Below are 57,671 nucleotides of genomic sequence, written 5' to 3'. Positions count from 1 at the left end.
GAAAACAATGTCTCAAAAAATAGCATATGATTATTACAGGAGCTGCGATATCGTGTAAAATGGTTAAGTTGAACATTCGACGAAGCTACAGGTTAAGCAACACTTAGAATGGAGGACTTATCCTTTGATACGGATTGTAGGTTATACAAAACAAAAGGAATGGTTGACTGACCTAACGATGGAAGACTTAAAGTCGACCGAGCTGGAATGGTACTGGGTTGATTTTAACAATCCGAAGGAAGACGAGTGCAGGCTGTTGGATACTTTTTTTCACTTCCATCCCTTAGCCATCGAGGATTGCTATCATTTGCTGCAGCGCCCAAAAATTGATCATTACGAGGATGTTCATTTTTTCGTGCTGCATGAGGTAGAACGGAAGACTTTGACGGTGAATGAAATCAATATGTTCATTGGCCTAAACTTTATCGTGACGTTTCATTACGAGCCTTCACCTGAAATAGAAGAAGCAAGGATTAAGCTTATGAGCAGTAAGAAGATAGGCGAGAAGGGGCAGCTCTATGCAGCTTATCTCGTGATGGACAAGCTTGTAGATCAATATTTCCCTGCGGTGCATGAGCTGGAGGATCAACTGCTCGATATGGAAATAGGAAACGGTGAAGGACAAAGCCAAACGCTGATGACCGATATTTACAATATTCGGTCCCGACTGCTGCGCTTGCGTAAAACGATTATTCCGATGAGAGATTTATTATACCGCCTAACGAATTCGGACCGTATTGACGGAATGGGACCTTATTTGGCATTTTACCATGATATTTATGATCATCTGCTTAAATTGTCAGAGATGATGGATACGAGCAGAGAAATGACCGCTGATCTGCGGGATAATTATATCTCCGTTAATTCGCATCGTATGAATGCGATTATGAAGACATTGACCGTTATTACGACGATCTTTATGCCCTTGACGTTTTTAGCGGGCATTTACGGAATGAACTTTCGCAATATGCCAGAGCTGGAATGGAGCGGCGGATACTATGCAGTCATAACGGTTATGCTCGTCATCGGAATCGGCATGTATGCTTGGTTCCGCAGCAAAGGCTGGTTTAAATGATAGGAATGAAGGAGATTGGTCCGCAATGGAAGTGAAAGAACCTGCTCGGCTGAGCAGAAAACGGCTGTTTGCGGTCATTGGTATTTTGGCAGGCATCCTGCTTGCTTTGGTCATTATGCTTTATTTTATGATAATCGCGCTTGGCAACCGCAATGAAGCTAACCTATTGCAATCGGAGCAAGCATTGCATTATACCTATGATTCGCATACCTCTCCAAATGGAATGAAGCTGCATGTGCTGAAGACGAAACCAGCCTATGTCACGTTGGAGACGATTAATAACAATATCACGCTGACGGGTAAGGTCGGAATTAACGGCGGCTTTTTTTATGGCGAGCAATTGCTAAGTATCGGCGTGGTAAACAGTATCCCGGTTAATAAGGAAATTGGAAATTTTGGAACAGGCAGTGAAAACGTGAAATACGCCCGGGGAACGCTTGTCTGGGATGGAGCTTCGGACCAGCTAAGCGTGCAGGTCGCAAGCAAAGCTTCGGAGCTTAAGGTAAAGGATCACACTCGCTTTTGGGCACAAGGCGGAATCAGCATGAGCTTAGGCGATGATGCGAATTGGATCAAGCAGACGGTGATTGAGAATGCGCCGTTTCCAGAAGATGACCGTCTTCGTTCAGCTGCTGTTTACGACAAAGAGGGTGCGTTATATTTAATCGTGAGTGAGACAAAGGGTCCACTTGCGTTATTTAGGGAAGCCATTATCCAGACGGTTGGCGAGGGTACGCTGGCTGACGGAATTTTTCTAGACGGCGACGGTTCATCCCAGTTATTAAGCAGCGAGGCTTCGCTGCCTGGAGATAACCGACCGGTCGTGCAAATGCTGAGAATTATAAAATAAGATGGTACAAGGTAAGGGAGCAATCAGTATGAGTCAACTGTTATTGCCGATTGATACGGTATTGCCTCAGCTTCAGGAATCGCTGCGCAGCGGGATGAATGTCGTATTAGTGGCGCAGCCGGGAGCGGGGAAAACAACCCGTGTGCCCCTTGCGCTGCTGGGCCAGCCTTGGTTGTCCGGAAAGAAAATCATTATGCTGGAACCGCGGAGGCTGGCTGCTCGTTCAGCCACCCAGTTTATGGCAAGGTCTTTAGGCGAACAGGTCGGGCAAACGGTTGGCTACCGTGTAAGATTGGATACTCGCATAGGGCCGAACACGCGCATTGAGGTTGTAACAGAGGGCGTTTTGACGCGTATGCTGCAGGAGGATCCGGCGCTGGAAACGATTGGCGCCGTTATTTTTGATGAATTTCATGAAAGGCATTTGCATGGCGATCTGGGATTAGCGCTCTGCTTGCAGTCGCAATCACTGCTGCGTGAGGATTTGCGCTTGCTCGTCATGTCCGCAACGCTGGATGCGGCGCCGATTGCCGAACTGCTTGGCGGCGCGCCGGTCATTCGCAGTGAAGGCCGGGTTTTTCCGGTCGAGACGCATTATGCGACATTAAGGTTGAATGGTCCGATTGAGCCCCAAATGGCTCGGACGATTGCTGAGTCGCTGCGAGCATATGAAGGCGATGTATTAGCGTTTCTGCCGGGTGTCGCAGAGATCCGCCGCACGGCAAGGTGGCTGAACGAGTCTGGTCTTTCCTCATCCATTAGGATTGAAGAGCTGCATGGCAGTCTTCCGCTTGAGAAGCAGGATGCCGCAATAGCTCCATGCTCTCCCGGTGAACGAAAGGTTGTTCTTGCAACATCCATTGCTGAATCGAGCCTGACGGTCGAGGGTATCAAAATCGTTGTAGACAGCGGTCTGATGCGTGTCCCCAAGTTTTCGCCAAAAACAGGAATGAGCAGACTGGAAACGTTGCCTGTCTCCGCGGCTTCAGCTGATCAGCGGCGAGGCAGAGCGGGACGGCTGGCACCCGGCGCATGCTTCCGGCTTTGGACGGAGCAAGAGCATTCATATCTGCCTGAGCAGAGCAAGCCTGAGCTGCTGGAAGCGGATCTTGCTTCACTTGTGCTTGAGCTAGCCATATGGGGCATACAGGATCCGCTAGAGCTGGAGTGGTTAACCTCGCCGCCCGAGGCGGCTTATGAACAAGCCGCTTCGCTGCTCCGTCAGCTGAACGCGATTGATGCGAGTGGGAAACCAACCGCCATCGGTGCCCGAATGGCGAAGTTTGGATTACATCCGCGGTTAGGAGCGATGATTTTGCAGGCGGCAGGCTTTGGCGCAGCGCGTGTCGCTTGTGAGGCGGCGGCTTTATTAAATGAACGAGATCTGCTTCCACAGGAACGGAATGTCGATATTCAGCTTCGGCTTGAGCTGCTCAAGGATTTGTCTGGTTATGGCCGAAGGCCGAATGGACAAACCGGCTCGGAGCATCCATCCGCCGGAGCCGCGCGCCGGATCATGGCACAAGCCGAACAATGGGCGCGGCTGGCCTTGCCACAAGAAGAGGCTGGAGAACAGGTCCGGCCATCGGATCCCATTCCGCTCGGCGTTCTCCTTGCATTTGCTTATCCCGACCGCATCGCGCAGCGGCGAAGTGACGGCCGATATTTATTGGCCAATGGGAGAGGGGCAGCGCTGCCGGAGCAGCAGCCCTTGTCTCTCTTTCCTTATCTTGCGATATGCGAACTTGACGATGCCGGAACGGAAGGCCGAATACGGATTGCGGCTGAGCTGCAATTAAGCGATATCGAACGGTATTTGCCTGAGCATTTAGTGAGCGAGGAAGCGATCGAATGGGATGCGTCGGCTCAAGCCGTGCGGGCGAGGAAGCGTATGCGGCTAGGCGCAATCATGATCAATGAAACCATCCTGCAGCGTCCTGATGAGCAACAGGTCGCTAATGTGATGCTCGCGGCCATTCGCCAAACAGGCTTTGCGCTGCTGCCGATGACCAAGCAGGCGCAGCAGTTGAAGGCTAGAATGATGCTAATGTCGCTTGCCGGCAATGATTGGCCTGAGGCTTCTGACGAAGTGCTGCTGAGCACGCTGGAGGATTGGCTGAAACCGCATATTTTCGGAATGAAGAGCCGCTCGGATTTACAGAAGCTCCCAATGCTGCAGCTGCTTGAGAGCAGTCTTAGCTGGAAACAGAAGCAGGAGCTCGACGAACAGGTTCCAACGCATATCGTCGTGCCCAGCGGATCACGTATCCCTGTGGATTACAGCGATCCCGAATCTCCCGTCCTAGCGGTACGTCTTCAGGAGCTCTTTGGAATGAAGGATACGCCAAGATTGGCAAGAGGGAGACTGCCTGTCACGCTGCATCTGTTGTCGCCGTCGCAGCGGCCTGTCCAAGTCACGCGCGATCTGGCGAGCTTTTGGGAGAATGCTTATTTTGAGGTCAAAAAGGATCTCAAGGGACGTTACCCGAAGCATTATTGGCCGGATGATCCTTATGCGGCTGTACCGACGAACCGTACTAAACCGAGGCCGGGCCCTCGTTAACCAGCTGGACAGCTGCTCAACCTATATGATTTGTCGGCAATAAAGAGAGGATGTGGCTGCAGCAATGCTGTATTTTTTGCTTATTATCTATTTACTTATAATGAACATATACACCTTTTCGTTGATGGGCTTTGATAAAAAGAGTGCGAAGAAGCAGCGCAGGCGCGTCCCTGAAAAGCGCTTGTTCCTCCTTAGCGCAATAGGTGGTGCTGGAGGCACTTGGCTTGCGATGAAAGCTTGGCGCCATAAAACAAAGCACCGAACTTTTACAGTGGGCATTCCCCTTTTGATTGGTTTGAATTTGCTGCTCATTCTAGGAGCTGTTTGGCTCATTGGAATGGCTCCTAACTCTTGATTGCATTGAGAAGCCGTCCTATGGTATATTGGGGCTTCTCTTTTTTTATCTCGAACACCATAACTTAGGAGGTAACTGACTTGACAGTTCAAAGTGCCTATCAAGAAGAACAAGAACGATTAACGAAATCACTGCAGGACATTTTGACTCAGCTGCAGGCGATCGGACCCCGGTACAAGGGCGACGACTTTACGGAGCAAATGCTCGATTTGCAGCAAGAGGAACGCAGGTTAAGACTAGAGATCTCGAAACGCGAGCCGTATTTCGGCCGCATTGATTTTCAAGAGCTGCCGGCAGGCGACAAAAAGCCGCTATATATCGGAAAAGCAGGCGTAGCCAAGCAAGACAGCAATGAATTGCTCGTTATCGATTGGCGTGCGCCAGCAGCAAGCGTTTTTTATTCCTTTACAGGCGGAGAAGCTCCTGCTTCGTATGAATCGCCTGACGGGGAAATCGAAGGATATGTTCATCTGAAAAGGAACTTCATGATTCGTCAAGGAGAGCTCGTTCGCTTGGTCGACAGCTATGTACGCGGCCAGGAAGAGGGCAGCGTGACGGATGAGTTTCTGCTATATCGCCTGGGCGAGAATAAGGACAATAAGCTGCGCGATATCGTCTCCACCATACAAGGCGAGCAGGACAAGATTATTCGTGCGGATCGAAACAAAGCATTGTTCATACAAGGCGTGGCGGGAAGCGGTAAAACGACCGTTGCGCTGCACAGGCTTGCTTTCTTGCTCTATCAATATGCCGACCGTATGCGAGCGGAACGGATGATCATATTTGCACCCAACCGCATGTTTCTCGACTACATATCCGGTGTATTGCCGGAGCTTGGTGTAGGTGATATCCAACAAACCACTTTCAGCGATTGGACGGTTGAGCTGCTTGAAAAAACGATAGCGGTAAGCGATCCATCTGATACAATGGCCTATTGGTTTGAAGAACGCCGAACCGCGGATGAGATTGAACATGCTTCCGGGCGATTTAAAGGGAGTTTGGCCTTTAAAACGATTGTAGATGAACGAATCACTGATTTTGAACAGCGTATTGTTCCTGTGGTGCCATTTGTACCTATCGATGGTCTTGAGCTTTCGCCGGTACAAATGCGCGAATGGTATGATACGGACTACGGCGAAGAGACGCTTATGAAGAAGCGGGATCGTCTGGTTAGCCGAATTCGCCGCTGGTTTGAATCCGAGCTCAAAATGAAAGGCATTGCGGATAAGAAGGTAAGAGCAAAGGCACTTACGAAATTCAACAGCTATACCAAAAAAATTCCGGCATATACCTCATTGCAGCTCTATGCTTCCTTGTTTAGCGGGAAGCAATCGCTTGGCAGCATTCCTAAGCGCATTTCTGCAGCCACTGCTGAGCGATTGAAAAATGGGATAGCTGCAGCGGAGGATTTGGCTCCGCTAGCCTATATTCAGCTTCAGCTGTTCGGTTTGCCGAAGCAGGCCTTCGATCACATCGTGATTGATGAGGCTCAAGATTACTCTCCTTTTCAGCTGGAAGTCCTTCGACTATGTCAAAGAACGGCATCGATGACTGTTTTAGGCGACTTGCAGCAGGGAATTCATGCGTATGCAGGCGTACAAAGCTGGGATGAGCTGACGGTATTATTCGAAGAAGAGAAGATTGGATTCTATGAGCTAAACCGTTCTTACCGATCGACGATGGAGATTATCGAATTTGCGAACAAAATTTTAGGAAGCATGACTGGCGGCGTCAAACCTGCCGTTCCTGTTTTCCGAAGCGGCGATTCTGTTATAACCGAGCAGGTATCCAGCGAAAGCTGGCTATCGGCCATTGAAGCAACCGTACGGGAATGGCAAGCAGCAGGCGATTATGAAACGATCTCCGTCATCGGAAGGACAGCACTTGAGTGTGAACACATTCACCAGTATTTAATCAGTCAAGGGCACGAAGCATCGCTCGTACAGAGCAAGCAACCTGCCTATGGAGGCGGTTTGTCGGTTGTTCCGGTCTACTTATCGAAAGGGCTGGAATTCGATGCGGTACTCGTTGCGGATGCCGGTGCTGAAGCCTATGCATCGCTGGATGCGAAGCTTTTGTACGTAGGCTGCACGCGTGCTCTGCACAAGCTGAAGCTGTATTACCGGGGGGAACTCACATCATTACTGGGCGAATAAGTCAGTCTTCGGTATAATAAATAGCATCTTACCGTCTGACCGGAGGCTTCACGAAATGAACTGGGACGAATGGCTGTCGCCTGTTTGGCTATCTTTAAAAATATCTATTATCGCAAGCATTATCGTTGCCCTTATCGGAATGCTCGTCGCACGATTCATGACGCGGCATTCCTTTCGAGGCAAAAGCATCGTTGAAACGTTTTTTATGCTGCCGCTTGTCCTTCCTCCAACCGTTGTCGGATTCATTTTGCTTGTTTTACTAGGCAGAGGCAGCTGGATCGGACAAGCGTATGAGTGGTTATTTATGCAGCCTATCGTTTTCTCCTGGATCGCCGCGGTTATCGCGGCGGTCATTGTTGCGTTCCCGCTCGTTTACCAAACAAGCAAAGTAGGCTTTCTATCCGTAGACCGGCATTTGGAGGATGCCGCGCGCTCGGCCGGGGGGAACGAGATACAGGTTTTTCGCTTTATTACGCTGCCTCTGGCAAAACGGTCGCTAACTACGGCGTACCTGCTTGGGTTTGCTAGAAGCATAGGGGAGTTTGGTGCAACCTTGATGATTGCGGGTAATATACCTGGACGGACTCAAACCGTTCCTACCGCCATCTATATTGCCGTTGAGACCGGTGAAACGACAATGGCTTGGGCATGGACCGCAGCGATCGTTGTCTTTTCGTTCATTATGCTGTTGTTTACGGGGCGGAAATTAGAACAATAATGTGAACAACGAATCCGAATGGTTCCTAACCGCGTATTACTTGCGAAAGAAGGAGAGTGAACGAAGTGGCGCTGGACTACGATACGCAAGACGAATTAAAGATTTCCCTGCAAGAGATTGAAGCATGGGAGCGAGCTCAAAAAGATCTTTGGTTCTGGGAGAAGCTTGGACGACTGCCGTTCATGCTGCTCGATAAAATCACACCGAAATTTATTCAAGAAAAGCTGGGACAAGCGGTAGATGAGATTGGCAGCTACATTCAGAATGGCGGCAAATATCTCATTTCAGAGCGTTCGGTGATCGAACGATTGCAGCGGAACGCTGGACCGGAAAGCAGTATTCAATCCGAGGAAGGAGAGCCGCTAGCCATCGAGCATGCTGCTCAAATGCCTCTATCGGTCATGAATTTATCTGCCGAGCAATTAGCCTCAAGCCGTTCCACAATGGCAACGCTTCAGGGCGCAACAACCGGAATAGGCGGGATTTTCACGTTAGCGGTAGATATACCGGCCGTACTCGGATTATCGCTGAAGATTATTCAAGAGATTGCCATTTGTTACGGTTTTGACCCGAAGCTTAAGGAGGAGCGCGTTTTTGCTGTCAAAGTGATGCAATTTGCATCGTCGGATATCGTAGGGAAAAAGGCTATTCTTGAGGAGCTCAGCGCTTATGATAAAGCAAACCGCAGCAACCAAATGATGTCGCAATTGCAAGGCTGGCGCGAGGTCGTGACGGTATACCGAGATAATTTTGGGTGGAAGAAGCTGTTCCAAATGATTCCTGTGGCAGGTATGCTGTTCGGTGCTTTTATTAACCGAGGCATGCTGAATGACGTGGCTGAGGCTGCGACCATGCTGTATAGAAAACGCAGAGTCATGATAAAGATCGCAGAGAACGAGGCAAAAGCAGAATGACGATGACCATGAGAAAACAAATTGCCGAACAAGCGGTAGCTTTTTTAGGCGAAGCCTATTTTGAGCTCGAGAAAACCGAGGAGGATGCAAAGCGTCGAATCCATGAGGTCATGCAGGAGATTGATCGAACAGGCACCTATGTACATACTTATGAGGAGCTTAAGCACGGCGCTAGGATGGCATGGAGAAACAATAACCGTTGTATCGGACGGTTGTTTTGGCAAACGCTAGAAGTATTCGATGCGCGTGATACTGATGACGAGCTTGATGCAGCAAATCGTATTTTCCAGCATATGAATTATGCCACGAATAACGGCAAGGTTCGTCCGGCAATTACGATTTTTCCGGCTAATGGTTCAAAAAATCGCATACGTATTTGGAATCATCAACTTGTTCGTTACGCGGGGTACGGCAATAAGGTAGAAATCGTGGGGGATTCGGCATCCTTAGCCTTTACGGCAGCTTGCGAGAAGCTGGGTTGGAAAGGTGAAGGAACACGCTACGATGTGTTACCGCTTGTGATTCAGAAAGGCGATCAAAAGCCGAAGTGGTTTACGCTGCCCGAGGAAACTGTGCTGGAGGTGCCGTTATCCCATCCTGAAAATGAACGTTTCGTACAGCTGGGTTTGCAGTGGTATGCGGTACCGTTTATTTCCGATATGGAGCTTGAAATCGGAGGCTTATCGTACGCGGCTGCACCGTTTAACGGATGGTATATGGGGACTGAGATTGGCGCAAGAAATTTGTCCGATACGAATCGATATAACCAGCTGCCTGCTGTAGCAAGGCTATTTCAATTGGACATGACGACGAATACTTCGCTGTGGAAGGATAAGGCATTAATCGAACTAAACTTAGCCGTGCTCCATTCTTTCAAGAAGCACGGCGTTAGTATAGTCGACCATCACACTGCTGCCGAGCAATTCCTGCGATTCGAGAAGCAGGAGCAAGAGAAGGGAAGGCAGGTAACGGGACGGTGGTCATGGCTCATACCGCCGATGTCTCCTGCAACGACAGGGATATGGCATCGCAGCTATGACGATATCGAACGCTCGCCGGTCTATCGGTCCCAGCCTGTGCCTTACTGAGATTTAAATAACGGCTTGCTTCAATAAATCTTCACGAATCAAGTCAGCGGTTAATTGGCCGCTTAAAGTAACCATCGGCACACCTCCGCCAGGATGCGTTGATCCGCCGACAAAATACAAGTTGCCAATCATGGCGCTGCGGGAAGGAATTTTGAAACCGACGTTCAGCTTGCGGTCCGTGACAACCCCGTAAATGGAACCGCCGTTCGCACCATACAAGGAATGGATATCATCAGGTAGAAATTGATGTTCCCATTCGATATGCTGCCGCAGATTATAGGCGCCCATCCGCTCCAGTTTATCCAGTATAAGCTCCCGGTAGGCCTCTTGGTACGTGGTCCAGCTTTCACCGTCGCGAAGCGGGGGACGTGTTCAAAACGAACCAATTTTCTTTGCCGGCAGGCGCTTGTGATGGGTCGCTTTTGGAAGATATTCCGACATAGACCGTAGGATCGGCGGACGGCTTTTTACTGAAAAACATATCTTGAAACTCCCGTTCAGGCTGCTTAGAAAATAAGAGGTTATGATGCTTAAAGCGGTCATAGCTTCGATTGACGCCGAGCAACATGACATGACCTGAAACGGTTGGCGCGTATTTCGCGAGCTTCTGTAGTTGAGCCGCGCTTTGGAGATGATGGCTGAGAACGCTCTTATGAGCGGGCACCGCTTTCAAGTTGCAGACCACCAATCACATGAAAGGATCTCATCCTCAAGCCTGACACCGCTTGCTCTACCGTTCTCGGTTATAACCTCAAGCACCTCGCAGTTCGTTCTGACCTCCACGCGCAGCTCAATCAGCAGCCTGAGCATGCCTCGTGCAATATTATACATGCCTCCCTCGACGTAATAGATACCAAGACCCATTTGAACATAGATGAGCTGGGAAAGTATCGCAGGTGCTGCATACGGCGAGGATCCGGTATACATGACCATATAGTTGAAAAGCTGCCTAAGATGCGGATGACGCAAATATTGCTCTGTTTTCTGAACCATCGATTTCAATGGATCCATGGCAAGCAGCTCTTTATGGCTGCGCTAACATCTACTTTTTTGTTCATCGTATAATCCTCCTGATTTGAATTCGCTTATCTGGTTGATAATAGGTTCATACCCGCGTATTTTCCTTTATAATTCCATTCTGTACGCTTAACGGAACGGTAATACGGTTCTGGCAAAACTTTTACTATTAAATTAAGAAAAGGAGATTTGAAAATGCTGCATACATTCTGATAGGCTTTCTGCTACTTCAACCAAAGTGGCTAGGGAAGTGGAAGCTGCCTGAATGGTGGCTTTTCCAAAAGAAGCTGTGAGCAACCTCGCACTCTTACTTGCGCTAATTTACGATAGAAACGCTCGAGGCGATTGGGCCCATTGGTACATGCTGCTTTTGACCCCCTGTTCATGCTTTGGAATGAGGGATGGAGCATGATCATTGTGTTAAGTTATGCTTTTGCGGCTAATCTACCATAAATACTTGTTCAGCTTTATCATCCTGCGAGGTTCTCACGGCTGATGTCGCGACGTGTCGAGATATGCTATCCTAAGGAGATGACATCAGCTGGCTTGGAGGAATTATAAACGTGGATTTTAATATGCAATATTTATCTTTTTTCGTTATTCATACCGATGGAGAGGAGAGCGCGACCTCGTCAGGCAAACGATTCAAGCATTATCAGACTTTAGAAGAGGACACCTATGAGGACAGCGAGATACAAAAGTTTCTGGACGACGAGTTTAAGCGGATCGTAAAAAGAAAGGTAGAGCGTAATCCAAACTCTGCAAACGCGCCTACGAAAATCGGCAGGTTTATGGTCGAGCCCGGCTATGAGCTTGGAAGCAATCAAAACTACAATTTGTTTCAACGGCTTCGCGATGCCGATTCGAAGGAACGTTTTATCGGAATCGCAGATGAGCTCGTCCGGATTTATATGGATACGAGCGCGGTGAGGGGAGGCGCGTTTATCATTGCCCTCTCGAAGCTGAATACGTATTTCGATGAGCCTTTTCTATTTTTGCTAAAATGTGATTTTGAACCGAAGATCGCAAGAATCTCCGATGAGAAAAACTTGATTTCGCAAGTGGAAATGGCAATCAGCGCCCGCAGCATCAAGTCGATTCAATATCCGCATATGCCGGAGGAAGGGATGCTCGAGCATTGGGAGCTCAAAATCCATCAAGCGTCGCATGCCCGCTATTTCGAGGATTTCTTGAAGTATGTTTCTTATGAGAAGCCGCTGCCTGAGGTTATGGGTGAGCAGGTTGTCGAGATGGTACATCAATATATCGCTGACAAATGGCAAGAGGATGAGAGCTCCGAGCGCCGCGAGGAAGAAAATGCGGTTGAGGTATGGGCGGCAAGCGAGAAGCGAGACCTTCAGGAATGGTGGACTCCGGAGCAGGTAGAGGTCGCGGCCGCGGCTTTGGTGGAACAGAAGCCGGATTTGCCGTTTTCATTTAAGCTAGGCGACGTAACGGTAAAAGGACTTTTGGCTGATTTTGGCGACAGCATTCATTTTGCCAAGCATAATGGCCGATATGTCGTTGTCATCGAAGGCGACTTCTTCCAGTTTGAGAAGGGCATGTCGCCGGTTGAGCTCGTACAGCCATTGGATTTAGTTGATGTCATGCCTCGTATTGGCAGCAAAGTGCCTGCTGATGATGCTGACTCGGGTTACAGCTACACGCCTGCGGGTGAAGGTACAAGCAGTAACGATGATGTGCCTTGGTAAACAAGCCGCAGGTATGAATTTTAAGACTGAGGGAGAGGATATTTAAGTGGACAACTTATTTTTTATAGAAATAGGCATGGGATGCGATCTGCACGGTCAAAATATTACGAAGGCATCGGTGCGGGCGGTACAAAACGCCATTCACCACAATTCGATGCCGGGACTGCGGTCAGTGCTGCCAGGCGGAACGCTGGACAACATGAAGGTGCGCGTAAGGCTCGCGCTTCCTTGCGATCATGAGCTGCTCGATGTCGAGCAGGTGAAAGCTGTACTGCCATATGGCCAAGTGACCATTGAGGTGCTGGACGGTGGCATGCTCACGACTAGCGGTGTAGTTCTTCCCGATAAAGATGATAAAAACGATTTGATCTACGTCGTTAATGCATCCGTTGAGGTAGGCTACTAATAGCATCTCCATTTGCATAAAAGGGAGAAGACGATGGTTTTAAAGCTTGCATTATTTGTGTTGCTGCTCGTATTTACCGCATTCTTCGTAGCGACGGAATTCGCTATTATTCGAATGCGCTCAAGCCGCGTGAACCAGATGGTGGCCGAAGGGATCAAAAATGCCAAAGCCATTGAGCAAGTAACGAACAAGCTGGACGGTTATTTATCCGCTTGTCAGCTTGGCATTACGATTACTGCGCTTGGACTTGGTTGGCTTGGTGAACCCACGATTGAGCTTATCTTGCATCCGATTTTCGATCGATTACATTTGGAGGGCGATATCAGTAACGTGCTGTCTTTCGTCATCTCCTTCTTGATCGTGACTTATTTGCATGTGGTGCTTGGAGAATTAGCTCCGAAGACGTTAGCCATCATCAAATCGGAGGAAGTCAGTCAGGTAACGGCACCGATTATCATCGTGTTCTATAAGGTGATGTATCCGTTCATTTGGCTGCTTAACGGATCTGCGAATTCATTGGTCAGGCTGCTGGGATTGAAGCCGGCGAACGAGCATGAAGCGCATTCCGAAGAAGAGATCCGTATCATATTATCGGAGAGCTATGAAAGCGGGAAAATAAACAAAAGCGAATACGGCTATGTGAGCCGCATTTTCGCATTCGACGATCGGCTGGCACGTGAGATTATGGTGCCCAGAACCGATATGGTTTGTTTGTACGTGAATCTATCTCTCGAAGAAAACTTAGCGATTATTAAGAAAGAGCAGTATACCCGCTTTCCTGTCGCTAAAGGCAGCAAGGATAATATCATTGGGATACTGAATACGAAACAGTTTTTTCTGCGTTACGAATCAGATCGAAATATTGAAGTAAACTCACTTATGCAGCCGGTCATGTCGGTACCAGAGGTGATGCCTATCAATAAGCTTCTCCGCAAAATGCAGCAGGATCGCGTCCACATTGCCATATTATTGGATGAGTACGGCGGAACGGCAGGGCTTATCACCATTGAGGATATCATCGAGGAGATTGTAGGGGAAATCCGCGATGAGTTTGACGAGGATGAAGTGAAGGAAATTGAAATATTGGAGCAGCAGCGTTATTTAGTGAATGGTAAAGCTCTGATTAGCGATGTGAACGAAGCCGCGGGAACGGACCTCGTATGCGACGAGGTAGACTCTATCGGAGGCTGGCTTTTCAACCTGAAGCCGGAACTGCCCATTGGGGAGCCGTGGACGTATGACAACATAACCTTCATCATTCGCGAGCGTGACGATAATCGTATTCGGAAAATCGAAATTCAAACGGAATTGCTTGAAAGTGAAATGGGCACCTACGGACATGCATAAGCTGGTAAGGAGCAAAAAAATTGCAGCCAAATTCGAGGGGGAGATCGGGCGTTGGGCGATTTAATTAATGCGATAATTATGGGGATTGTAGAAGGACTGACCGAGTTTTTACCTGTATCATCAACGGGTCACTTGATATTGACGGCAGAGCTGCTTAATTTCACAGGAGACCGCGCGAAGACCTTTGAGGTAGTTATTCAATTCGGGGCGGTGCTGGCAGTGCTCGTTTTGTACCGAAAGCGCTTTGCAAGCCTGCTTAATTTTAAGATAGGCAAAGGCTCTGGTTTGAATGCTTTACATATTATTTTAGCAATGGCTCCGGCTGGCGCATGCGCTGTGTTGCTTCACTCTTTCATAAAAGGAGAACTGTTTACAGCCGAAAAAGTTCTAATCGGCCTCGTTGCCGGCGGAATATTGATGATTATCGCCGATCGCGTTCGAAAGAAGCCGAGCGCGGAGGAGCTTGATGACATTACCTATAAGCAGGCCTTCGCGGTAGGATGCTTTCAGGTGCTAGCTCTTTGGCCGGGCTTCTCGCGTTCGGGATCTACGATATCGGGAGGCATGCTGTTCGGCGTTAGCCAGAAAGCGGCAGCGGAATTCACGTTTCTCGTATCGGTGCCGATTATGGCGGCCGCAAGCGGAATTGATCTGCTGAAGAGCCGAGAGTTTCTTACAACAGCAGACTTACCTCTATTTTTAATTGGTCTTATCGCAGCGTTTATCGTCGGCATGATTGCTGTTGTAACATTCATCAACATGATGAAAAAAATCAAACTTTCATGGTTTGCTTATTATCGTTTTGCGTTAGCGGCACTCTTTTATTTTATTATTTTATAAGGTACATAAGAAATACTTTTGAGTAAATTCGCGCTTCCGTTTTCGAGCAATTATTGTAATACTCATGAAGCGGCGAGAATGGTTTTCAATTAGGGGAAAATGCAAGGAAAACGTAAAAAAAGACCTATCACTTATTTATATCCAAGCCATCACTTTTTCTAATAAATCTAAAGAAATCAGGGCATTTTGCCCTGATTTCTTTATTTTTGCGGCGAATAATGGATTTTTGCATAAAAATGGCTTTTTTTGCAAGAACGTACCCGATTGAAGGTTTTGTCTGATTATGTTAGGTTAAGTAATATTAGAGTACTGATGAAGTACTGTTATTTTACTGACTATGAAAATTAAAGTTGATTTTATGTTTATGAGAGGTGGATATTGTTGCAACTTCAGGTAACGAACAGTCCTTTTAACCAAGAGCAAGTCGAGCTTTTAAACCGCCTTCTGCCAACGCTGACGGAATCGCAGCAAGTATGGCTTACAGGCTTTTTGTTCGCTCGTCAAGCATCCACGGGTGCGCCATCCATTGCTGGTGATGTTCAAGCGATTACAGAAGCTGCCGGCGCAGCGGAAAGCATCGCCACAAGCAGTCAGCCTGCGGCTTCCCGTGAGGTAACGGTGCTCTTTGGTTCCCAAACCGGAAATTGTCAGAGATTAGCTACTAGCTTGTCACGCAAGCTTGAAGAGCAAGGCATGCAAGTCACGCTTGCTCCAATGAACAAATTCAAGACGAATGGCTTGAAAAAGGTTGAAAATTTATTGCTGGTTGTAAGTACGCATGGCGAAGGCGAGCCGCCAGACAATGCTCGGGCTCTCCATGAATTCCTTTACAGCAAGAGAGCGCCACAATTCGACAACCTGTATTTCTCCGTGTTGGCGCTAGGTGATACTTCTTATGAGTTTTTCTGTCAAACGGGCAAGGATTTTGATCAACGCCTTGAGGAACTTGGCGGAAACCGCCTTGCTCCGCGCGTGGATTGTGATCTGGATTATGACGAGTTCGTCGCAAGCTGGTCCGCACAGGTTATTAGCTCTTTAAAAGAGCGCATGAACGGTTCTTCTGGTGCAGCTGCTGCTGTCAGCGATTCTATCAATGAAGTTAAAGCTGAACCATCAGCTTACTCACGTACGAATCCGTTTAAGGCTGAAGTGCTCGCGAATTTGAACTTGAATGGTCGCGGCTCTGATCGGGAAACACGTCATTTGGAGCTGTCGTTAGAAGGCTCCAATTTACAATATGAACCAGGCGATAGCCTTGGTATTTATCCGGAGAACCACCCTGCATTGGTGGAAGCGATTATCCAGGAATTTAATTGGAATCCTGAAGAAATCGTGCCGATCAATAAGAACGGCGAGCAGGGCTCGTTACGCGAGGCGCTGCTTAAGCATTATGAAATTACGGTACTGACGAAGCCATTGCTTACGCAAGCAGCCGAACTATCGTCCAACTCCGCTTTGCGCGAGCTGGTGGCTGCGGGCAAAGAGCAAGAACTCAAAAATTACATCAACGGCCGTGACCTGCTTGATTTGGTACAGGATTTTGCTCCTTGGCAGGCTTCGGCGAGCGACTTTGTAGGCATATTGCGCAAGCTTCCGGCACGGTTGTATTCAATTGCGAGCAGCTTCAAAGCGAATGAAGATGAGGTTCACCTAACGATTAGAGCTGTCCGTTATGAAGCACATGGCCGTGATCGTTACGGTGTATGTTCGATTCATTGCGCGGATCGCGTTCAACCCGGCGATAGCCTTCCAATTTATATTCAAGAAAATCCGAATTTCAAGCTGCCGTCGAACCCGGATGCACCGGTTATCATGATTGGTCCTGGTACGGGTGTTGCTCCGTTCCGTGCTTTCCTTGAGGAACGCGAAGAGCTTGGCGTAGAAGGGAAATCTTGGTTATTCTATGGCGACCGTCATTTTGTTACTGATTTCTTGTATCAGACGGATTGGCAGAGAATGCTTAAAGACGGCGTACTGACGAAGCTGGATGTGGCTTTTTCCCGTGACACGGAAGAGAAAGTTTACGTACAGCACCGTTTGCTGGAGAAAGGCCGCGAGCTGTTTGAATGGCTCAAAGAAGGCGCTCATGTTTATATTTGCGGCGATGAGAAGCATATGGCCCATGACGTGCATTCAGCGTTATTAACTATTATTCAACAAGAAGGTTCATTAAGCGCAGAAGAAGCTGCGGCTTACTTGGATGAAATGCAGCAGCAGCAGCGCTACCAGCGTGACGTGTATTAATAGATAAATTTTAATCAGCAAGAGTTTGTGAATGATCGCGAGAGGAGACAGCAACAATGGCAAAAGAGCAATTGGTAAAGCCTATCGGTGGGCCGCCAAGTGAAGTTGAACATATTAAGATCGAAAGTAATTACCTGCGCGGAGCATTGGTTGATACGTTGAGAAACCCGATTACGGGCGGATTGCCTGAGGACGACAATCGGTTGTTGAAGTTTCACGGGAGCTACATGCAAGATGACAGGGATTTGCGCACCGAGCGTGAACGCCAGAAGCTGGAACCTGCATTCCAATTCATGATTCGGGTTGTTTTGCCTAGCGGCGTTGCAACTTCTGAGCAATGGCTTGCAATGGATGGTTTAGCACATAAGTACGGTAACGGCACGCTTCGTCTGACAACTCGTCAAACCTTTCAGATGCACGGTATCTTGAAATGGAACCTGAAGCCTACGCTTCAGAAAATCAACAGCGAGCTGATGACAACTTTAGCAGCCTGCGGCGATGTAAATCGTAACGTAATGTGCAGCCCGAACCCGTTTCAATCAGATGTTCATGACGAGGTCAGCCACTGGGCACGTCAGGTGAATGATCATTTGGCGCCGCGCACTCGCGCTTACCATGAGATTTGGCTTGACGGCGAGAAGGTCATAGACGGACAGCAAGAAGGCGAAGTTGAGCCTATCTATGGTCCGGTTTATCTGCCTCGTAAGTTTAAAATCGGTTTCGCGATTCCACCTCATAACGATGTTGATGTGTTCTCGCAGGATATCGGATATATCGCTGTCGTTGAAGACGGCAAGCTGAAAGGCTTTAACATTTCGGTTGGCGGCGGCATGGGGATGACCCACGGCGATACGGCGACTTATCCGCAGCTTGGTAAAGTAATTGGTTTCTGTCCGCCTGAGCGTATCGTAGCTTTGGCAGAGAAAACGGTTATGATCCAACGCGATTACGGAAACCGCTCCATTCGTAAAAATGCAAGATTTAAATATACAATCGACCGTCATGGCATTGATTGGTTCAAAACTGAACTTCAAAACAGACTAGGCTGGCAGCTTGAGGATGTTCGTCCTTTTCAATTCGATAATAGCGGCGACCGTTATGGTTGGTTGAAGGGCAGCAACGGCAAATGGAATTTGACATTGTATATTCAAAGCGGACGCATCGATGATCAAGAGGGCTATCCTCTTATGACTGGCTTGCGCGAAATCGCAAAAGTTCACACAGGTGATTTCCGTATTACGCCAAACCAAAATCTCATCATCGGTAACGTAACGAGCCAGAAGAAACGCAAAATCACGGAATTGATTGAGCAATACGGACTTACCGATGGCGCTCAGCATTCTGCACTTCGCAGAAGCTCTATATCCTGTGTATCGCTGCCGACATGCGGACTTGCAATGGCAGAGGCTGAACGTTACTTGCCGACTCTAATTGATAAGCTTGAGCCGATTATTAATGAAGCTGGTCTTCGCGACCAAGAAATTAACATTCGGATGACAGGCTGTCCGAACGGCTGTGCAAGACCGGCATTGGGTGAAATCTCATTTATCGGCAAAGCTGTCGGCAAATACAACATGTATTTAGGCGCAGGTTTTGCGGGTGAGCGTTTGAATAAGCTTTATCGCGAAAATATCGGTGAAACCGAGATTCTGGATACGTTAAAGCCGATTATTAACCAGTACGCGAAGGAACGTGAGACTGGCGAGCATTTCGGGGATTTTGTTATCCGCGCGGGTTATGTGAAAGCCGTTCATGACGGTCAGGAATTCCATAATTAAACGAGCATTAGCTTATAAATAAACAGAACAAGAAGACCGGGCACAAGCCTTGGTCTTCTTGTTCGTATATGGAGAAGGGAATCCCAAACATTCACGATAATCTGAAAGCCGTGCTAAAAAAGCTGCAGTGAGTCAATTGGAAAATGGAAAAAGCTATTCCTTGGTATTGGAATAGCTTTTTTTCGTTTAAGCTTGGTTGCGCAGCAGCTTCTTATCGAGTACAAATGTACCGAAGGGAAGGAAGGCAGCTATAAACGCGGCAGCAACCTTAATGATGGACCAACGATGTGTGATCCATACATGCAAAACGGCTAGTAAATAAAGGACAAATAATAGCCCGTGCAAGCCGCCGACAACGGTTACAACCTGTGGAATATCCGCCCAATATTTGAGCGGCATCGCGATAAGGAGCAGCACAAGAAAGGATATCCCTTCATAGAATCCGACTACGCGCAGTCGGCCTAATGCGGTTTTAAACATCTGATTACCTCCATCTAATGGTCATTCTAACGCGGCACTAAACCAGTCCACAGTAATTCTACGATTTCGGCCGCTGCTTGTTCCACTGTTTTTTTGTTATTAATAATTTCTTTGCGATTTCGTACGGTCAGCATGGCTGTAAAGACATGAGCAAGCAGCAGCGGATCGCTTTGAACGATTTCGCCTTCATCCATGGCTTTTTTAAACACAGAGCTGACTAACTCGTGTATGGCGCTCTCACTGGTTCGAATACTCGCAATTTGCTCCTCGGATAAGCCAGTGGAGGCTTCGCGCATCATCGTTTCGAACTCTACATGCGCATTGTTCATATGACGCTCTGCGACCTGCAGCAATCGTTCCTTGAGCGATCCCTCGTTATGGACAAGCATAGCGGTTTGATCATGTGCCATTTTCAGTACAAACTGAAGACATTCCGTAAACAAGATGCTTTTATTATTAAAATAATAATAAACGCTGGCTTTCGTAATTCCGCAAGCTTGAGCAACACCCTCCAAGGATACTTTCTCAAACCCTTGATCCATAAATAGATAAGCAGCGGTGCGCAATATTTGCTGCATTGTCTGAATTGAACCTGTGCCTTTAGGGCGGCCTGGCTTGCGTTTTATTTGCTCATCGCTCATGGCCATGACCTCCATTCATAAAATTGTAATATATATCGATTGATTAATTAACCTTCGGGTATATATAATTAATTAACCACTTGTTTTAATTTTAAACTAAAACAGGTTATATGTGAAATGGAGGATTTAAAATATGATTGAAAAATTTGCCGGATTGATCGCAGGGCCCCGTACGCGATGGGTAACGTTAATCGCTTGGATTATACTCGCTGCACTTCTTAGTGTGTTTCTTCCTGCTGTAGGCGAGAAAGAACAGAGTAATGCTCCTAATCTTAAATCGGACAGCCCGTCAGTACTTGCAGATCAGCTCATTAAAGAAAAATTTCCCAGTTCATCAGGTATACCGGCTCTAGTCGTCTGGCATCGCGAGGGAGGTTTGACGGATGACGATTACAGCCTCATTCAGAAAACAACTCAGCATGTTATAGAAAATCCGTTGGAAGCGCAGGGCGAGGTTATCCCGCTCCATCAGATGCCGTTGCCTGCTTTGAAGGCATTTGCTTCAAAGGATGGTACAACACTTGTGCAGCCGATTTCATTCGGTGAACAGACAGAAACTGAAATTTTGAAAGAAAATATCGAAGAAATAGAAACGGTGATCAGCGACGCTTCGGGTAAGAAACCTCTTGAGACAGCTGTCGACGATCCATCAGAGCTAAGCGTGCGCGTGAGCGGTCCGGCGGGCATTTCCGTTGATGCTACTGATTTGTTCAAAGGAGCGGATGTATCGCTTCTTATCGCAACGGTGCTAATCGTTCTTGTACTGCTGCTGCTCATTTACCGTTCGCCTATTCTCGCTATAATCCCGCTTGTCGGCGTCGGCTTCGCGTATGCGGTTACGAGCCCATTACTGGGCTGGATGGCAGGCGAGGGCTGGATAACAGTAGATGCGCAGGCGATTTCCATTATGACGGTGCTTTTGTTCGGCGCGGGCACGGATTATTGTTTGTTTTTCATCTCGCATTTCCGTCAGGAGCTAACACGCGAGAGCGACAAATTAATTGCGCTGAAGCGTTCCTTCAAGGACGCATCGGGAGCCATTGCGATGAGCGGGTTTACGGTGGTGCTTTCTTTACTGGCCCTGCTGGCAGCACAATATGGCGCTTACGATCGTTTTGCCGTACCTTTTAGCTTGTCCATACTCATTATGGGTATTGCAAGCTTAACATTGGTACCTGCTTTGCTTGCCATCATTGGCAGAGCCTCGTTCTTCCCGTTTATCCCGCGCACGGAATTTATGGAGCAGGCACGCGCAGGGAAAAAAGGGAAAATCTATCTTAAGCCTAATCCAGAGAAAAAGCTGGGTTCCAAAATTGGCAGCCTGGTAATTGCGAAACCTTGGATGGTGGTCATTACATCCGTATTGATCCTTGGTATTTTAGCAAGCTTCTCGAGCCAGATTAAATTCACTTATGATCTGTTATCTTCTTTTCCGGAAGACATGCCCTCAAGAGAAGGGTTCGAAGTCATCTCCAAGACGTATACGCCAGGCGATTTGGCCCCGATTACTGTCGTTGCCCAAACCGACGGTGCGGCTTCTGATTTGGCAGAAAAGCTGGCCGCCGTGCCGCTTGTTGATCATGTTCTAGAACCAAAGCAAAGCGTGGATGATCCGAATTTGCTTTCATATTCCGTTATCCTGAACACGAACCCCTACTCTCAAGAAGCGATGGACACGATCCCGCTGCTTCAAGAAGCGGCAGTTGAGGCGCTCGAAGGTGCGAAGGTAACGGATGCTGTACAAAAGGTTTGGATTGGCGGACAGACGGCAGCACAGTACGATTCTAAAGCGCTGACCGATCGCGATAACCTAGTCATTATTCCATTAGTTATTGGTCTCATCATGGTATTGCTGCTTGCTTACCTAAGATCGATAACAGCAACGCTTTACTTGATTGGTACCGTATTGCTTTCTTATGCAGCGGCGCTTGGCTTAGGCTGGATTATTCTGCATTACTTTATGGCCGTTGACGCCATACAAGGAGCAATTCCGCTTTATTCGTTTGTTTTCCTGATTGCGTTAGGAGAAGATTATAATATTTTCATGATCTCAAGCATTTGGCAAAAACGCAAAACGATGCCATTTAAGCAGGCGATAAAAGAGGGGGTAAGTGAAACAGGCGGTGTCATCACTTCAGCAGGTCTTATTCTTGCAGCTACTTTCGCCGTGCTTGCGTCACTTCCGATCCAAGTGCTCGTCCAATTCGGATTAATAACAGCGATTGGCGTTCTAATGGATACCTTCATTGTCCGTCCATTCTTAGTTCCTGCGATCACGACATTGCTTGGTAAAAAAGCTTTCTGGCCTGCAAAAGCCGAGTTCGTGGAAGAGGCTAAGCAGACTTTAAAAGGGTAAGAAAAGAAAGGCAGTTTCTAACGAAGCTTCGGCTTCGTTGGCAACTGCCTTTTATATTTCCATCCGTGCAACATTTTCCCATATATAAACGTATTATTTTAAAGGCTCAAAAGCCTATTATAGAGAGAATTCGGGGGATTATGAATGGCTAACAAGAAGATTTGGATGTGCATCGCTTTAATTTTCGTATTGAGCACGACTGGCCTTTTTTCATTCCCTACGGCTGCAAATGCATGTATATGCGTAAAATCGGATGCTGTACTAGAGAGCAAAAGCAGCAGCGATGCCGTATTTGAAGGAACGGCAACATCGGTAAAGGCATCTTCGCTTTCCGTATTCCGTTCGGGCGGTAAAACGATCAAAGCAAGCTTTCAAGTGAACGAAGTATGGAAGGGCCACGTAGCGCCATCCATTGAAGTGCTGACCGCTGATGCGGAAGATAGCTGCGGTTTTGCCTTTAAAGAAGGTGAGCGCTACTTGGTGTATGCGACAGCAACCGGAAAATCGCTAGAAGCAAGCTGCAGTGCAACGGTTCTGCTCAGTGAAGCGGGCGAGCATATTGAGCTGCTGGGAAGCGGTTCATTGCCTCCGCAGCCTGATCGTGTTGAGCATGACGTTAAGGATTCAAATTTAGGTTTGTTCTTCCTTTCTATAGGAGCGGCTGCGGCTATGGCAATTATGATTCTCTTTTTCCACAAACGAAAACAGATTAAATCAAGAACATAGCAACAATCGTAGTTACACATAGTCCAATGAACACAGGCTTCAAGTTACGGCGAGCGAGTTCAAAGGGATCAACGCCACAGATGGCAGCAGCAGGAATAAGCGCCCAAGGAATAATCGTGCCGCCGCCAACCCATATTGCTGCTACTTGGCCGAGAGCCGTTAAAGTGGAAATGCCGGAGCCGATAGCATGGCCGAACAGCTGTGCGATCGAGCCAGCTAATGAAATGCCTGAGAAGCCGGAGCCGTCTAAGCCAGTCACAGCGCCTACAAGCGTCAACGTAATAGAGCCTACGACGCCATTCACAGGAACGACATGCGCAAGTGCAATACCTAGATCGTTAACGATTCCATGCGATGCATCAGGAAGTTTTTCGCCGAACATCGCAAGGAATCCAGAGTCGCCCAAATAGAAAAAAGCGGCTATAGGGATAACGGGACCAAAAACCTTAAAACCAAATAGAAAGCCTTCTATTAAATAACTCGTTGTTTTCTCGAAGCCTTTGCCGCGATGTGTAAGCATCGTTATAAACAGCATAATAATAATGGCTGTTCCGCCGATAAGCGCAGTAGCATCCCCGCCTTGAAGATCCAGGATGAACATAGCTACGACATCTAAAGCGAACAGGATAGGTATAATAGCAGCTAACCAACGCTTCGTGCGCAGAGAAAGCGCATTACGGTCAGCTACCGCGCTAAGATCGGAGTCTGGAGTAGTCTCTGCCGCCGAGACCACAAGCCCATCCCGCCATTTGCCTGATTTCTGATCTCTTCGCATCATCCAATAGGCGGCAACCGTCGTCACAACTCCCATGACAATGACTAAAGGTATGCTGGCCTCCATGACAGAACTGACCGGAATGCCTGCGGCATCCGCTGTGAGCTTAGGCGCGCCTTGAATGATATAGTCACCTGATAAGGCAATGCCATGACCAAACAAGTTCATTGCAACCGCGGCTCCAAGAGCTGGCAAACCGACGCGCAATGCAACCGGCAGCAAAACGGCACCGATGAGAGCGACCGCCGGCGAAGGCCAGAAAAACCATGAAGTGACCATCATGATCAAGCCGATTCCCCAGAAGGCTAGTGCAGGCGTTCTTAAAAACCGGGTGAACGGCGAAATCATAATTTCGTTTATTCCGGTTCKGATGAGAATGCGACTCATGGCCACGATAATGGATATAATTAAAATCGTTCCCAGTAATTCTTTTATAGCGAAAATAAAGCTGTTAAAAATTCCGCTTACTGAACCGCTGGCTGAAGTGGTTGCAAGTATACCGATGCCTAATATGCCCGCAATACAGATTAACGTCGTATCGCGGCGCATCAGCATGAAACCGATAATAGCGATGATGAAGCCCAAATAAACCCAATGCAGAGCCGTTAATTGAATGTCCATCCCGATCATCTCCTTGTGAGATACACGAAACCAGCATTTGCTGAACTCGTATAGTAATGTATGCATGATCAAAGATAGGCGTTCATCTCGGGTTCGGGACGATTTTAACTAGGAGGGATTTTATGATAAAGCGAAGTATAACGATGTTAATGCTCTCTATAATGCTTCTGACAGCAGGCTGTGGTATGATTGAAGAAGTAGGTCAAACGGTAAATTTTGCAACGGAAACGACGAATTACCTGCAAACGCTGACGGACTTCGGACAAGATATGAATACACTTGCGGCACAAGCTGTGAATGATCTTGATGCAAGAACTAATCTGAAAGAGCAGCTCGTTGCGCTGAAGGAACAGGTCATTCATTATGAAGGTCTGCAGGTGCCTGATTATGCCAAGGAGCTCCATCAATCGATTGCAGAATATAATGCGTCGCTGCAAAAGGGGATTGATCAAGCTCTCACCAATATCGAGCAGGGAAGAGCTGTATTCGAATCAACGGGAATTCCGGATACGATCATCAAAATCAATGAGCTGCTCAACCAAATTAATCAACTGACACCGTAACGAACGAACAGGAAGGAAGAATGAAAGTGATTAACATCAACGTATTGGAAGCATCGATGACTTATTCAAAGGAAGACGGTTATGTTGGCAAGGTGCATTTCGGGGTAGAAGGCCACGTGAATGAGTACGAAATAGCTCTTCACAGCAAGAAAGGAAAAGAATGGGGCTACGGCTTGTTTTTCTTGCATGAATCAGGTAAGGAAGAGCAATTGCTAGCGCTTGAGGATCTATTGGAAGAAGATGATGAGCTGTTTGATTTTCTTGTCGATACGGCAAAGGAAAAGCTTGAAAAACCAGAATAGCCGTTTCATTAAAAAGACCATGCGATCACACATGAAAGTGTGTATGCATGGGCTTTTTTTTGATTAATGGCTGCCTGATGACGTTAAACCTAAATTGCGAATGATCAATTTGCTTTCTTCATTAAGTCCAATGAACGATACCTGTTTGTTCAATTGCTCGTATTTGCTTTTCACCTTCGCGATCGCGGTTACGGCTGATTGATCCCACACATGCGAGCTGCTGAAGTCCAGTGTGATATGCTTAGGATCATTTTGGTAATCGAATAAGGAGACGAAACGGCTGGTTGTACCGAAGAACAACTGACCCGTTACTTTATAGGTTCGTGTCTTGGAATTGTTTGCAGCAGCAGAAACGCGTATTTTTGCCATTTTGCCGACGAATACAAAGGCACTAAGCACAACGCCTGCAAAAACTCCTTTCGACAGATCATGTGTAATTAATACAATAATTACGGTAACGATCATAATGACCGCATCGGTTCGCGGTACCTTGTGGATTTGGAAAACGGACTTCCAATCGAAAGTACTGATCGAGACCATGATCATGACACCTACTAAGGCAGCCATCGGAATTTTATTAACAACATCACTAAGTGCCATAATTAGAAAAAATAAAAAGGCGCCTGCCACTAGTGTTGAAAGTCTTGTACGTCCTCCGGATTTGGTGTTGATAACCGATTGACCAATCAATGCGCAGCCGGCCATACCGCCGAAAAAGCCGGTCGCCATGTTAGCTATGCCTTGACCGCGAACTTCTTTATTTTTATTACTGCCTGTATCGGTCATTTCATCAAGCACCGATGCAGTCAAAAGCGACTCTAATATGCCTACAATAGATAATGAGAAGGAATAAGGCAAAATGATCCATAGCGTCTTAAACGAGAATAGGATATCCGGAATGTGGAACATAGGCAGCGTGCTTTCCACTAGACCTCTATCGCCAACGGTTTTGAGATCCGCTCCAATGGCTACTGCGATGATGGAAACGATAATGATCGCGGCAAGAGGTGAAGGTATGATCTTGGTGAACTTTGGCAGCGTGTAGATGATAACTAATGTCAAAGCAACTAACGCATACATAATCCAGCTCGCGCCTACAAAATGAACAAGCTGAGTAGTGAAGATTAAAATGCCCAGCGCGTTGACAAAGCCGAGCATGACGGACTGTGGCACAAATGAAATGAGCTGTCCTAGCTTTAGAACCCCCATTATATATTGCAAAAGTCCTGCCAAAATTGTCGCTGCAAACAAATATTCGATGCCATGGTCCTTGACAAGCGAAACCATTAACAAAGCCATAGCACCCGTCGCTGCTGAGATCATGCCGGGTCTACCGCCGACAATAGAAATAATGACTGCGATGCAGAATGAGGCATATAAGCCAACCATCGGTCCGACTCCTACCATTAACGAGAAGGAAATGGATTCTGGAATGAGAGCTAAAGCTACCGTAATCCCTGCCAGAATATCGCCTCGTACATTCGAAAACCATGATTTTTTTAGTTTTTCAAGCAAAGCAAAGAAACCTCCCTTAAAATAATTGAAACGCGAAGATGGTTTGGAGCAGATGTATCTCCTAGATGACTTTTCACTCTCAGAAAAGTCGGGGCCGATGCACACTGAGCGTAATTATACATCAAAAGATGAACGATAATCATGTTATGAAACTTCGTTTAAGCGCTTACATCGATGAAATGCTATTCATTTCACTTGGATTCTTTATTTTCGATAAATAGTTGTTGACATACAAAAGAACCATCGCCCGTTAGCGATGGTTCTTTTGTTGGTAAATATTCTACATCGGCCGCTCAACCTGATTCTTTTGTTGTCTGCCTTTCACAAATCGATAAACAATAAAGCTTAAAACAACAGCGGCCAGCGCATAAACGATCCAAATGCCGTATTTGTAAATATGATCTGAGAGAGCTTGCACCTGATCCCCTACGAATGAACCGATAATAAAGTAGATCAGGGTCCAGACAAAGGCGGAAGGATAGGCAAAGAGCGCAAATCGTTTGTAATTCATCCGATTCATCCCCATCACATAGGGGGTTACATGCCTTAGAAAGGGAAGGCAAAGGCTAAGACTAATGGCATAGCCGCCATAACGTTCGCTAAGCTGTTCGGATTTGGTTACAAACTTGCTTATGTTTTTTTTGCTGCTAAACCAGTTGGATAATTTGCTGCCAGCAAACCTTCCGATGCTGTATCCGAATGTCATTGCAGAACAGATGCCGAGGCAAGTCATGATAAATGCAGGTAATGGCAATAAAACGCCTGATTCCGCTAAAGCGCCGCCGGTCATCACGACTGCTTCGTTGGGAATAGGTAATCCGATTAACCCGAGACATAAGACAAGAAATAAGGCAAAATATCCGATTTCTTCGATTATATTTAATAATAAATCATACATTACGCAACATCCTAACCTTCCAAAAATTAGAATTCATATTAAATCACTTCAAATATGTTAACATATCCGCATCCGAAAGGATACCATACATACGTACATCGTGACGAAAGGATTCAAATTTAACCATTTCGTAACTAATTACATAAACGGAGCAGATACAATAGGGAATAGGTTTGATGTGTATGAAGGGGCGGCTATTCTCATGTTTGATTTCGGGCAAAAGGTGTTGGCGTTAAGGCGATATGAATCGCTAAGTTATACATTATGCGTGACGCTGTTAATAGATGAACAAGCAGCAAGCAAAGCGGCGGAGCATGTTCTATGCCAACTATTCACTGATCAGGCTTTTTGGAAATTGTCAGAGACCGAACGGCAGCCTTATCTCTTGCGGCTTTGTACCAGGGTCTGCTTACAATGGAAGATGGATGCTGTTCCAAGAACATCTTAATCGGAATAAAAAGTTGATATTTCGCGCTTACAGCGATCATAATAGAATAGGTCATCTTCGGTTTTAATCTGGCACTATTTGCAAGATACTGTAAGGAGGAAAAATGAACGCGAATCAAACTCGGAAGAAAGTAACGATCGCCTTGTTCGTTGCCACATTTTTGGCTGCCATCGAGGGTACGATCGTCAGCACGGCAATGCCCAGCATCACGGGTGAGCTTCAAGGCATACAGCAATACAGCTGGATTATTTCGATTTACTTGCTGGCAACGGTCATAACAACGCCGGTGTACGGTAAGCTGTCCGATTTGTATGGACGCAAAACAATGTTTATCATTGGAGCGTTAATTTTTCTTGCCGGCTCGATGCTATCGGGCGTGGCTCAAACGATGAACCAGTTAATATGGTTTCGGGCACTTCAAGGCTTAGGCGCAGGGGCTCTAACGACTATACCCTATACGATTATCGGGGATTTGTATTCTTTTGAGAAGCGAGCTAAAGTGCAGGGCTGGATGTCAAGCATTTGGGGAATAGCTGGTATCTCCGGTCCTCTGTTTGGCGGATTATTAGTGGACTATATATCCTGGCGGGCTATATTTTATATGAACCTTCCGTTTGGTATCGTAGCTATTTATTTATTATCTACTTCACTTCGGGAAGCATTGGAGAAGAAAAAAAGACATATCGATTTTCCGGGTATTATCACCTTTACGATCGCGATGTTCTGCTTCTTATATGCCATGACGCTCATTCGTAACGAGGAAGGAAGCGGTACGGGCGCTATCGGATTGATTGGCGTGCTACTTGCCATTTCCATTGTTTTTTTCATCCTGTTTGCCCGAATCGAAAAACGGTCGCCTGAGCCGATTATTCCATTTCAGCTTTTCCGGAATAAAATCATCAGAATGGCCAATATTGACAGTTTTTTATTATGCGTTATAAATGTCGTCGTTATCTTTTATCTGCCGCTATGGATTCAAGGTGTATATGGCAAGCCGGCTACTTATTCAGGTCTCGCCATGATTCCGCTTTCGATTGCCTGGCCGTTAGGCTCGATATTAGCCGGAAATTGGATATCCAAAAAAGGTCTGCGCTACATCTCTGTTGCAGGGTCATGTTTCCTGCTAGCAAGCAGCATTGGATTTTCTTTCATGATAGCTGACACCTCGATTGTTTTATTTATCGCATATACGTTTATGGCAGGTTTGTCCTTTGGATTGTCGCTGACCTCATTAACCGTTGCCGTTTCTTCATCTGTTGAATGGGAGCTGCGCGGTTCGGCTGTTGCCAGCAATAATTTCATTCGTACACTGGGTCAAACGATTGGAATAACGATATTTGGCTTGCTGCTGCAAACAGGAAGTGCAGATCGGATTGAACCAACCGTTCTTGCTGGAAGCTTACATACGATTTTCATCTGGGTTGCCGTTTTATCGGTATTTGTCGTCATTGTTTCTCTAAGGATGCCAAAGCTTAAACAAGTCGTACAGCAGCAAAGAAACGCTTCTTAGAAAGGTCGATTTAGCCTATGAATTCCATTGATCTGGACTCTTACTGCAAACAGTTTACCGATAAAAAAATCAAATCGGTCATTGTGCTAAAAGGAACAGACCTGCTTGGGGAATGGTTTGACAGCGGAAAGGATTCAATCGGTCCGCTTTATTCCTGTACGAAGAGCATTTTATCCGCTTTGATTGGCATCGCAATTGATAAACAGCTGATTACAAGCGTTGATCAACCAATTTCCGATTTTCTGGAGCATCCACCGGAGATCAGCGATTCGCTCGGAAAGATCACAATCGAGCATCTGCTGACGATGACGCCGGGCTTTGATTGGCCGGACTTTGACAAGCCCTATAAGGCTTTTAAAGCGGCGGAAGATCCTGTTCAATTTGTGTTTAAGCAGCCGCTTATCTCTGATCCAGGAATGGCTTTCGCCTATAACTCAGGCGGGTCGCATTTATTATCGGTCATACTCACGAGAGCAACAGGGAGGTCGGCGCTTTCTTTTGCAAAGGATCATTTGTTTGGTCCTCTTGGTTTTCAGGGGGCTCGCTGGATGGAACGTGCAGGCGTAAACGAAGGCGGCACCGGCCTTTATCTGTACGGAAAAGATCTCGCTAAGATCGGGAGCCTATTTGTTCAAAATGGCCGCTGTGAAGATCGTCAGCTTCTTTCGACTGGGTGGGTAGAGGAATCAACAAGGCTGCATCATCGCGGGTTGTTGCAATATGAGCCGCCGATTTATGGCGGCTACGGCTACCATTGGTGGCATTCACCCGAGAGCCACAACGGGCAGTGCGATTGTTATTTTGCTTTTGGCCATGGCGGTCAATATTTGCTTGCAGCTCCCCAGCATGAGCTTGTCATTGTCGTTCGAAAACAAATAACGAAACGAAACGATGCCATTTGGTCGAGGCGTCTTATCTTCGAGCATATTATTCCTGCTTGTCTGGGAAAAAAACAGCCAGCGATGAACTGCACCCCATTTGTTAGACACGACTAACAAAGGAGGTGCAGTTTTTTTGCCTAAATTCAGTTTAGATGAGAAATTGGAGGCCATCCATCGGTATCAGAATGGTGCTGAAGGAGTCAAAAGCATTGCGAAATCATTAGGGATAAATCATGAAGTTTTACGTATGTGGATTAGGCAATACGAATATCACGGCATAGAAGCTTTTGAAAAGAGCTATACAACTTACACCATGCCATTTAAACTAGACGTACTCAACTATATGAACGAGAATGGGACGTCACCAAATGAAGCTGCTGTCATTTTCAATATATCCTCTCCTGGGATCATTAGAAAATGGCGCAGTCAATTCAATGAACATGGAATGGACGCCCTGAAATCAAAGAAAAAGGGGCGTCCACTCATGACAGATAAGAACGAAAACATTACGAAGAAACAAGTACCTGCCAAGGGCTCAGTTGAAGCTCTACAAGCTGAATTAGAACGTTTGCGTATGGAAAATGCCTACTTAAAAAAGTTGAATGCCTTAGTTCAAAACAAGGAAAAATCACCAAACAAGACAAAGCGCAAGTAGTCTATGAATTAAGGCTTCAATTCCCGGTGGTTGCATTGCTAGCGTTCGCTGACGTCCCACGTAGTACCTTTTATTACTGGGTAAAGCAATTTGACAAGCCCGATCTAGACGCAGACCTGAAACTCCTTATAACATCCATATACGAGGAACATCAGGGACGTTATGGCTATCGTCGTATCCGTGATGAACTATTTAATCGGGGACACCGAGTTAATCATAAAAAAGTGCAGCGTATCATGAAAGAATTAGGCTTGAAATCAGTGGTGCGTATGAAGAAATATCGTTCCAATAAAGGAACAGTAGGCAAAATTGCGCCTAACGCACTGGATCGTAATTTTCAAGCAGATAGGCCAAATGAGAAGTGGGTTACCGATATTACGGAATTTAAGTTGTTTGGTGAGAAGCTGTATTTATCACCTGTTCTGGACTTGTTTAACGGTGAAATTATAACCTATACAATAGGGACTCGTCCTACCTATTCATTAGTCTCTGAGATGCTAAATAAGGCTTTAAAACGCTTATCCGACGAGGATGAACTCCTCCTGCATTCGGATCAAGGCTGGCACTATCAGATGAAGCAGTATCAACATGCATTGAAGAAACAAGGAATTACCCAAAGCATGTCGCGCAAAGGAAACTGTTACGATAACGCAGTAATGGAAAACTTCTTTGGCATTATGAAGTCAGAGTTTCTTTATCTTAATGAGTTTGAAAGTGTAGATCACTTCAAGCAAGAACTAGCACGATACATTGATTACTATAATCACAAACGCATCAAGTCAAAATTAAAAGGCATGAGCCCGGTACAATACCGAACTCATGCCCAACAGGTTGCATAAAAATATTGTCTAACTTTAAGGGGTCACTTCACGAATGACTGAGATTCGTTGGCTGTTTTTATGTTTTATAGCAAAAAACGCGTTATATATATGTCAGGTACGTGCGAGAAGTAAACCTGAAGTATATAAATATTTTGTATACTGTATTGCCTAACCATCGATTCTGCATTATGATGTTAGATAATCTTACATATTGCAAGTGTTCTTCAGTTTTACCTTGCTCTTTGGCAAAATGATGGGGAATCCGTAATTATAATAGACAGAATATTACGATCATTTGCTTTTTGATTACAACAAGGAAATATAGCGTGCATATCGACTGTGTTGAATATGTTATTCAGAAGCGGCAATAGAGGCTTGAGGAGGGTTAATATGACAACCATACTAATTCAGAACGCCGTCGTGATGACAATGAATGAGCAGGACCTTATTTTCACTGGCGATGTATTAATAGAAGGAAACCGGATAACCCAAATGGGAGAAAGGCTGGAAGTGAGCTCAGCGGATCGCATACTGGATGCTGGCGGTAAGGTGCTGCTTCCCGGATTCGTTCAGACGCATATTCATCTTTGTCAAACGCTATTCCGCGGCAGAGCGGATGATCTTTCATTGATTGAATGGCTTAAAGAGAAGATTTGGCCGCTTGAAGCTGCTCACAGCGAGGATTCCGTTTATTACTCCGCCATGCTGGGAATCGGGGAGTTGATTCGAAGCGGTACGACGACCATTTTGGACATGGAAACCGTGCATCACACGGAATCGGCTTTCCAAGCCATTAAAGAAAGCGGGATTCGGGCACTTTCAGGCAAGGTCATGATGGATCACGGTTCGGAGGTACCGCTTGCCTTGCAGGAGAATACGCAAAAATCGCTTCAAGACAGCGTGGATTTGTTGGAGAAATGGCATGGCGCGGAAAATGGAAGAATTCACTATGCCTTTTGTCCAAGGTTCGTTGTTTCCTGTACGGAAGAGCTGCTGATTGGCGTTCGTGATCTCTCTGCGAAGTACGGTGTTATGGTGCATACGCATGCATCGGAAAATGTAGGCGAAATCGCAATGGTAGAAGCAGAACGCGGCATGCGGAATGTAGTTTATTTGGATCATATTGGGTTGGCTAAACCTAATTTGATACTGGCACATAGTATATGGTTGGATGATGAAGAGAAAAGAATCATCCGGGAGAGAGGCGTTAAGGTGACCCACTGCCCGGGTTCTAATATGAAGCTTGCTTCAGGCATAGCGGAGATCCCGCTCCTGCTGGAACAAGGCATTGATGTCGGAATCGGTGCGGATGGCGCGCCATGCAATAATAATTTAGATATGTTCCAGGAGATGCGTCTAACCGCTTATATGCAAAAGGTGAAACATGGACCTACGATTATGAACGCTAAAACGGTGCTTCGGATGGCGACGATGGGTGGGGCCAAGGTACTTGGGCTAGAGATGGAAATTGGCAGCATCGAGCCAGGGAAGCTGGCGGATTTACAGCTTCTTGATTTAGAGGATTTTCATGTGTATCCGTCCTTTGACGCGGATTGGTATTCGAGAGTTGTTTATGCGGCAACGAGAGGCGATGTGGATACGGTATTGATCGATGGTCAAATTGTGATGGAGAACAAGCTGGTGCGAACGGTTGACAAAAAGATTGTTCTAAAAGAAGCGGATCATGCATTGCGAAGATTAATCGAACGTTTATAGGAATGGGATTCGTTCAAAGCGTTGGATTCAACCCTTATATGGGCTGATGCCTAGGGAGGAATAACGAATGGATATGCATGAGATATTGGAATGGATAGAGGGCGGCAATGATCAAAGCGTAATTGCGACGATCCTCTGCGTTGAGGGGCATTCCTATCGCAAAGCAGGTGCGTCGATGCTGTTTACGGCGAGCGGTATACAAATTGGTTCGGTTAGCCCGGGCTGCTTGGAGCATGATTTGCAAGAAAGGGCGATAAGGGTAAGGGAGTCGGGCCGATTTGAATGCATGACCTATAACTTGAATGCAGATGAGGATGTGATTTGGGGAGAGGCAATAGGCTGCGGCGGTGAGCTTCGGATATTGCTGGAGCCCGTTGAGGACCGGCTGCGAGAGCTGCTGCTCGAAGCAAAAAGACGGAACGAAACGGGAGAGTCGGTTAGGCTTGCGCGCATCTGGGATGAAAAAGAAATCAAATATTCGCTTCATGCCGAATCGGAAAGTCATTTCGCCATTGCCTATTTGGATAAGAAGGATGATGTCCCTAATCAGCTTTCCGTCATGATAAGCCCAAGACCAAGGCTGATTTTATTCGGTGCGGGCAAGGATGCAGAGGCGATCTACGCGCTCGTAAAACAAATCGGATTTCGAGTGGTAATGACGGATTGGCGGCCGGCTTTATGTACAAAGGAGCGTTTTCCTGAGGCGGAATGCGTTATAGGTACGCCTGAACAAATCGCGGAGCAGCTTCAGTTTCGTTCTACTGATTATTTAATCGTCTGCAGCCACAATTTGCAGCGGGATAAGGATATGATTCGGCTGGCACTGCCGATTCCGCTTGTTTATCTCGGAATATTAGGCTCAAAAAAACGGATTCGCATGCTGTTTGAGACATTTTTAATTCCATCAAATGTTAGGGCGCCGATCGGACTGTCTATTGGTGCGGACGGCCCTTATGAAATTGCGGTTAGCATTGCTGCCGAATTGATTGCTATTCGCGCAGGACGTCAAGCGGGTCAGCGAAAGGGGAGAGGGAGAGATGCTTATTTCAGCCCTTTATTTGGCAGCGGGACAGAGCAAACGCATGGGGACGCGAAAGCAGTCGCTCGAATTAGCGACGGGCCAGCCGCTCGCAAGTCTGGGACTGCGTGCTCTATTAACCAGCCCTCTTAATAGCATAAAGGTGGTCGTGAGTACGGAGGATTCACTAGAGTGGATCGCTGCAGCAGAAGGGATAGCGGATTTCGCCATTTCTTCTGCAAGCCCATCGTTATCGATTGTTTCATGCGCAGAATCAACCATGGGCATGTCCCATTCGATTAGACAAGGCGTTCACGCCATCATAAGCGATGAGCCGGCTACCGATGCCATATTGGTCACTTTGGCAGATCAGCCGTTTATTTGTGCTGAAATGATTGCAGAGCTGATCCGTTACTGGATTGAGAGGCCTGAGCTGGATTTTGTTGCGACAGCAATCCATGACACAGAGGAAAAAGAAATCGCATTAACGCCTCCTGCTGTTTTATCAAGGTCCATGTTCGCTGCTTTGCTAGGCTTACAGGGTGATGCTGGAGCTCGTAAACTATTTCATTCGCCACAATTCAAAGGGTATGGTTTAGTGGCTGCAGATGAGCAGGCTTTATTTGATGTGGATACGCCTGCTGATTTGGAGTGGGCCAAAAAACACTTTTTAGACACTGAATTCCTGTGCTAGATCAATCTAATGTGAATATATATAACATAAATGACAGTTCATTTGTGCGATTCGCACAAAAACAAGTATATTCTTATGGCTTAAAAAATTAATGTTATATATATTGACATATAGTTAACGTCGTCCTATATTGAAATTACGTTGTTGGTTTTTTACTCCAAAACTAGCGAATTCGATTGAAGCCTTATCCGGCACAAATCGAAAGGATTTCGCGATGAGAGATTGACAGTGTACATGGAAGACTTGTACGTTATCAGCTTTCGAAAAAAATAGAGAGTCGGGGAGGAACCGTATGAAAAAGCACAAAAAAGCATTATCCGTAAGCTTAGCCCTATTGCTAGCATTTGTATTCGTCATTAGCGGCTGTTCCGGCAGCAATGCGAACAACGCCAATGAAGGTGCAGCGAATTCTCCTACTGAATCGGCTGCCGAAGGCACTGCAACCGATGCGCCGGCCAAACTGCCGCGCGTCGCATTCGTTTATATCGGGCCTCCTGGTGACGGCGGTTGGACTTTTGAGCATGACAAGGGCAGATTGTACATGGAAGAAAAGCTGGGCATTAAAGCAGATACGGTTGAAAACGTGCCTGAGAGCGCGGATGCGGAACGTATTATTACAGAGCTCGCCCAGAACCATGACGTTATATTTACAACAAGCTTCGGGTACATGGATTACACTCTTAACGTCGCAAAGAAATTTCCAAACGTGAAGTTTCTTCATACGGCCGGCTACAAAACGAATGATAACATGGGAACCTTCTTCGGCAAAAACTTTGATGCCAGCTACTTAAGCGGTATTGCAGCCGGAAAAATGACGAAGAAAAACATCATTGGTTATGTGGGTGCATTTCCGATACCAGAGGTTATTTATAACATAAACGCCTTCACACTGGGCGTTCAAAGCGTAAACCCAGATGCAAAGGTTAGTGTCGTTTGGACAAATACTTGGTATGACCCGACGACTGAGCGTCAGGCAGCCGTAAGCTTGCTGGATAAAGGTGCCGATGTTCTGCTGGCTTATCAGGATTCACCGGCAACGCTGCAAGCTGCAGCCGAGCGAGGCGCTATGGCTGGCGGCAATGACTCGGACATGACCAGATTTGCTCCAGAAGCGTACTTAACGAATCCGATATGGAATTGGGGTCCTTATTATACGAAGACCGTACAATCGATCATCGACGGGACCTGGAAAAGCGAGCAGTATTCAGGCTCTATGGCAGACGGAATGGTAGATATCGCGCCGCTTGGACCAAGCGTGCCGGAGGACGTGAAGACGTTGGTGACCGAAACGAAAGCGAAGCTAGTAAGCGGCGAGCTTAATGTGTTTTCGGGTCCGATAAAGGACGCTTCGGGAGCCGTGAAGGTTGAGGATGGCAAGACCCTAACGCTTGATGACATTTTGATCATGGATTGGTTCGTAGACGGAGTAGAGGGCACGATTCCGAAATAATTGTTCTTTGCATATATGGAGAAGTCAACAAATCCCTGAATTAAGGGATTTGTTGATTTATTCACAGCTTTTCGGATAGAGAGCAAGCTTATGAAGCAAGTTCGTTCCACAAGTTTTAAGCTATTGCTTACGAAAATGGTTTGTTCCACAAACCTTAGGAGGTATTGCATGCATGAAACTTATTCGGTAGAAATGCGCCAGATCGTTAAGCAGTTTGGCTCTGTTGTAGCGAATGATCTTGTCGATTTTCGCGCGAAGCCTGGACAAATTCATGCGCTGCTTGGAGAGAACGGTGCCGGCAAGAGTACGATGATGTGCATGCTGTCAGGCGTGTACAGACCAACTAGCGGCGATATCCTCCTGCATGGTGAGCTGGCAAAGATCCGATCGCCAAAGGATGCGATGAAGCTCGGTGTCGGCATGGTTTTTCAGAATTTCCGTCTCGTACAGACACTGACAGCTGCTGAGAATATTGTTCTGGGCGAAAAATCATCGTTTTGGCGCGGCGCGAAATGGATGAACGACAAACAGCAGGAAATTGAAGCGATTGCTAAGCAGTTTGGCTTAGCGTTCCCCGTAAACCGCCCGATCTGGCAGCTCTCCGTGGGGGAGCAGCAGCGCGTAGAAATCGTAAAGACGCTTTACCGCGGCGCCAGCCTCATTATTTTGGATGAGCCGACCTCTGTGTTAACGCCAGGTGAGGCCGAGCAGCTGTTTGAAACGCTTCAGCATATGAAGGCTGAGGGGAAAACGATCATTCTAACTACGCATAAGCTGAAGGAAGTCATGGCCGCTTCGGATCATATTTCGGTGATGCGGAAAGGGAAGCTCATCCACAGCATGGAAAAATCAGCAACGAATGAGCGGGATCTTGCCAAACTGATGGTCGGCAAAGAGCTTGGTGAAAGCAGGACGTTCCTCCCTCGTGCGCCAGGAAAACGATTGCTTGATGTAAAGCAGGTTGACGTATATGCAGATCACGACAGAAAATCGCTGGATCATTTTACGCTGCATGTGAATGAAGGAGAAATTGTAGGCGTAGCGGGAGTTGCAGGTAACGGCCAGAAGGAGCTTGCCGAGATGCTTACGGGCTTAAGAACGTGGAAGCGCGGGACGATACTTTTTGAAGGAAAGGATTTGAAAAACGGATCGGTTCGCGCAGCGATTGAGGCTGGCATTGCCCATGTGCCTGAGAATCGCATGAAAAGCGGACTTGCCGGCAGTCTCGGCATTGTCGACAATTTATTGTTCAAATCCTACCGGACAAAAGAACGCTCGCGCTTTGGCTTTCTGCGAATGGGAATGAATCGTTCATGGGCGGAAGGGCTGGTCGAGCAATTCGATGTAAGAACCTCTGGACTTGACGCTCCCGTACAGCAATTGTCTGGCGGGAATCAACAAAAACTATTATTCGCAAGAGAGATTCATCAAGAGCCGCTGCTGATGGTAGCCGTTCATCCGACACAAGGGCTGGACGTTGGAGCAACGGAKGGAGTCCATCGTTTATTAGCTGAAATGCGGGACGGCGGCAAGAGCGTTTTGCTTATTTCAGAAGATTTGGATGAAGTGATTCAGCTGTCTGATCGGATTTTGGTTATTTATAACGGTCAAATTGTAGGAGAAATGTCGCGGGAAAAAGCAGATCGCGAAAAAATTGGGATGTTTATGGCTGGTCTCCAGGTCGATGAGGAGGTAGCTGGATGAGTGAACAAAAGCCGAGCCTTAGCAAGGATGGAACGCTGTCCATAAAACCGGCTCTTGAACCTAGCAGATGGAAATGGCGATCCTATCGCATTGAAATGGATAACTCGAAAAAAGGAAGCGCGTGGTGGATTCCTAGTCTTTCGGTATTGTTAGCCTTAATCTTATGCGGAATATTTATTGCAGCGAATGGAATGAACCCGTTTCCTGTATACAAGAAAATGTTTACAGGCGCCTTTGGTACCTCCTACGGCTTAACGGAAACGCTTGTGAAGACCATTCCGCTGCTGCTCTGCGGTCTTGGCGTAGCAATTGCTTATCGAATATCCGTATGGAACATTGGCGCGGAAGGTCAATTTGCTGCTGGCGCGATGGCTGCGACCGCGGTTACGATTTATTTTCCGAATATGCCCGGTATCTTTATTATCCCAGCGATGATCGTATTGAGTATCGTTGCCGGCGGCATTTGGGGATTGCTAACCGCGATTCCCCGCACGTACTTTCAAGTGAATGAATTGGTGACGTCGTTGATGCTCAATTATGTCGCGCTGCTGGCCATGGATTATTTCGTTTTTGGTCCTTGGAAGGATCCAAAGGGCATGAATTTTCCAGGTACACCGATGTTTACGGCTGCCCAATCCTTGCCTGTGCTGGGGGATACGAGATTGCATCTCGGTTTGTTGTTTGGCATTATCGCCATCGTTCTTTACGGTTTCTTCATTAAATATACGCGCTGGGGCTATGAGCTCCGGTTGATCGGCGCTAATCCCGAGGCGGCTAAAAATGCAGGTATCCGAATCAGCAGACATATTTTGCTGGTCATGCTAATCAGCGGCGGCTTGGCCGGACTTGCGGGAATGGCGGAGGTATCCGGCGTAACGCACCGTCTCATGTACGGCATATCCCCAGGCTACGGCTATACAGCAATCATTGTGGCATGGCTTGCTAAATTACATCCGATCGGGCTGGTCGTTTCTTCGTTTTTATTCGGCGGATTGATCGTTGGGGGATACAGCGTGCAAACGATCGGTTTGCCATCCTCGATCTCCGAAATGCTGCAGGGGGCCATTTTGTTTTTTCTCATTGCCGGCGGCACCTTAAGCAAATTTAGGCTTCGAAAAATCCGCTGAAAAGGAGCGTCTAATTGATGGAAATCGTGTATCAAATGCTGCTGGCCGCCATATCCTCTGGTACACCGTTATTGTTCGCAACGCTTGGCGGCATTTTGATCGAAAGATCGGGTATTATTCAGCTTGGCGCCGAGGGGCTGATGCTCATGGGAGCTGTTACGGCGTGCCTGACCTATCTGCAAACCGGCAGCTTGACGATAACGCTGCTTGCCGTTTGCGGAATAAGTGTTATATTGGGCGGCATTCATGCTTTTCTAAGCGTATCGCTGAGGGCGAATCAGATCGTATGCGGTCTGGCGATGACGCTATTTGGAGCAGGGCTTAGCGCCTATCTCGGCAAGCCGGTCAGCGGACTTCCCGTGCCGAGAGCTGTTCCGAAGCTGGATATGCCTTGGCTGGAAGCCGTTCCCTTTATCGGTCGCATTTTTGCACATCTCGATTTATTGACTTGGTTCAGCTTTGTGCTCGTCATCGCGCTTCATTTGTTTATTCACCGGACCTCGTGGGGATTGCATTTGCGGGCAATGGGCGACAATCCTGCTACCGCGGATGTGATGGGCATTCGTGTGCAAGCTCTTCGTTACGGTTACATCGTTGCGGGCTCCATTTTAATCGGCATAGCCGGTGCTGACCTTCTGCTCGTTTACTCGCCAACCTGGACCGAAGGGATGACGACGGGCAGAGGCTGGATTGCGGTCGCTTTAATTATTTTTGCAAGATGGAACCCGGTCCGCGCGCTCTTCTGCGCTTACTTCTTTGGCGCTTTGGATATGCTGGGCTTCCGCATTCAATTAATCGGGAGCGACATTCCATCATATTTCTTAAAAATGATTCCCTATATCGTAACGATATTAGTCCTGATGTTTCTCGGCTGGCGAAATCGCAACAAGCCTTCCGGTTCGCCCGAAGCGCTTGGCGTACCTTACGTTCGGGAGCAACGATTTTAAAGACAACGGGGGGAGAACGATGGGCATGAATGTACAGGAGACCATGGCGTCTCCTCTGGTATGGCACCCGCAAACGCCCGCGGAGGCGTGGCTTATGAAACAAACCTATGGAATGGAAGCCGTATATATCTCAGGAGGAACGCTGCTTCGCACGCACTGGGAGTCCGGTACGGCAGCTATGCCGAAGCATTTAATCGATCTAAGTGCCATTAAGGGGCTGAATGAGATTAGAGTCGTTGAGGCCGGTCTTCAAATCGGCGGCCAAATGAGTCTTCAGGCATGTCGGACGAATGATTTCCTAAAGCGCCATTTTCCAATGGTCACAGAGGCCATCCGCCTTATAGCCGCGCCGTCCATTCGTCAGTTGGCAACGATAGGGGGAAATGTCGCCTCCCTCATTGGTGATTCTCTGCCTGCTCTGCTCGGATACGATGCCGAAGTGATCTGGTTTAACGGAACGGCGGAGCAGCGGATTTTACTGGCGGATTGGCTGCGCTTAGCAAATGATCCAAGTCAAAGAACCGAGCGGCTGCTCCTCGGAATTCAGCTGCCCTTCAATGAGCTGACGGAAACGGTGGGCGACGAAGCCGGTATCGATCAGGCCGTGATTTCGAAAATAAAGCGTTTTTGCGCTTACCATAAAGTAGGGCGACGTGAGGCTTTTACGCCCTCTGTCGTTACGGTTGCCATCAACGGAGCTTTATCGGATACGGGAATAGTCAATGAGATCCGCATTGCGCTAGGCGGAGGCCAAATGATTCCGCTTAGACATGAGGATCTGGAAAAGGAAATCGTCGGCGAGACCGTCACTACCCCATTGCTTCAGCATGTGTACAACCGGATTTTCCAGCTGTATGAGCCTCGAGAGGATTTGTTCGCCTCAGCTGCTTATCGCAAGCAGACAGCTGCGAATTTAATCGTAACGGAGCTATGGAAAGCAGCCAAAAACGAAACGTAAACGGGAGGAGGAGGCGTATGCTCTTAAACCGATCAAGCAGCGGAGGGCGATGGCGGATTCGCCCGGACGGCTTAGGCAAGGTGACGGGAAGCTTAGCTTATTTAACGGATATGACAAGCGAGCAAATGCTTTATGGCCTTGTGCTGCGGAGTGAACATCCTCATGCCCGTATTGTATCCATCCAAACAGATAAGGCGAAGCAATTGCCGGGGGTTCATGCGGTGCTTACTTATTTGGACGTACCGGGATTAAATGCTTTCGGGATTGCTCATCCGGATCAGCCTGTTTTATGCGAGGAATTTGTGCGATATGTCGGAGACGCGCTAGCAACGGTTGCGGCCGAGTCGATAGCCATCGCACAGCATGCGATTGAGCTGATCGAAGTGGAATATGAAATCCTGCAAGTGTTGGATGATCCGGAGGCGGCGCTCCAGCAGGATGCTCCCAAGCTGCATCCTCAGGGGAACGCGATGCACCGGACAGCATTCTCCAGAGGGAATCCGGGCGAAGGATTTAAGCATTGTGCGCATATTGTAGAAGAAACCTACTCTACTCCTCGTCAAATGCATACCTACATGGAAACGGAAGGCGGCTTATTCGTACCAGGTGATGACGGTCGATTGACGGTATTTTCCCCGACGCAGCATGGTTTCATGGATCGCATGCAGCTGGCTCGAATTCTCTCCAAGCCGCAGGAGGACATTCGAATCGTATCCAGTCCAATCGGCGGTTCTTTCGGCGGGAAGGATGAGCTGAACGTACAGCCCTATGGGGCATTGCTGGCCGTAATAACCGGAAAGCCGATCAAAATGCATAATTCGCGTCAAGAATCGGTTCGTGCAGGCTTAAAACGGCATCCCATGAGGATTGCGATGAAGACTGGCGTTGATGCGAAGGGCAAATTAGTGGCACATCAAGTCCATATCCTTTCGGATACCGGACCGTATTCAACGCTTGGCGCAGAGGTGCTGAATTTTGCGACCGAGCATGTCATTGGTCCCTATAAATACGAACACTTGGAAGTAAACGGCGTATCGGTATTTACGAACAATGGAATGTCCGGGGAATTCAGAGGTTTTGGCGGCAATCAAGCGATATTCGCTTTGGAAGGCCAAATGGACCGGCTAGCAGAACGGCTGGGAATGGAGCCTTGGGTATTCCGCGAGCTGAATATGCGCCAAGTGGAGGATCCCGGCCCATTCGATCAGCCGATAGCGATGACTGAAGGTGCCGAGCAGGTATGGCGTGCAATCGAAAAGAGTTCGTTGTGGCAGGAGAGGAATGCTTTGAATGAGCCGAAAGCTCTTCATTCAGAACCGTGGATAAAAACGGGTATTGGCGCTGCGTTTACAATGCATGGCGCGGGACTCGGCGTTGGTATTCCCGATCCGGCAGGCGGACGACTCGAGCTTGCGCCTGACGGGAAAATCGAAGCGGTCTTTGGCTACGAAGAGTTCGGCCAAGGCCTCATCGCAACGCTGGAGCAAATGCTCATCGAGCAGTATGGGCTAGGAGCGGGCGATATCCGAATCATAATCGGCGATACCGATATTGTGCCCGACAGCGGATCAACAACGGCTTCACGCGCAACTGCGATGATGTGGAAATCGCTGCAAAGGCTGAAGAAGCCTTTCTCTGAACAGCTGCTCACGCGGGCCGGGGCCATGCTGAATCGTTCCGCAGATGAGCTTCGCCTGAGTGACGGAGGAATTAGAGGCGTATCAGAAGAAGGGCTGCTTCTTACCTTTGAAGAACTCGCAAAATCGGAAAATCCCCCTATCCGATGTGAAACATCCTTTTCGTTCCCGACATCTCCTACGGATCGTGTTGGCGCCCATTTTATGTATACGTATTCGGCCGTTGCGGTCAAGGTCGAGCTCAACACATTAACGGGACGAGTGAAGGTATTGCAGCAATATCATGCGGTTGCGGCGGGACCGGTTGTGAATCCTCAGGGATATCTCGGGCAAATCGAAGGCGGCAGCAGTATGGCACTCGGTTTTACTTTAATGGAAGATGCCGTGATGGAAAAGGGACATTATATCACGCGTAACTTGGATACGTATTTGGTTCCGACGATTGTTGATCAGCAAGGACGGGTAGAGGTCGAGCCGATTGAACATTTGCCGGAAAATGATGATTATGGCCCGCGCGGCATTGGCGAAGTCGGGTCCGTAACCTTAGCACCGGCTATAGCCGCTGCAGTGCGGCAAGCGAGCGGCAAATGGGTAACGAAATTGCCGATAGAGCCGAGCTTTTTGCAGGAGGAACCATTTTTTCTGACGAAAGGGTGAACGGTCATGAGCGATCAAACAGAAAAAGTTCAAACGCCGTTTGCGCTCCATTGCAACATCAACGGAAGCGATAAAACCATGGAGACGGCGGCATCCACGAGGCTGCTGACCCTGATACGAGATGAGCTTGCGCTGACCGGCACGAAGCGTTCATGTGAAATCGGCCGCTGCGGCGCATGCATGGTGCTGATCGATGGGAAAGCCGTTAATTCTTGCTTAACGATGGCATATCAGTGCTCAGGAAAAAGCATTACGACGATCGAAGGGGTTGCGGAAGGCGGGATTGATCCGATCCAACAGGCATTTCTGGAGGAGGGCGGCTTCCAATGCGGTTATTGCACGCCGGGCATGATCATATCGGTTAAAGCGCTGCTTGATAGCAATCCGGATCCCTCGGAGGATGAAATCGCTGAAGCCTTATCGGGAAATATTTGCCGTTGTACCGGCTATGGCGGGATATGGCGGGCAGTTAAACGAGCAATGGAAGGGAGGCGTCTAGCGACATGACAAATAAAAATTCGCATTTATTTTATTTATTGGAGAGCATTGAAGTGTCGCGGCAGGCCAGAGAAGCCGGTAATACGCCTTTTGGCGCTATTCTGGTAAACGCAGAAGGCGAAATCGTGCTAAAGCAAGGAAATGTTGAAATTACGGAGTCAAACTGTACCGGCCATGCGGAAAGAACGCTAATGGAACAAGCATCGAAACGGTACAGCAGAGACGAGCTTTGGCACTATACGCTTTACACGACGACAGAGCCCTGCGCTATGTGTGCCGGCTCCATTTATTGGGGAAATGTCGGCATGGTGGTTTACGGCATTTCGGAGAAACGATTGGCGCAGTTAACCGGCGACGATGAACAGAATCCGACTCTGGATTTACCTTGCCGCATCGTGTTTGCACAGGGGCGAAAAGCCATTCAAGTGATCGGCCCGTTTCCAGAGGTTGAGGAAGCAGCGGTAGCTGTGCATGAGGGGTACTGGACATGAAGATAACGATGGAAAAAATAAATGAGAGCAATCGCGAGCAATTCGTTGAGCTGCTTGGCGCCATTTTTGAACATTCGCCGTGGGTGGCGGCCTCTGCTTATTACGCAAAACCGTTCGCATCCGTAGATGTTCTGCATACCGCTATGATAAATGTCGTGCGTGAATCTAGGGCAGAGACGATCATTGATTTGTTTCGCGCGCATCCTGACCTCGGAACGCGGCTCGCAGTGGCGGAGTACTCCGCTTTGGAGCAGCAAGGAGCGGGCCTTGACCAGTTATCCGCAGAGGAATATGAGCATTTTTACGGATTAAATCAGACGTACGTAAAAACATTCGGATTTCCTTTCATTCTAGCGGTGAAAGGGAAGAACAAGGGACAAATTCTTGAAGCGATGGAAGCGAGAGTTTGGAATTCATCAGCTGAAGAAGTGGAGCAGGCCATGCGTGAAATTGAGAAAATATCCGGGTTTCGATTACGAGATCTCATCATAGAGTAGGAAGGGACGGAGTATTATGCTAAAATTACGCAGCGGTCGCACGCTTTACTATGGAAAAGGGGATGTGCTGAGCTATCGGACTTACGCCGCTCCGCTCAATGTTCAAGCCATACCTGAGTCGACGTTTACGGGTGACAGCAATATTATTTTTGCCCATAATATTACTTTCTCCGTCAGCAGTGAGGTGCTGCTAACCTCCTTCACGGAAGGCGACAATACACAAGTTGTGGCTACGGACTCGATGAAAAACTTTATTTTGCGTCAAACTGCAAGCTTTGAAGGAAGCACGACAGAAGGACTTATCGCTTTCATTAGCGAACGGTTTCTAGAGCGATATCCGCATATTGATGCCATTGAGATTAAAGCTGACCGTCTCCCTTTCAGCTCAGTTACCGTAGCCGAAGGAAGCGGGTGGAGCGACAGCCAGCTCGTATTTCGCCGCTCGCATAACGAGCACGCCAGCGCTTCTCAAAAATGGATTCGCACCGCCGATGAGGTTAAGCTCGCAGAACAAGAAAGCGCGTTAGCGCATATTCAGCTCATTAAGGTAAGCGGCAGTTCGTTTTACGGCTTCGTACGCGATGAATACACTACTTTGCCCGAGAGCTTTGACCGCCCTTTATTTATTTTCCTGGATATCTTTTGGACATATGCGGAGGCAGAGGATGCTGCCGACACCACGCGCAGCCGATATGTTCCTTCCGAGCAAATCCATGATCTCGCCCATACGCTATTCCATTCCAAAAATTCGCCTTCTATTCAATATTTAATCTATCAGATCGGAAGAAGTATCCTAAAGACCTTTCCGCAGCTGGCTGAGGTTCGTTTCGAATCGAACAATCGAACATGGGAGACAATCGTCGAGCCGGAAAACGCTGCAGCTGCGGGTGTATATACGGAACCCCGTCCGCCTTATGGCTTCCAAGGCTTCACCCTTACGCAGGCTGATCTCGAGGAAGGGGGCGATCCGGCATGAGCGGCCGGATAACGACACATGTTCTTGATCTGGCAGGCGGAAAGCCTGTTATAGGCATTTCGATAGAGCTGTGGTATCTGGGTGAAATGACAGGAGCGGAGCAGGCTCCGCGACTTATGGGTGCTTATAAAACGAATGATGACGGACGAATGGATCAGCCTCTTCTGGAAGGGGATGAGGTGCAGCCGGGGGTCTACGAGCTGATATTTGCAGCAGGTGACTATTTTGGCCGGATGGAGCATCTATCCGCTTTTTCCGACAGTTTATTTGATTTCATACCGATTCGATTTCGTATTCGAGATGCAAGCGAGCACTATCATGTCCCGTTATTAGTGGCTCCCGGAGGGTATAGTACGTATCGCGGGAGTTAGATATCGCTAGGGGATGTATAGGAGCAGTAATGAATGTGTATGAATATACCGAAAGGGGATTTGACGATGACGTTAAAAAATGAACAATCGGCAGCTGTAAGGACGTTATTGTCGCAGCTGCCAAAGGTCGATTTGCATGTGCATCTAGACGGGAGCGTAATGCCAGATACGCTAAAGGAGCTTGCTATCGAGCAAGGAAATCCAATATCAGTCAGCTCGCACGCTGATCTGTTGAGTCATATGCAGGTGGGCGAGCATTGTGATAGCTTGAAGGAATATTTGAGTAAGTTCAGCTTTGTTTTGCCTTATTTACAAACGGGTGCCGCACTGGAGAGAGTCGCATTCGAGGTGGTTGAGCAGGCTGCGAAGCAGCGCGTTCATTATATCGAGGTGCGCTTCGCTCCCCAGCTGCATAGCGTGCAAGGATTAACCCTTCATGAGGTAATCGATCATGTCGTTAAAGGTTTGCAGCGTGGAGAGCAAGCCTTTGGAACGATAGCGAGAGCGATCATTATATGCATGAGAAATCATTCCTATGAATTGAATAAGGACGTTGTTCTAGAGGCAGCGCGATTTTATAAAAAAGGGGTCGTAGCCGTTGATTTGGCTGGGGACGAGGCATCATTTCCGGCAAGGCTGTTCCAGCAGCTGTTTGCGGATGCCCGGCAGCTCGGTTTGCCGGTGACGATCCATGCGGGCGAAGCTGCCGGTGCGGAAAATGTTAAGGTCGCCATTACAAGCTTAGGCGCAGTGAGAATCGGGCATGGCGTAAGGATGCTGGAAGATCCCGAGGTCGTTTCTCTTGTCAAAGAGCGCCAAATCCCGCTTGAGATGTGTCCGCTTAGCAATTTGCAGACGAAGGCTGTTCCCGGCTGGGATGCCTATCCGCTGCGCCGATACTTGGAGGATGGAATCGTCGTCACGGTAAACACGGATAATATGACCGTCTCAGATACAACGATTCAGAAGGAATACGAGCTGCTGATCGAGCATCTTGGCCTTTCTGTGAATGATGTGGCAAGGTTGATCATGAACGGGGCAGCTGCAGCTTTCTTAGAAGAAAACGAGAAGGCTTCGATGATCAGTAGGTATGAGGGAGAATTAAAGGCCTTGGGCTTGCTTGTATAGAAGCGGGATTGATTGAAATGAAGCGGCTTCGCGTCCGATATTGGACGTGAAGCCTTTTTAATATATAAGAATTTATAAGTTTTCACTTATAAATGTGCTTATATATCTCCGCGAAACGATAGCTTTTGCCACTGAGGACAGCGACAGCCGTTTACGCTTGTTTACAGATAAGAATTTTAGCCAAACGATTGCTTTTGCTGCAGATGTCGGCGTCGGCCATTTACGTTTGGTCAGGATCAGGATGGTTTCGCATTCAAAGCAATCTTGCTATACTGAAGGGAATTATTTATGTTTTGACTCCAAAAAAACGGAGATGATGCAGACATGACAAAAGTACGCGATGGCATTCTGGGACTATGCGTCGGCGATGCGCTTGGTGTTCCCGTAGAATTCCTCTCACGTCAAGCTTTGCAGAAAAAACCTTTAACGGATATGGTTGGATTCGGCACACATTCGCAGCCGGCAGGAACTTGGTCAGATGACAGCTCACTAGTCTTTTGCCTAATGGAAAGCGCCGCTGCATTTCCTCAAATCGATCTCTATGATCTCGCCGAAAGGTTTGTAAAGTGGCTGGAGCATAGCTATTGGACGCCGCATGGTGAGACATTCGATGTGGGAATCGCCACAGCGGCCGCAATCGGGAGATATAAACAGATGTGCATCCGCCCGGACCTTGCCGGCGGAACGCAGCTGCAAAGCAACGGAAACGGCTCATTAATGCGGATATTGCCGCTGGCTTATGTGCTGAAGGAAGAAACTCCAGAGGATCGAGCAGATATTATCTCTAAGGTTTCCTCGATTACGCACGCGCATCAAATATCGATTATCGCTTGTGTCATTTACGTTGAGCTTGCGATTCATTTGATAAACGGAATTGATCTAGAGACAGGCATACAGAAAATGAGAGAAACGATAGCAATGCTTTACAAGGATGCAGACCCTAAACATTTGATGTGCTTTGATCGCGTGCTAAAAGGTGATTTGTCGCTCTTAAAGATAGAGGATGTGCAATCATCCGGATATGTCGTACATACGCTGGAGGCGAGTATTTGGTGCTTACTGACAACGGAAAGCTATACCGAAGCCGTTCTTCGGGGTATTAATTTAGGCGAGGATACGGATACAACGGGAGCCGTAACAGGCGGCTTGGCCGGACTCTATTACGGGATAGATGCCATTCCGGAAAACTGGCTTAAGCAGCTGGCAAGGCTCGAAGATATTCAAGCTTTGTGCGAAAGATTTGAAGAATCGATAGGCTTATCAATATAAGGTGGAGATAGGATGGATCAGCAATCAACGCGGGCAAAACAATTATTTTCCGACCATTACGGCAATTATTTTCAAATGCATCGCGAAGGAAATTACGAGGAGTACAAGACCTACGAGATTACGAAGGAACAAGAAGTCGCCTGGTATGAGGAATTAATCGAAAAAAATGCTGGCGAGCTTTCTATTCGGAATTGGGATGCTGCGGTTCAATTGCTGGCTATCGCCAAAAACTATCCAGACAGCCGGATTTTAGAGCGTATCATCGCATTCGCAGCCCGGCATGTTATGTCTTCTGACAGCATCGTTAAGCTTATGTATGCGGAGCTTATTATTGAAATCATAAAGCTGGTCAAAAGCAAGGCGGAAATTGATATGCTTCATCGAGCGTATAAAACCGCTGCCCAAATTTTGGATGATATAATGTTAAAGCCATTGATTATCGATCCAGGCCATGATCTGCAATCATTAAGCCTGAAGGATAAAAAGTCTCTGAATCACAGGGCGGCTAAAAATATTGAAGTCATAAAAGAGCTGTTGGCTTTGGATAAATAAATTGGTCGTTAGAGCCAGATCAAACGAAAAAAATGAAAACAGAGGTGCAGTAAAGATGGAAAATGTCGTGTTGACTGTTGTTTCACCTGAAAATGAGGATTTACGGCAGTTAATCCGTCATCTCGATATAGATTTGCTTCAGCGGTACCCGGCGGAGGAGATATTCGGCCTTGATTTATCGGATGCAAAGGTTCACGATATCTTATTCATCGTTGCCTATGTGAACGATATTCCGGTTGGCTGCGGTGCGATTAGGCCGATTGATGAGGAAGCTACGGAGCTGAAAAGGTTTTTCGTGGAAGAAGCTTATCGTAATAAGGGAATCGCGAAACGTATTTTAATGGAGTTGGAAGACAGGGCGAGGCAGATGGAATTCCGAAGCATCAAGCTAGAAGTGGGGGAGGAGCAGCCTGAGGCTTTGAGCTTTTATCGGAAGCATGGTTACTCTTTAATCGATCGATTTGGTCCATATGTGGATAGTGAAAGCAGTGTTTGTTATGAAAAAAGACTGTAGATGCTAATAAAATGGAGGTGTAGCGATGAATCTTAATAGTCCTGACGGCGTTTCAAACGCAGAATCGCCGCTAAAAAATGTACTTGTCAAAAGCTACAAGCATATCATGTGGGCTAATACTCAGATCATTGAAGCTATGAAAAAAAGTGATCATCCATTGGAAAAGGCATTAAGCTTACTTTCCCATATTCTGGCAGCGGAGAAGGTGTGGCTTGCCCGTATAATGGGTGAAGATGCATCCGCTTTTTCCATTTGGCCATCGTCTACGCTTGAGGAATGCGAACGATTGGCAGAGCAAAACAATAACGGTTATCTCGCTTTGTTCGATCGGCTTCATGAAGCTGATTTTGCTGCGGCTGCCGCATACAAAAACAGTCAAGGCACACCATTTACTACGGAAATCATTGATATTTTGACCCAAGTTTCGCTGCATGGCAGCTATCATCGCGGTCAAATTGCCACGCTGCTCAAACAAGCGGGCTTAGTACCTGTAAATACGGATTACATAACCTATGTCAGACAGCAGACAGTCAATTAAAGGATCAGCGGACTTGAATTAGAAGTTGAATATCTCATGGGTTATCGTTAGTATAGAACAGTGGCAGGAGTTACATATCGAGGTGTTGCTGGTGATCATATGGATTAAGATGCGTGACAGGGCTTTCGGATGCCAGATTGGGTCATCATATAGATACGGAGCATAGAACGGTCAGCGAGATTGCAGAGCAGATTGCAGCAATGTCAAATCTCAGTCTGCTGCCGGATCAAAGAAGCAAATTCAAAAAAGCGTATGACCGCGTACTAACGCAGGTTAAACATATACGATTTTAAGCTGGGAAGAACAACTAGGAGGATCATCATGTCAAACTTAATGAACAACAAAGTCATCGTTATTATGGGTGTAGCCAATGACCGCAGCATTGCATGGGGAGTTGCGAAGTCGCTGCATAATCAAGGGGCTAAGCTTATTTTCACCTACCGTAAGGAGAGATCATTGGATAAGCTCAACAAACTGCTCGAACAGCATCAAATCGATGCACTGCAAAAGGTATCCTGCGATGTGCTCGATGATAACAGCATAACGGCTGCATTTGACGAGATCCAAAAAAACACGGGTGTTATTCACGGCGTGGTGCATTCCGTTGCTTTTGCCGATAAGGATGAGCTGCAGGGGGAGTATGTCGATACGACTAGAGAGGGCTATTTGCTAGCGCAAAACTCAAGCTCGTACTCCTTGGTCGCAGTTGCTCGCGAAGCGAAGAAGCTGATGACGGAAGGCGGCAGCATCGTAACCCAAACCTATATCGGCGCGGAGCGGGTCGTAAAAAACTATAATGTTATGGGCGTTGCCAAAGCGGCTCTCGAAGCCAGCGTAATGTACTTGGCTGAGGACCTAGGCAAATACGGCATACGTGTAAATGCCGTTTCTGCAGGACCCATCCGCACGCTCGCTGCAAAAGGAGTATCCGGCTTTAATGATATTATGTCCACCATTGAAGAAAGAGCGCCGCTTCGCCGCAATATTGATCAGGAGGAAGTTGGCGACGCAACGATGTTCCTGCTGAGCAGCTTGTCCAGAGGAATTACGGGAGAAGTGCTTCACGTAGATGCCGGCTACCATATACTCGGCTTGTAATATGCCGAATTGAAGGATGAAGAAATAAARGGCTCAGAACTCGTTATCGAGATCTGAGCCTTTTTTTGTTTATTTGGCTTGCAGCGCAGCATTGATTTGTTGATTAACAGCCTTCACATCGATAGCTTCAATCGATTTGTCTTGCAACTTGTATTTTTCTTTTAGGCTCAGAATACGATAAACGCTCTTATCCAGTGTATCCTTGGAAATAATGCCATCACGCGCGCTAAGCTTCAGTGCTTTGAGTACAGAAATCTGCGTTTGATAATCATGTCCGATTAAGATAATGTCGCTTCCGGCTTGAACGGACCGGACAGCCGCTTCTCCCACGTCGAAATGGTCGGTTATGCCGCCCATGGTCATATCATCCGTTATGACCACGCCATCATAGCCAAGGTCCACGCGCAGAAGATCCGTGATCATCGTTTTGGAGAGCGAGGCTGGATAGTTTTTATCGATTTTCGGGATCAATAAATGCGCGATCATGATCGCATCCGCATCCTGTTGGATGGCTTCAACAAAAGGAAGCAGCTCGAATGCTTCAAGCTCAGCCAAGGTTTTGTTAACGACAGGCAGCTCAAGATGAGAATCGACCGACGTATCCCCGTGTCCTGGAAAATGCTTGACCACGGCGGCAACCTGCTTGGATTGGATCGCTTTCATCGTCTCGATGCCATGCTTCATGACGGTCCCGGAATCGGAACCAAAGGAACGATTGCCGATAACCGGATTATTTGGATTGCTGTTAATATCCAATACTGGCGCAAAATCCATATTAAAGCCAAGTGCGCGAACCTCTGCAGCCAGCGCCTCGCCGATTTTCCGTGTGTAAGCGAGCTGATCTGCACGTCCTACATCGGTTGCCGGGGGGATTTTGGTAAATTCCGAAGGCATACGGCTTACTTTCCCGCCTTCTTGATCAATGCTTAGCCAAAGCGGAGCTGGATTTCCATTATTTTTTTTCTTTAATTGATTTAGCAGCTTTAAGGTTTGCGAGGCATCCGCAATATTTTCTTTGTACAAAATAAAACCGCCAACATGGTATTTATCAAGCATCTCGCTCGCGTTCGCCTGCATCGTTGTGCCATCGATACCCACGAGCACCATCTGGCCTATCTTTTCATCTAACGTCATGTTGGCTATTTTCTCTTTGAGCGGGTCTACCGTTTCAGTGGGTTCAGGGGTTGGCGAAACGGTTGGTTGAATGGTCGGCTGTGCAGTAGGACTTGAGCTTGGATTTGGTGAAGTAGTAGTTATAGGTTCAGATGTGTTATTCTGGCTGCAGCCAGAACAAATCATCAAAAGTGCAAGGATTGTAACTGCCTGTTTGATCATCGAAAATTCCTCCCTTGTTGCAATATCCCCTTGTTCTTACTATCACATACCTGTCAATTGTCATTAGACCTGACGAATAAAAGTATTCAGTTGTTGCAGTTTGATGGATAGGACATGACATGATCTCAGTAATCGAATACTCCGCCTACTCCTATCATAAGCTGTATAGGTCATGAATGCATCGGTTTATAGGCAAGCAAGGTTAAGGAGGGGGAACATGAAAGACCAATCGCGGGATGAACAAACCTGGCAGGCCCAGATTCCTCAGCCAATAAGGCAAAGCGATGGAGCAGGAAATGTAGACCGAGGTCCTCGCGATATCATGCGCGATATTGAAAATCCGAATATGTTCGTGCCGCCTGTTACAGATGCAGGCTTACTTCCCAATTTGAAGTTCTCGTTTTCGGATACGCATATGCAGTTGAATCAAGGCGGATGGTCGCGCGAGATTACCGTACGGGATTTTCCCATTTCAACGACGATAGCGGCAGTCAACATGAGCTTAACGGCAGGCGGGGTTCGTGAATTGCATTGGCATCAGCAAGCAGAATGGGCATACATGCTTCTTGGCAGAGCGCGTATTACATCCGTTGACCAAGCAGGTCGGAATTTTATAGCTGACATTGGAGAGGGGGATCTGTGGTATTTCCCGCCAGGCATTCCACATTCGATCCAAGGACTGGAGAACGGATGCGAGTTTTTACTTGTTTTTGATGACGGCAACTTCTCCGATTTAAATACATTATCGTTATCGGATTGGTTAGCCCATACGCCAAAGGAAGTGCTCTCAGCCAACTTTGGCGTACCGGAGAGTGCTTTCAACCACATTCCGAATGAACAAGTTTATATCTATCAGGATAACGTGCCTGGATCCCTGGAGAGCCAGAAGGTTCAATCGCCCTACGGGACGATCCCGCTAAGCTTTACACATCGTTTGTTAGCACAGCCTCCGATTCGGACGTCGGGAGGCAGTGTGCGTATTGTCGATTCCTCCAACTTTCCAATCTCGAAGACGATTGCAGCCGCTTTGGTTGAGGTGGAGCCCGGAGGGATGAGAGAGCTTCATTGGCATCCGAATAATGATGAGTGGCAGTACTATTTGGCCGGGCAGGGGCGGATGACGGTATTTGCGGGTAACGGAATTGCCCGCACTTTCAATTATCGAGCGGGCGACGTAGGTTATGTACCTTTTGCAAATGGGCATTACATTCAAAATACGGGCGATGATTCGCTATGGTTTCTGGAGATGTTCAAAAGCGATCGCTTTGTGGATGTGTCATTAAATCAATGGCTGGCTTTAACTCCGCGGGAATTGGTTCAGCATAATGTGAATGTCGGCCCAGAGCTGCTGAACGCCCTTCACAAAGAAAAGCAGCCTGTTGTCAAATTCCCAGGTTTTACCTATAAACCGTAGAGAACGACGAATGAGATAAAAGAAGACTTTCCTGCTCGCCGAACCGGCTGCTGGAAAGTCTTCTTTTATTTATTAAAGATGTTCTCTTCCAAGACATCATATTTATTCCCGAACACTTTTACAATATGGTTTTCTCCCCACGCAGAAAGCGAATCTAAAATACTTTTTAAGCTTTGTCCATATTCGGTGAGCTGATACTCAACCTTCGGAGGCACCTGGTTATAGACGATCCGTTCGATAATGTCGGCGTCCTCGAGCTCTCGAAGCTGCTGTGTCAGCATCTTTTGGGTAATTTCCGGCAGGAGCCGCTTAAGTTCGCTTGTCCGCTTCTTACCATGTGTCAAATGGCAAAGGATTATACATTTCCATTTGCCTCCGATTACTTCAAGCGTCGCTTCTACGGGGACATTATATTTCTTTTTTATCAAAGTCATTCTCCCTTATAGCAAATTACAGGTACTTTTAAGTACCTATAGTACTTTTAAGTACGTACTGGTCATTTTCTTTCGCATAAACGATAATAACATTCATCGGCCGATCAAAGCTACATTAATTTAGTTCATAAAAATAGGATTGGAGAGAAGCTTGATGACAATAGAGAAAAAAAGAAGCACGTTAGCCTTATTAGCGCTAGCGGTCAGCGCTTTCGCAATCGGAACAACGGAATTCATAAGCGTCGGATTATTGCCGCTTATTTCAGAGGATTTGAATATATCGGTTACAACGGCAGGCTTGACCGTAACGTTATATGCGCTTGGCGTAACCTTCGGCGCACCTGTTCTGACATCCTTAACAACAAAAATACCGCGTAAAGCGTTATTGCTTTGGATCATGGTCATTTTCATAATCGGCAATACGCTCGCAGCGGCGTCTTCCTCTGTTGAGCTGCTGTTGATCGCCAGAATTATTTCTGCCCTATCGCATGGTGTGTTTATGTCGATTGGCTCAACGATCGCTGCGGATGTGGTGTCTCCGAACCGAAGAGCGAGCGCCATCGCCATCATGTTTACGGGTCTTACCGTTGCAACGATAACGGGGGTTCCAATAGGGACGTTTATCGGACAGCAGCTTGGCTGGAGAGCTGCGTTCGTCGCAATCGTAATCGTTGGGATTGTCGCATTTGTGGCAAATAGCATTCTTGTGCCGTCGGATCTGCGAAAAGGAACGCCTACTACGCTTGGAGAACAGTTTAAGCTGTTTACGAATGGGAGATTGCTGCTTATCTTTATCATCACCGCATTAGGGTATGGCGGAACATTTGCTGTCTTTACTTATTTAACCCCATTGCTGCAGGAAATAACCGGATTTCAGGAAAAACATGTTACCGTCATCCTGCTTCTCTATGGTATTGCTATTGCGATAGGCAATGTCATTGGCGGAAAGCTTGCTAACCGAAAGCCGTTAAAAGCGTTATTTTATATGTTTATCGTACAAGCCGTTGTTCTATTCCTTCTAACCTTTACAGCTCCGTTCAAAATTGCGGCATTGCTTACAATCGTGTTGATGGGATTGTTCCATTTCATGAATGTAGCAGGGCTGCAGGTGTATGTTGTTATGCTGGCGGAACGTATCATGCCTGGCGGCGTCGACGTCGCCTCTGCAATTAATATTGCTGCATTTAATGCGGGCATTGCAATTGGCGCTTATTTAGGTGGAGTTGTAACGGATTCGATGGGACTTATCCACACCTCATGGTTTGGAGGCATCATGGTTGTAGCTGCCGTCATCCTGACCGGTTGGAGCATGAAGCTTGAGCAAAAGAATACAACAAAAGAAGTATTATCATAAATGGGAGGCTATTATAAAATGAAACATTTACAAGCAACTACGACTTTGCATAACGGTGTATCGATGCCGTGGTTTGGATTAGGCGTATTTAAAGTTGAAGAGGGTGCAGAGCTAGAGAGCGCAGTGGCTTCTGCGATCAAGCATGGGTACCGCAGCATCGACACCGCAGCCATTTATGGAAATGAAGCAGGCGTAGGAAGAGGTATTGAACAAGGCTTGCAGCTGGCCGGAATCGGAAGGACGGAGCTGTTTGTCACTTCCAAAGTGTGGAATGCTGATTTAGGGTATGAGTCGACCCTTGCGGCTTATGAAACAAGTCTAAACAAGCTCGGTCTTGATTATCTTGATCTGTACCTTATCCATTGGCCCGTGGAAGGGAAGTTCAAAGAGGCGTGGCGCGCTTTAGAAACCTTGTATGAGCAAGGGAAGGTCAAGGCTATTGGTGTCAGTAATTTTCAAACCCATCATTTAGACGCTTTAATGGCAACTGCCAAAATCAAACCTATGGTCAATCAAGTGGAATATCATCCTCGTTTGACGCAGATGGAGCTAAGGAGCTACTGCAAGCAACATGGAATTCAATTAGAGGCATGGTCGCCATTAATGCAAGGGCAGCTTCTTGAAAATCCGCTCCTTCTGGAAATCGCAGCTAGCTATCATAAAACCGTTGCCCAAATCATCCTGCGCTGGGATTTGCAAACCGGCGTGGTGACAATCCCGAAATCAACAAAGGAAGCCAGAATCATTGCCAATGCGGAGATCTTTGATTTCGAGCTGTCAAACGAGCATATGGAACAGATCAGCGGGCTGAATGAGAATTACCGCGTAGGCCCTGATCCTGATAATTTCGATTTTTAAGAAGTCTAAAGACAAAGAATATAATTCTTTGTCTCAGGCTGTCGAGAAAGTCTCGACAGTCTTCTTTTTGTTTAATTAATTTAACACGACACCGCGTTAATATAGTATAATTATAGTAATTAAAACGAACGGATGGTGTCGTGATGCTGCGTACTAATCGAGATAAGCAACAAAATTACGA

55 protein-coding genes are annotated in these 57,671 nt (G+C 47.3%); 45 read left to right on the top strand and 10 right to left on the bottom strand.

What is annotated here, in order from left to right; all coding sequences use genetic code 11:
- Positions 1-124: 124 nt before the first annotated feature.
- From corA to AC1DLI_RS28865, 8 genes are all read left to right on the top strand, one after another.
- Positions 125-1,075, top strand: coding sequence for a magnesium/cobalt transporter CorA (gene corA, locus AC1DLI_RS28900; RefSeq protein WP_477608336.1), 951 nt, complete (start codon positions 125-127; stop codon positions 1,073-1,075).
- A gap of 25 nt (positions 1,076-1,100) precedes the next feature.
- Positions 1,101-1,925, top strand: coding sequence for a hypothetical protein (locus AC1DLI_RS28895; protein WP_477608334.1), 825 nt, complete (start codon positions 1,101-1,103; stop codon positions 1,923-1,925).
- Positions 1,926-1,953: 28 nt separating this feature from the next.
- Positions 1,954-4,488 carry an ATP-dependent helicase HrpB gene (gene hrpB, locus AC1DLI_RS28890; RefSeq protein ID WP_477608332.1) on the top strand — a complete coding sequence of 845 codons (2,535 nt, stop codon included), beginning with the start codon at positions 1,954-1,956 and terminating at the stop codon, positions 4,486-4,488.
- A gap of 64 nt (positions 4,489-4,552) precedes the next feature.
- Positions 4,553-4,843 (top strand): DUF1294 domain-containing protein, encoded by a 291-nt coding sequence (locus AC1DLI_RS28885; RefSeq protein ID WP_308996443.1) that lies wholly within the window; start codon positions 4,553-4,555, stop codon positions 4,841-4,843.
- 80 nt (positions 4,844-4,923) lie between these two features.
- Positions 4,924-6,999: a HelD family protein gene (locus tag AC1DLI_RS28880; protein WP_477608330.1), complete on the top strand. Its 2,076-nt coding sequence runs from the start codon at positions 4,924-4,926 to the stop codon at positions 6,997-6,999.
- 55 nt (positions 7,000-7,054) lie between these two features.
- Positions 7,055-7,717, top strand: a complete 663-nt coding sequence (gene modB, locus AC1DLI_RS28875) for a molybdate ABC transporter permease subunit (protein WP_477608328.1) — start codon at positions 7,055-7,057, stop codon at positions 7,715-7,717.
- A 56-nt stretch (positions 7,718-7,773) separates the two neighbouring features.
- The gene (locus AC1DLI_RS28870; RefSeq protein WP_477608326.1) at positions 7,774-8,631 is read left to right on the top strand and encodes an EcsC family protein; all 858 of its coding nucleotides are present in this window, start codon (positions 7,774-7,776) and stop codon (positions 8,629-8,631) included.
- A 2-nt stretch (positions 8,632-8,633) separates the two neighbouring features.
- Positions 8,634-9,719 (top strand): nitric oxide synthase oxygenase, encoded by a 1,086-nt coding sequence (locus AC1DLI_RS28865; RefSeq protein ID WP_477608368.1) that lies wholly within the window; start codon positions 8,634-8,636, stop codon positions 9,717-9,719.
- Positions 9,720-9,722: 3 nt separating this feature from the next.
- Here the strand turns inward: AC1DLI_RS28865 and AC1DLI_RS28860 are convergent, their stop codons facing one another.
- The 3 genes from AC1DLI_RS28860 to AC1DLI_RS28850 are packed head-to-tail and all read right to left on the bottom strand — an operon-like array spanning position 9,723 to position 10,730.
- Positions 9,723-10,007: a hypothetical protein gene (locus tag AC1DLI_RS28860; protein ID WP_477608324.1), complete on the bottom strand. Its 285-nt coding sequence runs from the start codon at positions 10,005-10,007 to the stop codon at positions 9,723-9,725.
- Between the two features lie 58 nt (positions 10,008-10,065).
- Entirely contained in the window at positions 10,066-10,392 is a 327-nt protein-coding gene (locus tag AC1DLI_RS28855; RefSeq protein ID WP_477608322.1) for a hypothetical protein, read from the bottom strand.
- Positions 10,389-10,730 carry a phytoene desaturase family protein gene (locus tag AC1DLI_RS28850; RefSeq protein ID WP_477608320.1) on the bottom strand — a complete coding sequence of 114 codons (342 nt, stop codon included), beginning with the start codon at positions 10,728-10,730 and terminating at the stop codon, positions 10,389-10,391. Before AC1DLI_RS28850 ends, AC1DLI_RS28855 begins: the two co-directional genes overlap by 4 nt.
- Positions 10,731-11,299: 569 nt before the next feature.
- Between AC1DLI_RS28850 and AC1DLI_RS28845 the strand changes: the two genes are divergently transcribed.
- The 6 genes from AC1DLI_RS28845 (at position 11,300) to cysI (ending at position 19,063) form a co-directional block, all read left to right on the top strand.
- On the top strand, positions 11,300-12,448 hold the full coding sequence (locus tag AC1DLI_RS28845) for a DUF3900 domain-containing protein (protein ID WP_477608318.1): 1,149 nt from the start codon (positions 11,300-11,302) through the stop codon (positions 12,446-12,448).
- Between the two features lie 46 nt (positions 12,449-12,494).
- Positions 12,495-12,854, top strand: a complete 360-nt coding sequence (locus AC1DLI_RS28840) for a Lin0512 family protein (protein WP_308996450.1) — start codon at positions 12,495-12,497, stop codon at positions 12,852-12,854.
- 33 nt (positions 12,855-12,887) lie between these two features.
- Positions 12,888-14,201, top strand: a complete 1,314-nt coding sequence (locus tag AC1DLI_RS28835) for a hemolysin family protein (protein WP_477608316.1) — start codon at positions 12,888-12,890, stop codon at positions 14,199-14,201.
- A 51-nt stretch (positions 14,202-14,252) separates the two neighbouring features.
- A complete protein-coding gene (locus AC1DLI_RS28830; protein ID WP_308996452.1) occupies positions 14,253-15,041 on the top strand; it encodes an undecaprenyl-diphosphate phosphatase in 789 nt (262 codons plus the stop codon).
- A 381-nt stretch (positions 15,042-15,422) separates the two neighbouring features.
- Positions 15,423-17,285 (top strand): assimilatory sulfite reductase (NADPH) flavoprotein subunit, encoded by a 1,863-nt coding sequence (locus AC1DLI_RS28825; RefSeq protein WP_477608313.1) that lies wholly within the window; start codon positions 15,423-15,425, stop codon positions 17,283-17,285.
- Positions 17,286-17,341: 56 nt separating this feature from the next.
- The gene (gene cysI / locus AC1DLI_RS28820) at positions 17,342-19,063 is read left to right on the top strand and encodes an assimilatory sulfite reductase (NADPH) hemoprotein subunit (protein ID WP_477608311.1); all 1,722 of its coding nucleotides are present in this window, start codon (positions 17,342-17,344) and stop codon (positions 19,061-19,063) included.
- Positions 19,064-19,249: 186 nt separating this feature from the next.
- Here cysI and AC1DLI_RS28815 read toward each other — a convergent pair whose 3' ends face one another.
- Together AC1DLI_RS28815 and AC1DLI_RS28810 are read right to left on the bottom strand one after the other, a co-directional pair.
- A complete protein-coding gene (locus AC1DLI_RS28815) occupies positions 19,250-19,543 on the bottom strand; it encodes a DUF3817 domain-containing protein (protein WP_477608309.1) in 294 nt (97 codons plus the stop codon).
- A 26-nt stretch (positions 19,544-19,569) separates the two neighbouring features.
- A complete protein-coding gene (locus AC1DLI_RS28810; protein WP_477608307.1) occupies positions 19,570-20,184 on the bottom strand; it encodes a TetR/AcrR family transcriptional regulator in 615 nt (204 codons plus the stop codon).
- Positions 20,185-20,317: 133 nt separating this feature from the next.
- On the opposite strand from AC1DLI_RS28810, the gene AC1DLI_RS28805 reads away from it, so the two are divergent.
- Complete coding sequence (locus AC1DLI_RS28805) at positions 20,318-22,540, top strand: MMPL family transporter (RefSeq protein WP_477608305.1); 2,223 nt, start codon at positions 20,318-20,320, stop codon at positions 22,538-22,540.
- Between the two features lie 144 nt (positions 22,541-22,684).
- Positions 22,685-23,266, top strand: a complete 582-nt coding sequence (locus AC1DLI_RS28800) for a hypothetical protein (protein ID WP_477608303.1) — start codon at positions 22,685-22,687, stop codon at positions 23,264-23,266.
- Here AC1DLI_RS28800 and AC1DLI_RS28795 read toward each other — a convergent pair.
- Positions 23,250-24,662 carry a hypothetical protein gene (locus tag AC1DLI_RS28795; protein ID WP_477608301.1) on the bottom strand — a complete coding sequence of 471 codons (1,413 nt, stop codon included), beginning with the start codon at positions 24,660-24,662 and terminating at the stop codon, positions 23,250-23,252. The genes AC1DLI_RS28800 and AC1DLI_RS28795 overlap by 17 nt on opposite strands.
- 122 nt (positions 24,663-24,784) lie before the next feature.
- Here AC1DLI_RS28795 and AC1DLI_RS28790 point away from each other — a divergent pair, with 122 nt between their 5' ends.
- Together AC1DLI_RS28790 and AC1DLI_RS28785 are read left to right on the top strand one after the other, a co-directional pair.
- Complete coding sequence (locus tag AC1DLI_RS28790; RefSeq protein ID WP_477608299.1) at positions 24,785-25,225, top strand: DUF6376 family protein; 441 nt, start codon at positions 24,785-24,787, stop codon at positions 25,223-25,225.
- 20 nt (positions 25,226-25,245) lie between these two features.
- On the top strand, positions 25,246-25,527 hold the full coding sequence (locus AC1DLI_RS28785; RefSeq protein ID WP_477608297.1) for a hypothetical protein: 282 nt from the start codon (positions 25,246-25,248) through the stop codon (positions 25,525-25,527).
- Positions 25,528-25,590: 63 nt separating this feature from the next.
- On the opposite strand, the gene AC1DLI_RS28780 is transcribed toward AC1DLI_RS28785, so the two are convergent.
- Positions 25,591-27,042, bottom strand: a complete 1,452-nt coding sequence (locus AC1DLI_RS28780; protein WP_477608295.1) for a SulP family inorganic anion transporter — start codon at positions 27,040-27,042, stop codon at positions 25,591-25,593.
- Between the two features lie 280 nt (positions 27,043-27,322).
- Positions 27,323-27,940, bottom strand: coding sequence for a DedA family protein (locus AC1DLI_RS28775; protein WP_477608293.1), 618 nt, complete (start codon positions 27,938-27,940; stop codon positions 27,323-27,325).
- A gap of 551 nt (positions 27,941-28,491) precedes the next feature.
- Here AC1DLI_RS28775 and AC1DLI_RS28770 point away from each other — a divergent pair.
- From AC1DLI_RS28770 to fabI, 24 genes are all read left to right on the top strand, one after another.
- Positions 28,492-29,898 (top strand): MDR family MFS transporter, encoded by a 1,407-nt coding sequence (locus tag AC1DLI_RS28770; RefSeq protein ID WP_477608291.1) that lies wholly within the window; start codon positions 28,492-28,494, stop codon positions 29,896-29,898.
- 17 nt (positions 29,899-29,915) lie between these two features.
- Entirely contained in the window at positions 29,916-30,893 is a 978-nt protein-coding gene (locus AC1DLI_RS28765) for a serine hydrolase domain-containing protein (RefSeq protein ID WP_477608289.1), read from the top strand.
- Between the two features lie 19 nt (positions 30,894-30,912).
- Positions 30,913-32,273, top strand: a protein-coding gene (locus tag AC1DLI_RS28760; RefSeq protein WP_477608287.1) for an IS3 family transposase whose coding sequence is annotated in 2 segments (ribosomal slippage) — positions 30,913-31,369 and positions 31,369-32,273 — 1,362 coding nt in all. Because the reading frame shifts where the segments join, the coding sequence is not laid out codon by codon here.
- Positions 32,274-32,645: 372 nt separating this feature from the next.
- Positions 32,646-33,971 carry a 5'-deoxyadenosine deaminase gene (locus tag AC1DLI_RS28755; protein ID WP_477608285.1) on the top strand — a complete coding sequence of 442 codons (1,326 nt, stop codon included), beginning with the start codon at positions 32,646-32,648 and terminating at the stop codon, positions 33,969-33,971.
- Between the two features lie 67 nt (positions 33,972-34,038).
- Positions 34,039-35,142, top strand: coding sequence for an XdhC family protein (locus tag AC1DLI_RS28750; protein ID WP_477608283.1), 1,104 nt, complete (start codon positions 34,039-34,041; stop codon positions 35,140-35,142).
- On the top strand, positions 35,054-35,683 hold the full coding sequence (locus AC1DLI_RS28745; RefSeq protein WP_477608281.1) for a nucleotidyltransferase family protein: 630 nt from the start codon (positions 35,054-35,056) through the stop codon (positions 35,681-35,683). The genes AC1DLI_RS28750 and AC1DLI_RS28745 overlap by 89 nt, the downstream gene beginning before the upstream one ends.
- A 292-nt stretch (positions 35,684-35,975) precedes the next feature.
- Complete coding sequence (locus AC1DLI_RS28740; protein WP_477608279.1) at positions 35,976-37,133, top strand: BMP family ABC transporter substrate-binding protein; 1,158 nt, start codon at positions 35,976-35,978, stop codon at positions 37,131-37,133.
- A gap of 168 nt (positions 37,134-37,301) precedes the next feature.
- On the top strand, positions 37,302-38,837 hold the full coding sequence (locus AC1DLI_RS28735) for an ABC transporter ATP-binding protein (RefSeq protein ID WP_477608277.1): 1,536 nt from the start codon (positions 37,302-37,304) through the stop codon (positions 38,835-38,837).
- Positions 38,838-38,932: 95 nt separating this feature from the next.
- A complete protein-coding gene (locus AC1DLI_RS28730) occupies positions 38,933-39,964 on the top strand; it encodes an ABC transporter permease (RefSeq protein ID WP_477608366.1) in 1,032 nt (343 codons plus the stop codon).
- Between the two features lie 17 nt (positions 39,965-39,981).
- Positions 39,982-40,911, top strand: coding sequence for an ABC transporter permease (locus AC1DLI_RS28725; RefSeq protein ID WP_308996470.1), 930 nt, complete (start codon positions 39,982-39,984; stop codon positions 40,909-40,911).
- Between the two features lie 19 nt (positions 40,912-40,930).
- Positions 40,931-41,869, top strand: a complete 939-nt coding sequence (locus AC1DLI_RS28720) for an FAD binding domain-containing protein (RefSeq protein ID WP_477608274.1) — start codon at positions 40,931-40,933, stop codon at positions 41,867-41,869.
- A 17-nt stretch (positions 41,870-41,886) separates the two neighbouring features.
- Entirely contained in the window at positions 41,887-44,163 is a 2,277-nt protein-coding gene (gene pucD / locus AC1DLI_RS28715) for a xanthine dehydrogenase subunit D (protein ID WP_477608272.1), read from the top strand.
- A 6-nt stretch (positions 44,164-44,169) separates the two neighbouring features.
- Positions 44,170-44,670, top strand: a complete 501-nt coding sequence (locus tag AC1DLI_RS28710; protein WP_477608270.1) for a (2Fe-2S)-binding protein — start codon at positions 44,170-44,172, stop codon at positions 44,668-44,670.
- Complete coding sequence (locus AC1DLI_RS28705; protein ID WP_477608268.1) at positions 44,667-45,152, top strand: nucleoside deaminase; 486 nt, start codon at positions 44,667-44,669, stop codon at positions 45,150-45,152. Before AC1DLI_RS28710 ends, AC1DLI_RS28705 begins: the two co-directional genes overlap by 4 nt.
- Positions 45,149-45,649: a 2-oxo-4-hydroxy-4-carboxy-5-ureidoimidazoline decarboxylase gene (uraD, locus tag AC1DLI_RS28700; RefSeq protein WP_477608266.1), complete on the top strand. Its 501-nt coding sequence runs from the start codon at positions 45,149-45,151 to the stop codon at positions 45,647-45,649. Before AC1DLI_RS28705 ends, uraD begins: the two co-directional genes overlap by 4 nt.
- Before the next feature lie 16 nt (positions 45,650-45,665).
- Positions 45,666-46,625, top strand: a complete 960-nt coding sequence (gene pucL, locus AC1DLI_RS28695; RefSeq protein WP_477608264.1) for a factor-independent urate hydroxylase — start codon at positions 45,666-45,668, stop codon at positions 46,623-46,625.
- Positions 46,622-46,996 carry a hydroxyisourate hydrolase gene (gene uraH / locus AC1DLI_RS28690; RefSeq protein WP_477608262.1) on the top strand — a complete coding sequence of 125 codons (375 nt, stop codon included), beginning with the start codon at positions 46,622-46,624 and terminating at the stop codon, positions 46,994-46,996. Before pucL ends, uraH begins: the two co-directional genes overlap by 4 nt.
- Positions 46,997-47,062: 66 nt before the next feature.
- Entirely contained in the window at positions 47,063-48,124 is a 1,062-nt protein-coding gene (gene add / locus AC1DLI_RS28685; RefSeq protein ID WP_477608260.1) for an adenosine deaminase, read from the top strand.
- Between the two features lie 324 nt (positions 48,125-48,448).
- Entirely contained in the window at positions 48,449-49,393 is a 945-nt protein-coding gene (locus AC1DLI_RS28680) for an ADP-ribosylglycohydrolase family protein (protein WP_477608258.1), read from the top strand.
- A gap of 12 nt (positions 49,394-49,405) precedes the next feature.
- Positions 49,406-49,945, top strand: coding sequence for a hypothetical protein (locus tag AC1DLI_RS28675; RefSeq protein WP_477608256.1), 540 nt, complete (start codon positions 49,406-49,408; stop codon positions 49,943-49,945).
- Between the two features lie 55 nt (positions 49,946-50,000).
- Positions 50,001-50,459, top strand: coding sequence for a GNAT family N-acetyltransferase (locus AC1DLI_RS28670; protein WP_477608254.1), 459 nt, complete (start codon positions 50,001-50,003; stop codon positions 50,457-50,459).
- A gap of 25 nt (positions 50,460-50,484) precedes the next feature.
- On the top strand, positions 50,485-50,997 hold the full coding sequence (locus AC1DLI_RS28665; protein WP_477608252.1) for a DinB family protein: 513 nt from the start codon (positions 50,485-50,487) through the stop codon (positions 50,995-50,997).
- Between the two features lie 113 nt (positions 50,998-51,110).
- Positions 51,111-51,290 (top strand): hypothetical protein, encoded by a 180-nt coding sequence (locus AC1DLI_RS28660; protein WP_477608250.1) that lies wholly within the window; start codon positions 51,111-51,113, stop codon positions 51,288-51,290.
- 28 nt (positions 51,291-51,318) lie between these two features.
- Entirely contained in the window at positions 51,319-52,095 is a 777-nt protein-coding gene (fabI, locus tag AC1DLI_RS28655) for an enoyl-ACP reductase FabI (RefSeq protein ID WP_477608248.1), read from the top strand.
- Positions 52,096-52,164: 69 nt separating this feature from the next.
- On the opposite strand, the gene nagZ is transcribed toward fabI, so the two are convergent.
- Positions 52,165-53,430, bottom strand: a complete 1,266-nt coding sequence (nagZ, locus tag AC1DLI_RS28650) for a beta-N-acetylhexosaminidase (RefSeq protein ID WP_477608246.1) — start codon at positions 53,428-53,430, stop codon at positions 52,165-52,167.
- A gap of 217 nt (positions 53,431-53,647) precedes the next feature.
- Between nagZ and AC1DLI_RS28645 the strand changes: the two genes are divergently transcribed.
- Positions 53,648-54,844, top strand: a complete 1,197-nt coding sequence (locus AC1DLI_RS28645; protein ID WP_477608244.1) for an oxalate decarboxylase family bicupin — start codon at positions 53,648-53,650, stop codon at positions 54,842-54,844.
- A gap of 65 nt (positions 54,845-54,909) precedes the next feature.
- On the opposite strand, the gene AC1DLI_RS28640 is transcribed toward AC1DLI_RS28645, so the two are convergent.
- The gene (locus AC1DLI_RS28640; RefSeq protein ID WP_308996483.1) at positions 54,910-55,272 is read right to left on the bottom strand and encodes a winged helix-turn-helix transcriptional regulator; all 363 of its coding nucleotides are present in this window, start codon (positions 55,270-55,272) and stop codon (positions 54,910-54,912) included.
- Positions 55,273-55,432: 160 nt separating this feature from the next.
- Between AC1DLI_RS28640 and AC1DLI_RS28635 the strand changes: the two genes are divergently transcribed.
- A complete protein-coding gene (locus tag AC1DLI_RS28635) occupies positions 55,433-56,632 on the top strand; it encodes an MFS transporter (protein ID WP_477608242.1) in 1,200 nt (399 codons plus the stop codon).
- Positions 56,633-56,650: 18 nt separating this feature from the next.
- Positions 56,651-57,490 (top strand): aldo/keto reductase, encoded by an 840-nt coding sequence (locus AC1DLI_RS28630; RefSeq protein WP_477608240.1) that lies wholly within the window; start codon positions 56,651-56,653, stop codon positions 57,488-57,490.
- Positions 57,491-57,671 lie beyond the last annotated feature (181 nt).

The organism is Paenibacillus sp. 01T443, from assembly GCF_056398325.1.
This window is presented reverse-complemented; position numbering and strand designations above follow the sequence as displayed.

Bases quoted from the DNA above. Each gene is read 5' to 3' on its own strand.
- AC1DLI_RS28635 (WP_477608242.1), top strand. From the start codon at position 55,433: ATGACAATAGAGAAAAAAAGAAGCACGTTAGCCTTATTAGCGCTAGCG.
- hrpB (WP_477608332.1), top strand. From the start codon at position 1,954: ATGAGTCAACTGTTATTGCCGATTGATACGGTATTGCCTCAGCTTCAG.
- AC1DLI_RS28765 (WP_477608289.1), top strand. From the start codon at position 29,916: ATGAATTCCATTGATCTGGACTCTTACTGCAAACAGTTTACCGATAAA.
- fabI (WP_477608248.1), top strand. From the start codon at position 51,319: ATGTCAAACTTAATGAACAACAAAGTCATCGTTATTATGGGTGTAGCC.
- AC1DLI_RS28895 (WP_477608334.1), top strand. From the start codon at position 1,101: ATGGAAGTGAAAGAACCTGCTCGGCTGAGCAGAAAACGGCTGTTTGCG.
- AC1DLI_RS28705 (WP_477608268.1), top strand. From the start codon at position 44,667: ATGACAAATAAAAATTCGCATTTATTTTATTTATTGGAGAGCATTGAA.
- AC1DLI_RS28755 (WP_477608285.1), top strand. From the start codon at position 32,646: ATGACAACCATACTAATTCAGAACGCCGTCGTGATGACAATGAATGAG.
- uraD (WP_477608266.1), top strand. From the start codon at position 45,149: ATGAAGATAACGATGGAAAAAATAAATGAGAGCAATCGCGAGCAATTC.
- AC1DLI_RS28835 (WP_477608316.1), top strand. From the start codon at position 12,888: ATGGTTTTAAAGCTTGCATTATTTGTGTTGCTGCTCGTATTTACCGCA.
- pucL (WP_477608264.1), top strand. From the start codon at position 45,666: ATGCTAAAATTACGCAGCGGTCGCACGCTTTACTATGGAAAAGGGGAT.
- add (WP_477608260.1), top strand. From the start codon at position 47,063: ATGACGTTAAAAAATGAACAATCGGCAGCTGTAAGGACGTTATTGTCG.
- AC1DLI_RS28860 (WP_477608324.1), bottom strand. From the start codon at position 10,007: ATGGGCGCCTATAATCTGCGGCAGCATATCGAATGGGAACATCAATTT.
- pucD (WP_477608272.1), top strand. From the start codon at position 41,887: ATGCTCTTAAACCGATCAAGCAGCGGAGGGCGATGGCGGATTCGCCCG.
- AC1DLI_RS28710 (WP_477608270.1), top strand. From the start codon at position 44,170: ATGAGCGATCAAACAGAAAAAGTTCAAACGCCGTTTGCGCTCCATTGC.
- modB (WP_477608328.1), top strand. From the start codon at position 7,055: ATGAACTGGGACGAATGGCTGTCGCCTGTTTGGCTATCTTTAAAAATA.
- cysI (WP_477608311.1), top strand. From the start codon at position 17,342: ATGGCAAAAGAGCAATTGGTAAAGCCTATCGGTGGGCCGCCAAGTGAA.
- AC1DLI_RS28805 (WP_477608305.1), top strand. From the start codon at position 20,318: ATGATTGAAAAATTTGCCGGATTGATCGCAGGGCCCCGTACGCGATGG.
- AC1DLI_RS28790 (WP_477608299.1), top strand. From the start codon at position 24,785: ATGATAAAGCGAAGTATAACGATGTTAATGCTCTCTATAATGCTTCTG.
- AC1DLI_RS28775 (WP_477608293.1), bottom strand. From the start codon at position 27,940: ATGTATGATTTATTATTAAATATAATCGAAGAAATCGGATATTTTGCC.
- AC1DLI_RS28630 (WP_477608240.1), top strand. From the start codon at position 56,651: ATGAAACATTTACAAGCAACTACGACTTTGCATAACGGTGTATCGATG.
- AC1DLI_RS28785 (WP_477608297.1), top strand. From the start codon at position 25,246: ATGAAAGTGATTAACATCAACGTATTGGAAGCATCGATGACTTATTCA.
- AC1DLI_RS28770 (WP_477608291.1), top strand. From the start codon at position 28,492: ATGAACGCGAATCAAACTCGGAAGAAAGTAACGATCGCCTTGTTCGTT.
- AC1DLI_RS28680 (WP_477608258.1), top strand. From the start codon at position 48,449: ATGACAAAAGTACGCGATGGCATTCTGGGACTATGCGTCGGCGATGCG.
- AC1DLI_RS28645 (WP_477608244.1), top strand. From the start codon at position 53,648: ATGAAAGACCAATCGCGGGATGAACAAACCTGGCAGGCCCAGATTCCT.
- AC1DLI_RS28800 (WP_477608303.1), top strand. From the start codon at position 22,685: ATGGCTAACAAGAAGATTTGGATGTGCATCGCTTTAATTTTCGTATTG.
- AC1DLI_RS28750 (WP_477608283.1), top strand. From the start codon at position 34,039: ATGGATATGCATGAGATATTGGAATGGATAGAGGGCGGCAATGATCAA.
- AC1DLI_RS28810 (WP_477608307.1), bottom strand. From the start codon at position 20,184: ATGAGCGATGAGCAAATAAAACGCAAGCCAGGCCGCCCTAAAGGCACA.
- AC1DLI_RS28675 (WP_477608256.1), top strand. From the start codon at position 49,406: ATGGATCAGCAATCAACGCGGGCAAAACAATTATTTTCCGACCATTAC.
- uraH (WP_477608262.1), top strand. From the start codon at position 46,622: ATGAGCGGCCGGATAACGACACATGTTCTTGATCTGGCAGGCGGAAAG.
- AC1DLI_RS28815 (WP_477608309.1), bottom strand. From the start codon at position 19,543: ATGTTTAAAACCGCATTAGGCCGACTGCGCGTAGTCGGATTCTATGAA.
- AC1DLI_RS28850 (WP_477608320.1), bottom strand. From the start codon at position 10,730: ATGGATCCATTGAAATCGATGGTTCAGAAAACAGAGCAATATTTGCGT.
- AC1DLI_RS28665 (WP_477608252.1), top strand. From the start codon at position 50,485: ATGAATCTTAATAGTCCTGACGGCGTTTCAAACGCAGAATCGCCGCTA.
- AC1DLI_RS28885 (WP_308996443.1), top strand. From the start codon at position 4,553: ATGCTGTATTTTTTGCTTATTATCTATTTACTTATAATGAACATATAC.
- AC1DLI_RS28865 (WP_477608368.1), top strand. From the start codon at position 8,634: ATGACCATGAGAAAACAAATTGCCGAACAAGCGGTAGCTTTTTTAGGC.
- AC1DLI_RS28725 (WP_308996470.1), top strand. From the start codon at position 39,982: ATGGAAATCGTGTATCAAATGCTGCTGGCCGCCATATCCTCTGGTACA.
- AC1DLI_RS28670 (WP_477608254.1), top strand. From the start codon at position 50,001: ATGGAAAATGTCGTGTTGACTGTTGTTTCACCTGAAAATGAGGATTTA.
- nagZ (WP_477608246.1), bottom strand. From the start codon at position 53,430: ATGATCAAACAGGCAGTTACAATCCTTGCACTTTTGATGATTTGTTCT.
- AC1DLI_RS28740 (WP_477608279.1), top strand. From the start codon at position 35,976: ATGAAAAAGCACAAAAAAGCATTATCCGTAAGCTTAGCCCTATTGCTA.
- AC1DLI_RS28745 (WP_477608281.1), top strand. From the start codon at position 35,054: ATGGGGACGCGAAAGCAGTCGCTCGAATTAGCGACGGGCCAGCCGCTC.
- AC1DLI_RS28720 (WP_477608274.1), top strand. From the start codon at position 40,931: ATGGGCATGAATGTACAGGAGACCATGGCGTCTCCTCTGGTATGGCAC.
- AC1DLI_RS28730 (WP_477608366.1), top strand. From the start codon at position 38,933: ATGGATAACTCGAAAAAAGGAAGCGCGTGGTGGATTCCTAGTCTTTCG.